The 54,600-nt window shown below is 62.3% G+C and carries 59 protein-coding genes and 1 tRNA gene (2 of these 60 only partly in view); 39 read left to right on the top strand and 21 right to left on the bottom strand.

Features of this window, described 5'->3' with window-relative positions; translation table 11 throughout:
* The 4 genes in view from C2134_RS17315 to C2134_RS17300 are tightly spaced (each overlapping or abutting the next) and all read right to left on the bottom strand, a layout consistent with a single transcriptional unit that may run on beyond the window.
* A protein-coding gene (locus tag C2134_RS17315) for an RDD family protein (RefSeq protein ID WP_103321343.1) crosses the window boundary here: on the bottom strand, positions 1-166 show its 5' end (the start). It extends 356 nt beyond the left edge of the window; 166 of the gene's 522 nt are visible here — the first part of the coding sequence; the start codon lies at positions 164-166; its stop codon lies off the left edge, out of view.
* Positions 163-561: a DUF3106 domain-containing protein gene (locus tag C2134_RS17310; RefSeq protein WP_103321342.1), complete on the bottom strand. Its 399-nt coding sequence runs from the start codon at positions 559-561 to the stop codon at positions 163-165. Before C2134_RS17310 ends, C2134_RS17315 begins: the two co-directional genes overlap by 4 nt.
* Positions 554-934 (bottom strand): DUF3619 family protein, encoded by a 381-nt coding sequence (locus tag C2134_RS17305; protein ID WP_158248801.1) that lies wholly within the window; start codon positions 932-934, stop codon positions 554-556. The genes C2134_RS17310 and C2134_RS17305 overlap by 8 nt, the downstream gene beginning before the upstream one ends.
* Positions 931-1,497 (bottom strand): RNA polymerase sigma factor, encoded by a 567-nt coding sequence (locus tag C2134_RS17300; protein WP_103321340.1) that lies wholly within the window; start codon positions 1,495-1,497, stop codon positions 931-933. Before C2134_RS17300 ends, C2134_RS17305 begins: the two co-directional genes overlap by 4 nt.
* A gap of 192 nt (positions 1,498-1,689) precedes the next feature.
* Here C2134_RS17300 and ilvB point away from each other — a divergent pair, with 192 nt between their 5' ends.
* The 3 genes from ilvB to ilvC are packed head-to-tail and all read left to right on the top strand — an operon-like array spanning position 1,690 to position 5,022.
* The gene (gene ilvB / locus C2134_RS17295) at positions 1,690-3,456 is read left to right on the top strand and encodes a biosynthetic-type acetolactate synthase large subunit (protein ID WP_103321339.1); all 1,767 of its coding nucleotides are present in this window, start codon (positions 1,690-1,692) and stop codon (positions 3,454-3,456) included.
* Between the two features lie 10 nt (positions 3,457-3,466).
* Positions 3,467-3,958, top strand: a complete 492-nt coding sequence (gene ilvN / locus C2134_RS17290) for an acetolactate synthase small subunit (protein ID WP_043621423.1) — start codon at positions 3,467-3,469, stop codon at positions 3,956-3,958.
* A gap of 47 nt (positions 3,959-4,005) precedes the next feature.
* On the top strand, positions 4,006-5,022 hold the full coding sequence (gene ilvC, locus C2134_RS17285) for a ketol-acid reductoisomerase (RefSeq protein WP_103321338.1): 1,017 nt from the start codon (positions 4,006-4,008) through the stop codon (positions 5,020-5,022).
* A 69-nt stretch (positions 5,023-5,091) separates the two neighbouring features.
* Here ilvC and C2134_RS17280 read toward each other — a convergent pair whose 3' ends face one another.
* Both C2134_RS17280 and asd read right to left on the bottom strand, forming a co-directional pair.
* Positions 5,092-5,769 (bottom strand): transaldolase family protein, encoded by a 678-nt coding sequence (locus C2134_RS17280; RefSeq protein WP_158248800.1) that lies wholly within the window; start codon positions 5,767-5,769, stop codon positions 5,092-5,094.
* A 93-nt stretch (positions 5,770-5,862) separates the two neighbouring features.
* A complete protein-coding gene (asd, locus tag C2134_RS17275; RefSeq protein WP_103321434.1) occupies positions 5,863-6,705 on the bottom strand; it encodes an archaetidylserine decarboxylase in 843 nt (280 codons plus the stop codon).
* Positions 6,706-6,945: 240 nt separating this feature from the next.
* Here asd and C2134_RS17270 point away from each other — a divergent pair, with 240 nt between their 5' ends.
* Together C2134_RS17270 and bioD are read left to right on the top strand one after the other, a co-directional pair.
* Positions 6,946-8,733 (top strand): 2-isopropylmalate synthase, encoded by a 1,788-nt coding sequence (locus C2134_RS17270; protein WP_103321336.1) that lies wholly within the window; start codon positions 6,946-6,948, stop codon positions 8,731-8,733.
* A gap of 499 nt (positions 8,734-9,232) precedes the next feature.
* Positions 9,233-9,865, top strand: coding sequence for a dethiobiotin synthase (gene bioD, locus C2134_RS17265; RefSeq protein WP_103321335.1), 633 nt, complete (start codon positions 9,233-9,235; stop codon positions 9,863-9,865).
* Here the strand turns inward: bioD and C2134_RS17260 are convergent.
* On the bottom strand, positions 9,847-11,166 hold the full coding sequence (locus C2134_RS17260; protein WP_103321334.1) for an HD-GYP domain-containing protein: 1,320 nt from the start codon (positions 11,164-11,166) through the stop codon (positions 9,847-9,849). The two genes, bioD and C2134_RS17260, sit on opposite strands and share 19 nt — an antisense overlap.
* Positions 11,167-11,385: 219 nt before the next feature.
* Here C2134_RS17260 and coxB point away from each other — a divergent pair, with 219 nt between their 5' ends.
* The 5 genes from coxB to C2134_RS17235 are packed head-to-tail and all read left to right on the top strand — an operon-like array spanning position 11,386 to position 15,763.
* The gene (coxB, locus tag C2134_RS17255) at positions 11,386-12,507 is read left to right on the top strand and encodes a cytochrome c oxidase subunit II (RefSeq protein ID WP_103321333.1); all 1,122 of its coding nucleotides are present in this window, start codon (positions 11,386-11,388) and stop codon (positions 12,505-12,507) included.
* A gap of 18 nt (positions 12,508-12,525) precedes the next feature.
* Positions 12,526-14,163, top strand: a complete 1,638-nt coding sequence (gene ctaD, locus C2134_RS17250; RefSeq protein WP_103321332.1) for a cytochrome c oxidase subunit I — start codon at positions 12,526-12,528, stop codon at positions 14,161-14,163.
* Between the two features lie 10 nt (positions 14,164-14,173).
* Positions 14,174-14,722, top strand: a complete 549-nt coding sequence (locus C2134_RS17245) for a cytochrome c oxidase assembly protein (protein ID WP_103321331.1) — start codon at positions 14,174-14,176, stop codon at positions 14,720-14,722.
* On the top strand, positions 14,719-14,895 hold the full coding sequence (locus C2134_RS17240) for a DUF2970 domain-containing protein (RefSeq protein ID WP_103321330.1): 177 nt from the start codon (positions 14,719-14,721) through the stop codon (positions 14,893-14,895). The genes C2134_RS17245 and C2134_RS17240 overlap by 4 nt, the downstream gene beginning before the upstream one ends.
* 10 nt (positions 14,896-14,905) lie before the next feature.
* The gene (locus C2134_RS17235; protein ID WP_103321329.1) at positions 14,906-15,763 is read left to right on the top strand and encodes a cytochrome c oxidase subunit 3; all 858 of its coding nucleotides are present in this window, start codon (positions 14,906-14,908) and stop codon (positions 15,761-15,763) included.
* A gap of 6 nt (positions 15,764-15,769) precedes the next feature.
* Here the strand turns inward: C2134_RS17235 and C2134_RS17230 are convergent, their stop codons facing one another.
* Positions 15,770-15,967, bottom strand: a complete 198-nt coding sequence (locus C2134_RS17230) for a DUF2909 domain-containing protein (RefSeq protein WP_103321328.1) — start codon at positions 15,965-15,967, stop codon at positions 15,770-15,772.
* Here C2134_RS17230 and C2134_RS17225 point away from each other — a divergent pair.
* The 21 genes from C2134_RS17225 to C2134_RS17125 all read left to right on the top strand — a co-directional run bounded on the left by C2134_RS17225 (position 15,966) and on the right by C2134_RS17125 (position 31,651).
* A complete protein-coding gene (locus C2134_RS17225) occupies positions 15,966-16,685 on the top strand; it encodes an SURF1 family protein (protein WP_158248799.1) in 720 nt (239 codons plus the stop codon). The two genes, C2134_RS17230 and C2134_RS17225, sit on opposite strands and share 2 nt — an antisense overlap.
* Positions 16,672-17,178: a redox-active disulfide-containing membrane protein gene (locus C2134_RS17220; protein WP_103321326.1), complete on the top strand. Its 507-nt coding sequence runs from the start codon at positions 16,672-16,674 to the stop codon at positions 17,176-17,178. The genes C2134_RS17225 and C2134_RS17220 overlap by 14 nt, the downstream gene beginning before the upstream one ends.
* Before the next feature lie 69 nt (positions 17,179-17,247).
* Positions 17,248-18,270, top strand: a complete 1,023-nt coding sequence (locus C2134_RS17215; protein WP_103321325.1) for a COX15/CtaA family protein — start codon at positions 17,248-17,250, stop codon at positions 18,268-18,270.
* Complete coding sequence (locus C2134_RS17210; protein WP_103321324.1) at positions 18,267-19,166, top strand: heme o synthase; 900 nt, start codon at positions 18,267-18,269, stop codon at positions 19,164-19,166. The genes C2134_RS17215 and C2134_RS17210 overlap by 4 nt, the downstream gene beginning before the upstream one ends.
* Positions 19,166-19,747 carry an SCO family protein gene (locus C2134_RS17205; RefSeq protein ID WP_103321323.1) on the top strand — a complete coding sequence of 194 codons (582 nt, stop codon included), beginning with the start codon at positions 19,166-19,168 and terminating at the stop codon, positions 19,745-19,747. Before C2134_RS17210 ends, C2134_RS17205 begins: the two co-directional genes overlap by 1 nt.
* A gap of 49 nt (positions 19,748-19,796) precedes the next feature.
* Entirely contained in the window at positions 19,797-20,561 is a 765-nt protein-coding gene (locus C2134_RS17200; protein ID WP_233196490.1) for a flagellar brake protein, read from the top strand.
* 39 nt (positions 20,562-20,600) lie between these two features.
* Positions 20,601-21,242, top strand: a complete 642-nt coding sequence (gene hisG / locus C2134_RS17195) for an ATP phosphoribosyltransferase (RefSeq protein ID WP_043621395.1) — start codon at positions 20,601-20,603, stop codon at positions 21,240-21,242.
* An 89-nt stretch (positions 21,243-21,331) separates the two neighbouring features.
* The gene (hisD, locus tag C2134_RS17190) at positions 21,332-22,642 is read left to right on the top strand and encodes a histidinol dehydrogenase (RefSeq protein WP_103321322.1); all 1,311 of its coding nucleotides are present in this window, start codon (positions 21,332-21,334) and stop codon (positions 22,640-22,642) included.
* 193 nt (positions 22,643-22,835) lie between these two features.
* Entirely contained in the window at positions 22,836-23,912 is a 1,077-nt protein-coding gene (gene hisC / locus C2134_RS17185) for a histidinol-phosphate transaminase (RefSeq protein ID WP_103321321.1), read from the top strand.
* 4 nt (positions 23,913-23,916) lie between these two features.
* On the top strand, positions 23,917-24,510 hold the full coding sequence (hisB, locus tag C2134_RS17180; RefSeq protein WP_043621386.1) for an imidazoleglycerol-phosphate dehydratase HisB: 594 nt from the start codon (positions 23,917-23,919) through the stop codon (positions 24,508-24,510).
* Entirely contained in the window at positions 24,507-25,145 is a 639-nt protein-coding gene (gene hisH / locus C2134_RS17175) for an imidazole glycerol phosphate synthase subunit HisH (RefSeq protein ID WP_103321320.1), read from the top strand. Before hisB ends, hisH begins: the two co-directional genes overlap by 4 nt.
* A gap of 21 nt (positions 25,146-25,166) precedes the next feature.
* Complete coding sequence (gene hisA / locus C2134_RS17170) at positions 25,167-25,907, top strand: 1-(5-phosphoribosyl)-5-[(5-phosphoribosylamino)methylideneamino]imidazole-4-carboxamide isomerase (RefSeq protein WP_103321319.1); 741 nt, start codon at positions 25,167-25,169, stop codon at positions 25,905-25,907.
* Between the two features lie 85 nt (positions 25,908-25,992).
* Positions 25,993-26,757 carry an imidazole glycerol phosphate synthase subunit HisF gene (hisF, locus tag C2134_RS17165; RefSeq protein WP_103321318.1) on the top strand — a complete coding sequence of 255 codons (765 nt, stop codon included), beginning with the start codon at positions 25,993-25,995 and terminating at the stop codon, positions 26,755-26,757.
* The gene (gene hisI / locus C2134_RS17160) at positions 26,754-27,137 is read left to right on the top strand and encodes a phosphoribosyl-AMP cyclohydrolase (RefSeq protein WP_103321317.1); all 384 of its coding nucleotides are present in this window, start codon (positions 26,754-26,756) and stop codon (positions 27,135-27,137) included. The genes hisF and hisI overlap by 4 nt, the downstream gene beginning before the upstream one ends.
* Before the next feature lie 121 nt (positions 27,138-27,258).
* Positions 27,259-27,582 carry a phosphoribosyl-ATP diphosphatase gene (locus C2134_RS17155; protein WP_043620457.1) on the top strand — a complete coding sequence of 108 codons (324 nt, stop codon included), beginning with the start codon at positions 27,259-27,261 and terminating at the stop codon, positions 27,580-27,582.
* A 16-nt stretch (positions 27,583-27,598) separates the two neighbouring features.
* Positions 27,599-27,922 carry a histidine triad nucleotide-binding protein gene (locus C2134_RS17150; protein WP_043620454.1) on the top strand — a complete coding sequence of 108 codons (324 nt, stop codon included), beginning with the start codon at positions 27,599-27,601 and terminating at the stop codon, positions 27,920-27,922.
* 65 nt (positions 27,923-27,987) lie between these two features.
* On the top strand, positions 27,988-28,194 hold the full coding sequence (gene tatA / locus C2134_RS17145) for a Sec-independent protein translocase subunit TatA (protein ID WP_043620451.1): 207 nt from the start codon (positions 27,988-27,990) through the stop codon (positions 28,192-28,194).
* 19 nt (positions 28,195-28,213) lie between these two features.
* A complete protein-coding gene (gene tatB, locus C2134_RS17140) occupies positions 28,214-28,741 on the top strand; it encodes a Sec-independent protein translocase protein TatB (protein ID WP_103321316.1) in 528 nt (175 codons plus the stop codon).
* The gene (gene tatC, locus C2134_RS17135; RefSeq protein ID WP_103321315.1) at positions 28,738-29,478 is read left to right on the top strand and encodes a twin-arginine translocase subunit TatC; all 741 of its coding nucleotides are present in this window, start codon (positions 28,738-28,740) and stop codon (positions 29,476-29,478) included. Before tatB ends, tatC begins: the two co-directional genes overlap by 4 nt.
* Positions 29,475-29,819 carry a DUF2069 domain-containing protein gene (locus C2134_RS17130; RefSeq protein WP_103321314.1) on the top strand — a complete coding sequence of 115 codons (345 nt, stop codon included), beginning with the start codon at positions 29,475-29,477 and terminating at the stop codon, positions 29,817-29,819. Before tatC ends, C2134_RS17130 begins: the two co-directional genes overlap by 4 nt.
* Before the next feature lie 200 nt (positions 29,820-30,019).
* Positions 30,020-31,651, top strand: a complete 1,632-nt coding sequence (locus tag C2134_RS17125; RefSeq protein ID WP_103321313.1) for a methyl-accepting chemotaxis protein — start codon at positions 30,020-30,022, stop codon at positions 31,649-31,651.
* Positions 31,652-31,762: 111 nt separating this feature from the next.
* On the opposite strand, the gene C2134_RS17120 is transcribed toward C2134_RS17125, so the two are convergent.
* The 5 genes from C2134_RS17120 to C2134_RS17100 all read right to left on the bottom strand — a co-directional run bounded on the left by C2134_RS17120 (position 31,763) and on the right by C2134_RS17100 (position 37,798).
* Entirely contained in the window at positions 31,763-32,551 is a 789-nt protein-coding gene (locus C2134_RS17120; protein ID WP_103321312.1) for a TatD family hydrolase, read from the bottom strand.
* Complete coding sequence (locus C2134_RS17115) at positions 32,551-33,198, bottom strand: hypothetical protein (protein WP_103321311.1); 648 nt, start codon at positions 33,196-33,198, stop codon at positions 32,551-32,553. Before C2134_RS17115 ends, C2134_RS17120 begins: the two co-directional genes overlap by 1 nt.
* 125 nt (positions 33,199-33,323) lie before the next feature.
* Entirely contained in the window at positions 33,324-35,084 is a 1,761-nt protein-coding gene (locus C2134_RS17110) for an ABC transporter ATP-binding protein (RefSeq protein WP_103321310.1), read from the bottom strand.
* Positions 35,074-36,816 carry an ABC transporter ATP-binding protein gene (locus tag C2134_RS17105; protein ID WP_103321309.1) on the bottom strand — a complete coding sequence of 581 codons (1,743 nt, stop codon included), beginning with the start codon at positions 36,814-36,816 and terminating at the stop codon, positions 35,074-35,076. Before C2134_RS17105 ends, C2134_RS17110 begins: the two co-directional genes overlap by 11 nt.
* Before the next feature lie 67 nt (positions 36,817-36,883).
* Positions 36,884-37,798, bottom strand: coding sequence for a bestrophin family protein (locus tag C2134_RS17100; RefSeq protein ID WP_103321308.1), 915 nt, complete (start codon positions 37,796-37,798; stop codon positions 36,884-36,886).
* 1,091 nt (positions 37,799-38,889) lie between these two features.
* On the opposite strand from C2134_RS17100, the gene C2134_RS17095 reads away from it, so the two are divergent.
* A complete protein-coding gene (locus C2134_RS17095) occupies positions 38,890-39,555 on the top strand; it encodes a magnesium transporter (RefSeq protein ID WP_158248798.1) in 666 nt (221 codons plus the stop codon).
* Between the two features lie 86 nt (positions 39,556-39,641).
* Here C2134_RS17095 and C2134_RS17090 read toward each other — a convergent pair whose 3' ends face one another.
* Positions 39,642-40,001 carry an NADH-quinone oxidoreductase subunit A gene (locus C2134_RS17090; protein ID WP_043620422.1) on the bottom strand — a complete coding sequence of 120 codons (360 nt, stop codon included), beginning with the start codon at positions 39,999-40,001 and terminating at the stop codon, positions 39,642-39,644.
* A gap of 754 nt (positions 40,002-40,755) precedes the next feature.
* Here C2134_RS17090 and C2134_RS17085 point away from each other — a divergent pair.
* Positions 40,756-42,249: an amidohydrolase family protein gene (locus tag C2134_RS17085; protein WP_199179967.1), complete on the top strand. Its 1,494-nt coding sequence runs from the start codon at positions 40,756-40,758 to the stop codon at positions 42,247-42,249.
* Positions 42,250-42,294: 45 nt separating this feature from the next.
* Here C2134_RS17085 and C2134_RS17080 read toward each other — a convergent pair whose 3' ends face one another.
* Positions 42,295-42,864, bottom strand: a complete 570-nt coding sequence (locus C2134_RS17080) for a hypothetical protein (protein ID WP_103321306.1) — start codon at positions 42,862-42,864, stop codon at positions 42,295-42,297.
* Positions 42,865-43,031: 167 nt separating this feature from the next.
* On the opposite strand from C2134_RS17080, the gene C2134_RS17075 reads away from it, so the two are divergent.
* Positions 43,032-43,259: a hypothetical protein gene (locus tag C2134_RS17075; RefSeq protein ID WP_103321305.1), complete on the top strand. Its 228-nt coding sequence runs from the start codon at positions 43,032-43,034 to the stop codon at positions 43,257-43,259.
* 198 nt (positions 43,260-43,457) lie between these two features.
* Here C2134_RS17075 and sigJ read toward each other — a convergent pair whose 3' ends face one another.
* Complete coding sequence (gene sigJ / locus C2134_RS17065) at positions 43,458-44,366, bottom strand: RNA polymerase sigma factor SigJ (protein WP_103321303.1); 909 nt, start codon at positions 44,364-44,366, stop codon at positions 43,458-43,460.
* Between the two features lie 89 nt (positions 44,367-44,455).
* Between sigJ and C2134_RS17060 the strand changes: the two genes are divergently transcribed.
* Complete coding sequence (locus C2134_RS17060; RefSeq protein ID WP_103321302.1) at positions 44,456-45,712, top strand: NAD(P)/FAD-dependent oxidoreductase; 1,257 nt, start codon at positions 44,456-44,458, stop codon at positions 45,710-45,712.
* 189 nt (positions 45,713-45,901) lie between these two features.
* On the opposite strand, the gene C2134_RS17055 is transcribed toward C2134_RS17060, so the two are convergent.
* The 4 genes from C2134_RS17055 to rsmI form a co-directional block, all read right to left on the bottom strand.
* Positions 45,902-46,318, bottom strand: coding sequence for a DUF1484 domain-containing protein (locus C2134_RS17055; RefSeq protein WP_103321301.1), 417 nt, complete (start codon positions 46,316-46,318; stop codon positions 45,902-45,904).
* 1,159 nt (positions 46,319-47,477) lie between these two features.
* Positions 47,478-48,767, bottom strand: coding sequence for a PIN domain-containing protein (locus C2134_RS21335; protein ID WP_146042193.1), 1,290 nt, complete (start codon positions 48,765-48,767; stop codon positions 47,478-47,480).
* A 1,187-nt stretch (positions 48,768-49,954) separates the two neighbouring features.
* Positions 49,955-50,039, bottom strand: a tRNA-Leu gene (locus tag C2134_RS17050).
* Between the two features lie 58 nt (positions 50,040-50,097).
* The gene (gene rsmI / locus C2134_RS17045) at positions 50,098-50,994 is read right to left on the bottom strand and encodes a 16S rRNA (cytidine(1402)-2'-O)-methyltransferase (protein WP_233196489.1); all 897 of its coding nucleotides are present in this window, start codon (positions 50,992-50,994) and stop codon (positions 50,098-50,100) included.
* On the opposite strand from rsmI, the gene C2134_RS17040 reads away from it, so the two are divergent.
* From C2134_RS17040 to C2134_RS17025, 4 genes are read left to right on the top strand one after another with little or no spacing between them, the layout of a single operon-like run.
* Positions 50,989-52,152, top strand: a complete 1,164-nt coding sequence (locus C2134_RS17040) for a penicillin-binding protein activator (RefSeq protein WP_103321299.1) — start codon at positions 50,989-50,991, stop codon at positions 52,150-52,152. The two genes, rsmI and C2134_RS17040, sit on opposite strands and share 6 nt — an antisense overlap.
* A complete protein-coding gene (locus C2134_RS17035; protein ID WP_103321298.1) occupies positions 52,149-52,490 on the top strand; it encodes a YraN family protein in 342 nt (113 codons plus the stop codon). The genes C2134_RS17040 and C2134_RS17035 overlap by 4 nt, the downstream gene beginning before the upstream one ends.
* 21 nt (positions 52,491-52,511) lie before the next feature.
* Positions 52,512-53,102, top strand: a complete 591-nt coding sequence (locus C2134_RS17030; RefSeq protein WP_043620403.1) for a phosphoheptose isomerase — start codon at positions 52,512-52,514, stop codon at positions 53,100-53,102.
* Entirely contained in the window at positions 53,103-53,690 is a 588-nt protein-coding gene (locus C2134_RS17025) for a BON domain-containing protein (protein ID WP_071109819.1), read from the top strand.
* 54 nt (positions 53,691-53,744) lie between these two features.
* On the opposite strand, the gene C2134_RS17020 is transcribed toward C2134_RS17025, so the two are convergent.
* Positions 53,745-54,600, bottom strand: partial view of a sensor domain-containing phosphodiesterase gene (locus tag C2134_RS17020; protein ID WP_103321297.1) — the 3' portion only. It continues 347 nt past the right edge of the window; the window shows 856 of its 1,203 coding nt (coding positions 348-1,203); its start codon lies beyond the right edge, outside the window — the gene reads right to left on this strand; the stop codon is at positions 53,745-53,747.

The following is a 54,600-nucleotide window of genomic DNA, read 5'->3' as shown; positions in this document are numbered from 1 at the left end:
AGGCCAGCTGGATCAGGCTGTGCAGCAGCCAGGAGTCTTGGCCCAGCATCAGTTGCAAGGGGGTCAGCACGGCGCTGGTGATCAGCAGCATGGCGACGATCAGCAGCGATTCGTAGAACAGGCTGGCCAGACAGCGAGACAGGCTGGGGGCGGCGGTTTCGGTCATTGGGCGATGGAGGCGTCGGGTTGGGCGCGCTGCTGGCGCAGGCGCTGCATCACTTGCTCGCGCTGGTCAGGCGGCAGCTGCTGCAGTTTTTTCCAGTTGGCGCGGATTTCGTGGCGTTGCTGCGGCGTCAGCTCGGACCAGGCTTTCAGCTTCCGCTGCGCCCGCTGCTGCTGCTGAGGCGCCAGATTGGCGAAGCCAGGCACGATGGCCAGCAGGCTTTGTTTTTTGTCCGGCGAATAGCGGTTCCACTCGCCGGCCAGCGGCGCCAGCACCTGCTGTTGTTGACTGTCCAGCTGGTCCCAGCTCGGATTGGCGGGCGGAGAGGCCTGGGCGAACACGGGGCAGAGCAGACCGGCCAGGCACAAGGCGCTGGCCAGGTGTGCGGCCTTATTCATGCAGCCCCCGGCTGAAATGCGGCTCCAGCAGCGAGTTCAGCGGCAAATCCTGCGACAGCACCGTCGCGTCCACTGATTCCGATTCGGCCAGCAGCCCCTCGGCCAGCATCAGGCTGGCGGCGGCGATCGCGGCAAAACCGATGGCGGCCCCGCCGCGGCGCAGCATCACCAGATGGCGCTGCGCCCATAGCGCCAGCCGCTCGTGCAGGCTGACCGGCTCGGCGGCGCGCATATCATACTGTTGCATGGCGCGCTGGCGCGCGGCTCTCAGGCGCGCCAACTGCTGCGGCGTTGGGTCGGAGGACGGATTGTCGAGTATGCGGGTGATGTGATTCGGCAAATGGTCGCCCGGGCTATCTTTGGCGTGTTTCATAGCAGTACTCCCTTTTGCGCAAGGATGGCGGCCAGGGTGTGGTTGGCGCGCGAGCAATGCGTCTTCACGCTGCCTTCCGAACATCCCATCACGAGAGCGGTTTCGGCGACATCCAGTCCCTCCCAGTAACGCAGCAGAAAGGCCTCGCGTTGACGCGCGGGCAAGAGCTTAAGCGACGCGTCTATCATCTGCGCCACTTCCTTGCGCAGATACCATTTCTCCGGGTTGGTATGCGCCTCGTCGGCGGCCACATCCAGGGTTTCCAGCGGGTCCGGACTGTCGTCCTCGGCATGGGTAGGGATCAGCGACGACAGCAGGGTGCTGACGAAGCTGCGCACCTTGCTGCGACGGTAGTGGTCGCGGATGGTGTTCTGCAGTATGCGCTGGAAGATCAGCGGCAGTTCCTCGGCCGGCGCGTGGGCGTAGCGGTCGGCAAGCTTCATCATCGAGTCTTGCACGATATCCAGCGCGTTCTCTTCCTGCCGCACCGCGTACAGCGCCTGCTTGAAGGCGCGTTTTTCCACCGACTGGAGGAAGTCGGCCATTTCCTTGCGGCTTGCCATCTGTGCGTTTCGGGTTGATGCCAACCTGCGATGGTAACAGAGCAGGAATCACTCGGCTAGTCCGTTTTTTTGCCTGAAATTACCGGCAGTTAGCGCCATTTTGCACCTGCACAAAAGCACTTGACCGTGCTTTGAGCAATACGCTAAGGTCTTTGAGCAAACGGGATGAAATTAATACGAAACAGAGGCGATATGCAGATATCGGGCGCCGAAATAGTAGTCCGCTGCCTGCAGGAAGAGGGGGTCGAATTTGTTTTCGGCTACCCGGGTGGCGCGGTACTGGAAATATACGATGCCATCTTCCGGCAAGACAAGTTCAAGCACGTGCTGGTGCGACACGAGCAGGCCGCGGTGCATGCCGCGGACGCGTACTCGCGTTCCAGCGACAAGATAGGCGTGGCGCTGGTGACCTCCGGTCCCGGCGCGACCAATGCCGTCACCGGCATTGCCACGGCCTATATGGACTCCATCCCCATGGTGGTGATCTCCGGCCAGGTGCCGTCGCCGGCCATCGGCCTGGACGCGTTCCAGGAAGTGGACATGGTGGGCATCACCCGGCCTTGCGTGAAGCACAACTTCCTGGTCAAGGATGTGAACGAGATCGCCGCCACCATCAAGAAGGCGTTCTACATCGCCAAGAGCGGCCGCCCCGGCCCGGTGGTGGTGGATATTCCAAAGGACATCACCCAGCAGCGCGCGGAGTTCCGTTACCCGGACAGCGTGCATATCCGCTCCTATGTGCCGGCTACCCGCGGCCATAGCGGACAGATCAAGAAAGCGGTGAACCTGCTGCTTGAGGCGAAGCGTCCTTATATTTACGTCGGCGGCGGCGCCGTGCAGGGCCGCGCCGAGGCCGAGGTGACCGAGCTGGCGCGCCTGCTGAACCTGCCGTGCACCAACACGTTGATGGGCCTGGGCGCCTATCCGGGTTCGGACCGGCAGTTCCTCGGCATGCTGGGCATGCACGGCACCTACGAAGCCAACATGGCGATGCAGAATTGCGATGTGCTGGTGGCCGTGGGCGCGCGTTTCGACGACCGCGTCATCAGCGTGCCGTCGCATTTCCTCGGCCAGCCGAAGAAGATCATCCACATCGACGTCGATCCGTCGTCCATCTCCAAGCGCGTGCGCGCCGACATCCCCATCGTCGGCGACGTCAAGCTGGTGTTGCGCGAGATGCTGGATGTGCTGAAGCAGTCCGGCCAAAAGCCGGACGGTTCGGCGCTGAATCAATGGTGGCGGCAGATCGAGGAATGGCGCGGCCATAACTGTCTGCTGTACACCCCGTCAGACGACCTGATCAAGCCGCAGTACGTGGTGGAGCAGCTGTACCAGATCACCGGCGGACAGGCCATCATCACCTCCGATGTCGGCCAGCACCAGATGTGGGCGGCGCAGTACTACAAGTTCGACCGCCCCAAGCAGTGGTTGAACTCCGGCGGCCTCGGCACCATGGGCTTCGGCCTGCCGGCGGCCATCGGCGCGCAGCTGGCCAATCCGCATGCGCAGGTGGCCTGCATCACCGGCGAAGGCTCGATCCAGATGAACATCCAGGAGCTGTCCACCGCCAAGCAGTACCACACGCCGGTCAAGGTGGTGGCGCTGAACAACCGCTACCTGGGCATGGTGCGCCAGTGGCAGGAGTTCTTCTACGGCACCCGTTATTCCGAGTCCTACATGGACGCGCTGCCGGACTTCGTCAAGATCGCCGAGGCCTACGGCCATGTCGGCTTCAAGGTGGAGAACCCGGCCGATGTGGAGCCGGTGCTGCGCGAGGCGTTCAGCGACAAGCTGAAGGAGCGCCTGGTGTTCCTGGATTTCCGCACCGACCAGTCGGAAAACGTGTTCCCGATGATCCAGAACGGCAAGGGACTGGATCAGATGGACCTGCCGCCGCACATGCGCGACATCCAGCAGGTGCCTTTCGAGAACAACCGTGACTACGGCAATATGTGCTAAGGCGGCCGGCATGCGACATATCCTATCCATACTTCTGGAAAACGAAGCGGGCGCCTTGTCCCGCGTGGTGGGGCTGTTTTCGGCCCGCGCCTACAACATCGATTCGCTGACGGTGTCCACCACTGAGGACCCGACACTGTCGCGGATGACCATCGTCACCCACGGTTCCGACGAAGTCATCGAGCAGATCACCAAGCAGCTCAACAAGCTGATCGAGGTGGTCAAGGTGATAGACCTCAACGAATCCGAACACATCGAACGCGAGATGATGCTGATCAAGGTCCGCGCCCAGGGCAAGGACCGCGAGGAGATGAAGCGCATGGCCGACATCTTCCGCGGACGCATCATCGACGTGACGGAAAAGACTTACACCATCGAGCTGACTGGTACGAGCGAGAAGCTTGGCGCCTTTATCGAGGCGGTGGACCGTACAGTGATCCTGGAAACGGTCCGTACCGGCGCATCCGGCATCGGTCGCGGTGAGCGGGTTCTGAAAATCTGAGCAGGGCTGCAAGTCCCTTAGCAAACAAATATCAAGGACATTAGAGAATGAAAGTTTATTACGACAAAGACGCCGACCTCTCCATCATCAAGGGCAAGAAAGTGGCCATCATCGGCTACGGCTCGCAAGGCCATGCCCACGCGCAAAACCTGAAAGAATCGGGCGTCGACGTGGTGGTGGGCCTGCGCAAGGACGGCGCGTCGTGGAAAAAGGCCGAAGCAGCCGGCCACAAGGTCAAGGAAGTGGCTGACGCGGTGAAGAAGGCCGACGTGGTGATGATCCTGCTGCCGGACGAATCCCAGCCGGACGTCTATCACAAGGACATCGCGCCCAACCTGAAGAAGGGCGCGGCGCTGGCCTTCGCCCACGGCTTCAACATCCATTACAACCAGATCGTGCCGCCGGCCGATGTGGACGTGATCATGGTGGCGCCGAAAGGCCCGGGCCACACCGTGCGCTCCGAATACCTGAAGGGCGGCGGCGTGCCGACCCTGATCGCCGTCTACCAGGACAAGTCCGGCAAGGCGCGCGACATCGCCCTGTCCTATGCCGCGGCCAATGGCGGCACCAAGGGCGGCGTGATCGAGACCAACTTCCGCGAAGAAACCGAGACCGACCTGTTCGGCGAACAGGCCGTGCTGTGCGGCGGCGCCGTCGAGCTGGTGAAGGCCGGTTTCGAGACCCTGGTGGAAGCCGGCTACGCGCCGGAAATGGCTTACTTCGAGTGCCTGCACGAGCTGAAGCTGATCGTCGACCTGATGTACGAAGGCGGCATCGCCAATATGAACTACTCCATCTCCAATAACGCGGAGTACGGCGAGTACGTGACCGGCCCGGAAGTGGTGACCTCCGCCACCAAGGAAGCGATGAAGAAGGCGCTGTACCGCATCCAGAGCGGCGAATACGCGAAGATGTTCATCCTGGAAGGCAAGACCAACTACCCGTCCATGACCGCCCGCCGCCGCCTGACCGCCGCGCATCCGATCGAGAAGGTCGGCGCCGAGCTGCGCGCGATGATGCCGTGGATCGCCAAGAACAAGCTGGTGGACCAGTCCAAGAACTAATCTGTCGCTTGAATCGTTGGGAAAGACAAAGCCGGGCGCGATGCCCGGCTTTTTTGCGTCTGACTGGGCTTATTCGGTCAAGAACAGGGCGGAACGGGCCGTGAACGGATTGGCTTGCCATGCGCTGTCAAAGCGCGCCAGCGCGGCATCGACGTCCGGAGTGGAGGCGAACAGCTGGCGGTAGGTATCCGCCGGCAGCGTAACCGCGCCTATGCCCGCGCGGGCGCATTGCATGAATTGCTCAAGCGATTTGACCGCGGCGCCCATGATGAGGGTGCGTTTACCTTGGCGCTGCAGAATCTGCTGCGACTCCTGCAGCAGAAGGGCGGCGTCTCTCCCCGCCTGCTCGATGCGATTGAGGTAGGGCGCGGCGTAGTGGACCCCGAGCAGGCCGGCCATCACGATCTGGCGCGATTCGAAAATGGCGGTGGCCAGCGTGGGGATGCCTTCGCGCTCCAGCGCAGCCATGGTCTGGAAGCCATCGCCGATGGCGGGAATCTTGATGACGATGCGGTCGCTCTTGGCGGCAAGCCTTCGCGCCTGGCGCAGTTGCGAGGCGGAGTCGTCGCAGGTGACCTGTACCGCCAGTTTGCCCGGTTGCAGATCCAGCAGCGCATCCAGCACGCTTTCAACCGGCTGCTTGGCGGCGGCAAGGATGGACGGATTGGTCGTGACGCCGGCAAGCAAGCCGAGTTGTCGGGCATGGCGAATCAGCGAAAAGTCGATAGTGTCCAGCCAGATCTGCATGTCTGTTCCTTGATGTTCATCCATATCGATAAAAATGCGCGGCAGGGTCGGACGGATGGGCGAAAAAAACGGCGCTTTCGCGCCGTATTCGAATTAATCCGCCATCGCCTCGCCCAGCCGCACCGGCTTGGCCGGCTGCCATGAGGCGTTAAATTGCAGCGGGCCGGCCGGGAACAGCACCACCACGGTGGAGCCGAGCAGGAAGCGGCCCATTTCCTCGCCCTTGGCCAGGCGAATGTCCTGATCGCGGTAATCCCACTTATGTACGGCAGGGCGGCGCGGCGGGTTGACCACGCCGTGCCACACGGTGGCCATGCTGCCGACGATGGTGGCGCCCACCAGCACCATCACGAACGGTTGGCCTTGTTCGTCTTCGAACAGGCACACCACGCGCTCGTTGCGCGCGAACAGGCGGTCCACGCCGCGGGCCGTGGCCGGATTGACCGAGTACAGATCGCCCGGCACGTAAGTCATTTCCAGCAGCTTGCCGGCGCAGGGCATGTGGATGCGGTGGTAGTCGCGCGGGCTGAGATAGATGGTGGCGAAGTGGCCGTCATGGAAGCGTGCGGCCAGGGCCGCGTCGCCGGCCAGCAGCGCGGTGGCGCTGTAGTCGCGGCCCTTGGCCTGGAAGATGCGGCCCTGGTCTATCGGGCCGAACTGGCTGACGGCGCCGTCCACCGGGCAGACCAGCCGCGCATCGGCCAGCGGCCGCGCGCCGGGTTTCAGCGCGCGGGTGAAGAAATCGTTGAAGGTGGCGTAGGCTGCCGGGTCGCTGTTGGCGGCCTCGTCCATATTGACGTTGTAGCGGGCGATGAAGCGACGGATGGCCGCCGTGGTGACGCCGCCGCCTTGCCAGGAGGCGAAGCAGCCGGCCAGCCGGGTCAGCGCCAGCTTGGGCATCATATGTTGCAACAGCACAAACAGGCGTTCGGACACGGGCGCCCCCAATCAGTCTTAAACCGGCCATTGTAACCGATTTCTTGTCGGACAGCGTGGACGAGCCGTGGGTCCCTTTGTCTGAATGGTTAGTTTGCTTGTGCAAAATTCTACAATTTGTCTAAAAAATTCATATTTGACAGGGCGTGTGACGTAATTAACACAGTTATTGGACTTGAAATTTGACGAGATGTCTCTCGCTCGGTAGGCTGGTTCAAAACATGCTGCAGGAGCACATTGATGCAAGTGGATATTGAACGGCTGGTTGCGGACTTCGGCGGACCGAGCCATCTGGCCGACGAACTGAACCGACTGTTCCCCGACGAGCCGGTGAGCCGGGCAGCGATATACAAATGGAGGGAACGCGGCAGCCTGCCACTCGCCCAGCTGAGCCGGCTGGCGCAGCTGGCCGCCGGGCAAGGCAGGCGCTTTGATTTCAACGACTATCTGGTCGGCGAGCCGGCACAGGGAGCAGGGAGAACTATCGATATGGGCGACCGCCTCTACATTTTCGACACCACCTTGCGCGATGGCGAGCAATCGCCGGGCGCCTCGATGACCAAGGAAGAAAAGATCCGCATCGCGCGCCAGCTGGAGCGGCTTGGCGTGGACATCATCGAGGCCGGCTTCGCCGCCGCCAGCCCCGGCGATTTCGACGCCATTCACGCCATCGCCGAAACCATCAAGGACTCCACCGTCTGTAGCCTGGCGCGCGCCAACGAACGCGACGTGCGCGCCGCCGGCGAAGCCATCAAGCCGGCCGCGCGCGGCCGCATCCACACCTTCATCGCCACCAGCCCCATCCATATGGAGAAGAAGCTGCGCATGAGTCCGGACGAGGTGGTGGATGCGGCGGTGAAGGCGGTGAAGATCGCCCGCGAATACACCGATGACGTGGAATTCTCGGCCGAGGACGCCCTGCGTTCCGACATCGACTTTCTGGCGCGCATCTTCGGCGCGGTGATCGAGGCTGGCGCCACCACGCTGAACGTGCCGGACACCGTCGGCTACGCCGTGCCGCGCCTGACCGAGGCCTTCTTCCGCGAGCTGATCGCCCGCACGCCGGGCGGCGACAAAGTGATCTGGTCCGCTCACTGCCACAACGATTTGGGCATGGCGGTGGCCAACAGCCTGGCGGCGGTGCTGGGCGGCGCGCGCCAGGTGGAGTGCACCATCAACGGCCTGGGCGAGCGCGCCGGCAACGCCAGCTTGGAAGAGATCGTGATGGCGGTGAAGACCCGCCGCGACGTGTTCGGCGTCGACAGCATGGTCGATGCCACCCAGATCGTGCCAGCGTCCAAGCTGGTGTCCACTGTCACCGGCTACCCTGTGCAGCCGAACAAGGCCATCGTCGGCGCCAACGCCTTCGCCCACGAGTCCGGCATCCATCAGGACGGCGTGCTCAAGCACCGCGAAACCTACGAGATCATGTCGGCCGAGTCGGTGGGCTGGAGCGCCAACCGCCTGACCCTGGGCAAACTGTCCGGCCGCAATGCCTTCAAGACCAAGCTGGCCGAGCTCGGCATCGTGCTGGACAGCGAGGAGGCCTTGAACGCCGCCTTCGCCCGCTTCAAGGAGCTGGCCGACAAGAAGCGCGAGATTTTCGATGAAGACCTGCACGCGCTGGTGTCGGACCAGATGGTGGCGATCGAGCAGGAGCATTACAAGTTCGTGTCGCTGCGCATCGCCACCGAAACCGGCGAAGCGCCGCAGGCCAATATCGTGTTTGTCGAGCATGGCCAGGAACGCCATGCCGAATCCAGCGGCTCCGGCCCGGTGGACGCCGCCTTCAAGGCCATCGAGAGCGTGGCCGGCAGCGGCGCCGAACTCGAATTGTACTCGGTCAACGCCATCACCAAGGGCACCGAATCGCAGGGCGAAGTGACCGTGCGCCTGGCGCGCGACGGCCGCATCGTCAACGGCCAGGGGGCCGACACCGACATCATCGTGGCCAGCGCCAAGGCGTATCTGTCGGCGCTGAACAAGTTGTCCACCGCGGAGAAGGTCAGCGCCCAGGCCATCGTTTAAACAGTTTGTTTTCCCGGCGCGGCCAGACGGCGCCAAAGGGAGGCGGCAAGGTTTTCCATCCCGGCCTTGTCGTTGCGCCCCGCGGACCGTTTCGCCCAGCCAAACAGGTTTTCACTTCATCCGCGCGTGAAATCCTGCGCAGGCCTACCCGGCCAAACCCATCGCGCCCCTGCCCACAAGGCCGACGGCACGACGCCGACCCACAAGGTCGGCGTTGGCACGTCGAGGGCGCGGTTGGCCTTGCCTGAATGGGGCAGGGTTTTTGAATAAGACTTTTTGCGCGGCTCAAAGATAGTCCAAAACACAATTCGTTTAATCAGGCGGCTTGTGTTTGGCAGCCCTATCCCCCCGATGCAGACCCTGCCGCTTGGCGTGCGGGCAAGGGTGGACACCCAAGCCCTGCGCGTGGAATTGCTGGAAGATTGGCGCGGGCTGGTGTAGAACATCGGTCCCGGCCGGCACGCGGCCGGCGATTCTATGGATGATTGGGGGAGCGAGCATGAGCCAGGGCTATTTCATCACCGGCACCGATACCGAGATCGGCAAGACCCATTCCGCGGTCGAGCTGATCCGCCTTTACCAAAGCCAGGGCAAGCGCGTGCTGGCGATGAAGCCGGTGGCGTCCGGCTGCGAGATCTTGTCGGACGGCAGCTGGCATAACGACGACGTGGCGCGTCTGACCGCCGCCACCGGTCAGACGGACCTGGCGCTGATGAACCCGTATCGTTTCCTGCCGCCGGTGTCGCCGCACATCGCCGCGCGCCAGGCCGGCGTGGAAATCGATCTCGCGCGCATCGGCGAGCATTACCGCTGCTTGCACGATCAGGCCGATATCGTGCTGGTGGAGGGGGCGGGCGGCTGGTTGGCGCCGTTGTCGGACAGCCTGTTCATGGCCGACCTGGCGCTGAGTCTGGCGCTGCCGGTCATTCTGGTGGTGGGCATGCGGCTGGGCTGCATCAACCATGCGTTGCTGACGGCGCGCGCGGTGCGCGACAGCGGCCTGGAATTGGCTGGCTGGGTGGCGAACTGCGTGCAGCCGCCGCAGGCAGCCTACGCCGAAAACCTGGACACGCTGAAGCGCCATATTCCGGCGCCGCTGCTGCTGGAAATCCCCTATCGCCCCGGCTGCTGATAGCCAGAGCCGTCCCCTGCAGGCGGCGCTGCCGGCGTTTCGTTCTCCATCAGGGCCTTGATCAGGGCGGTGAAACGCACGCGTTCGTGCTCGTGCAGCTTGTCGATGCGCAGCGTGATCTGTCGCGCCAGATTGCGCAGCCGCCAGCGCGTTTCGCCCATCACGCACCATAGCTCGCGCGACAGTTCTTCGTTTTTCTGCGTCGGGGGCGATTCGCTCATGGCGGTGTTGGAGAGCGCGCGCTGAATGGTGTTGAAGCGTTTCATGCTGCTGTCGAGCAGGCGGCGCGCGTGGGCGGACAGGCCGACGTCCAGTTCGGCCATCGCCCAGAAGCGCTGGGTCAGCCGGCCTATCTGCTGCAGCAAGGTCTGCAGCTGCCCGGGCAAATCAGACAGGTCCAAGACCGGCGGCGCCGCTTTGCCGCCTTGCCGGCCAACCCGGCACAAGGTGGACGCGATGTCGCTATTGAACTCTCCCGGCAGGATTTTCAGTGCGATGTCCAATCGCTGCGGCAGGTAGGGGACATGCCGCTGCAACTGGCAGAAGGTATCGGCGAGCATCAGGATCTGGCCGCCCTTTTCCAGCTTGCCGGCTAGCGCCCCCAGCGGATAGCCGCTGCCGTCCAGCCGCTCATGATGCTGCAGGATGGCGAGCGCCGCCGCCTTGGGCTGCTGCAGCTCGCCCAGCATCAGCAATAGCTGGCACCCCAGCAGCGGATGGTTGACGACGTGATGCCATTCCTCCGCTTGCAGGGTGCGTTCGGCGGATAGATAGGTTGGGTCGATATACAGTTTGCCGATATCGTGCAGCAGTCCGGCCAGGGCGACTTGCTGCTGTTCCTGCGCCGGCAGGTGGAGTTGCTTGGCCAGGCTGATCGACACCAGGCAGACGAGCAGGGCGTGGTCCAGCTCTCCGCGCTGGTGCAGGATGGCCAGCCAGACGGCGATGGCGCCTTTCAACGGCAACTGCTTGAGCATGGCGATGCAGACCGCGCAGCCGTCATTCTGCTCCAGCAGCGCATGCAGAAAACGCGAATCCTGCAGCAGCTCCCAGCTGCGTTGCTGCAGCAATGTCCGCGGATCGAACGCCTCCAGCTGCAGCAGCTTTTCCAGGGGCTGCTGCAGTCGTCGCTGCGGCAGCAGCGTCATCCAGCTGGCGTCGGTGGCGCTGCCGGCCGGCAGCAGCATTTTGCCATCGCTATCCAGCGCATCCTTGGCCAGAACCGGTCGATAGTCCTCTCCTAGGGCCAGCAAGTGGCTCAGCCAGTAGGAATTGACCGTGGTGAAGTCGTGGTCGCGCATGGGAGAAGGACATTAAACCGAAGCGTGATGTCTTTCAGTTAAGGCGATTTGACCGAGCATGCAAGCCTGCGGTTAGTACTTATCCGTATGTCTCGTTTCGCTACGCTGCAACATGACGCTTTCTTGTTTTTCCCGCGCGACTTCCTACGATGAAAGCATGCCGGCATAGCCGGCGCGCAGTGCATGCATTGTTTGGTCATTTGACCTTGGGGGAGCGACATGTCTTGTCCGCGCATTCCTGTTTCTTGCTGTCTGGCGCTGATGGCGCCGGCCGCGCTGGCGGCTGAGTACAATCTGCAGCCGCCGGTCACCCCGCTGGCGCGCACCGAGTACCACTTGCACACCTTGCTGTTGATCATCACCGGCGTGATCTTCCTGCTGGTTTTCCTGGTGATGCTGTATTCCATTATTCGCCACCGCAAGGCCGCCGGCCACGAAGCCAAACAGTTCCATGAAAACACCACGGTGGAGATCATCTGGACCATCGTCCCGTTGCTGATCCTGGTGCTGATGGCGCTGCCGGCCACGCGCGCCGTGTTGGCGCAAAAGAGCACGCGCAGCGAGGACATGACGATCAAGATCACCGGCTACCAGTGGAAGTGGCGTTATGACTACCTGGATGACAACTTCGGCTTTGTCAGCCACCTGTCCACGCCGCGCGACCAGATCGAAGGCCGCGCGCCGCCCAGCGGGAATTATCTGCTGGAGGTCGACGAGCCGCTGGTAGTGCCCACCAACCGCAAGATCCGCCTGCTGCTGACCGCCAACGACGTGATTCACTCCTGGTGGGTGCCGCAGCTGGGCGTCAAGCAGGACGCCATTCCCGGCTTTTTGCGCGACAGCTGGATGCTGATCGAGCAGCCCGGCACCTATCGCGGCCAGTGCTCGGAGCTGTGCGGCAAGGACCACGGCTTCATGCCTATCGTGGTGGAGGCCAAATCGCCGGAGGACTACGCCAAGTGGCGCGAGGCCAAGCTGAAGCAGCTGGCCGCCAGCGCGGACGATCCCAACAAGATATGGCAGCTGGCCGAGTTGAAGGCCCGCGGCGAGAAGGTCTACACCCAGAACTGCATCCCGTGCCATCAGGCCAACGGCAAGGGCATTCCAGGCGCCTTCCCGGCGCTGGACGGTTCGCCCATCGCCACCGGCGACAAGGCCGCCCATATCGAGATCGTGCTGTACGGCGGCAAGAAGAATCCGGCCATGGCGGCCTGGGGCAAGCAATTGTCCGATACCGACATCGCCGCGGTCATCACCTACGAGCGCAATAGCTGGGGCAACCATACCGGCCAAGTCGTGCAGCCCAAGGAAATCAAGGCTGCGCGGGGCAAGGCGGCATAGCAAGGAGGAGGCGGCGTCATGGCAATCGCGGAAACCACTCACGCCGGCGGCGCGCACCACGGCAAGCCGCACGGCATCATGCGCTGGCTGATGGCCACCAACCACAAGGACATCGGCACGATGTACCTGTGGTTCTCGTTCACCATGTTTCTGTCCGGCGGCGTGCTGGCGCTATGCATCCGCGCCGAGCTGTTCAGCCCCGGGCTGCGCTTCTTCCAGCCGGAGCTGTTCAATCAGCTGACCACGCTGCACGGCCTGATCATGGTGTTCGGCGCCATCATGCCGGCCTTCACCGGCATGGCCAACTGGATGCTGCCCTTGATGATAGGCGCGCCGGACATGGCTTTTGCCCGGATGAACAACTGGAGCTTCTGGCTGCTGCCGCCGGCGGCGCTGCTGTTGCTGCTTTCATTCGCGGTGCCGGGCGGCGCCGCGGCGGCTGGCTGGACCTTGTATGCGCCGCTGTCCACGCAGATGGGCATAGGCATGGACATGACCATCTTCGCCATCCATATCCTGGGCATCAGTTCCATCATGGGGTCGATCAACATCATCGTCACCATCCTGAATCTGCGGGCGCCCGGTATGACCATGATGAAGATGCCGATGTTCGCCTGGGCCAGCCTGATCACCGCCTACCTGATCATCGCCGTGATGCCGGTGTTGGCCGGTGTGGTGACCATGGTGCTGGCCGATCGTCATTTCGGCAGCCACTTCTTCAATGCCGCCGGCGGCGGCGACCCCATTCTGTACCAGCATGTGTTCTGGTTCTTCGGCCACCCCGAGGTCTACATCATGGCGCTGCCGGCCTTCGGCATCGTCAGCCAGGTGATTCCCACCTTCGCCAGGAAGCCGCTGTTCGGCTACACCTCGATGGTGTACGCCACCAGCTCCATCGGCGTGCTGTCTTTCATGGTGTGGGCGCACCATATGTTCGCCACCGGCATGCCGGCCACCGCCCAGCTGTTTTTCATGTACGCCACCATGCTGATCGCGGTGCCCACCGGCGTGAAAGTGTTCAACTGGATCGCCACCATGTGGCAGGGCGCCATGACCTTTGAAACGCCCATGCTGTTCTCCATCGGCTTCATTTTGTTGTTTACCATCGGCGGCTTGTCCGGCATCACGCTCAGCGTGGCGGCGGTGGACATCCAGCTGCATGCCAGCTACTACGTGGTGGCACATTTCCATTATGTGCTGGTGGCCGGCGCGCTGTTCAGCCTGTTCTCCGCCATCTACTACTGGTTCCCCAAAATGAGCGGCAAGATGTACCACGAGGGGCTGGGCAAGTTCCATTTCTGGTGGTCGATGATCTGGTTCAACGTCACCTTCTTCCCCATGCATTTCCTGGGCTTGGCCGGCATGCCGCGGCGGATTCCGGACTATGCTTTGCAGTTCACCCAATTCAACCAGATCGCCAGCATCGGCGCCTTCATGTTCGGCCTGGGCCAGTTGATCTTCCTGTTCAACATCCTGCACTCGCTGCGCTATGGCAAGCCGGCGCCGCAGCGGCCGTGGGAAGGCGCGAATACCTTGGAGTGGGAGCTGCCGACGCCGGCGCCGTACCATACTTTCGAGCAGGCGCCGCAGATTGAGAGCGGCGAAAACGGCGTGATCCGGTCTTACCGGGAGGGCGGGGCGCACCCGCGCCATTAGGGTGCTTGTCATGGATGCCACCCGGACCCTGCATCGCAACCGCCAGTTGCTAGGCAAGCTGGCGCTGATCGCCACCATGATGTTCGGCTTTGCCTGGGCGATGATTCCGCTGTACCGCATCGTTTGCGAGCAGACCGGCCTCAACGACGTGGTGAAGGCCGATGCGTTGGAGCGGGACGATCTGGTCGCGGGGGCGGCAACGGTGGCCATGACTTTCGATGCCACTGTGCAGGCCGGGCTGCCCTGGCAGGTCAGGCCGCTGACCACGCATCTGAAGGTCAAGCCTGGCACTTTTGTCCAGGTGCAGTACCAAATCACCAATGCCAGCCCGCACACGGTGGTGGGGCAGGCCTTGCCGCGCTACTTGCCGGCTGAGGCCGGGGCGTATGTGAAGAAGCTGGAGTGCTTCTGTTTCACTCAGCAACGCTTCGCGCCTGGCCAGACGCGAACCTTCCCGGTGGTGTTTGTGATCGACCGCAAGTTGCCGGCTTCGATCACCAGCATCACCTTGGCTTACACCATCTTTGATGTGCCGGGGCAGGACGGCCGGGCGTCATGAACTGGACACAGGGCGTAAAGGCGGTGTTGGGAGCATTCATCGGCGTGCGCCAGGGCGACGCCGCGCGGCAGGATCAGTCGCTGAAACCATGGCAGCTGATCGTCACCGCGTTGTTGTTGATGTTGGCGTTGATTGTCGCGCTGTTGTTGCTGGTGTCCTGGGTAACGCGCTAGGAGGAATGGTATGGCAAGCGTTGAGGAGCAGGATCGTTATTTTGTGCCGCAGCCGTCGCGTTGGCCCATGGTGGGGGCGGTGGCGCTGTTCTGCATCGGCCTGGGCGCGGCGTTTGCCGTCAACGGCATGCTGCTGGGCAAGCTGTCGCTGGCTTTGGGCTTTCTGATACTGGTGTTCATGTTGGTGGGATGGTTTGGTGATGTGATCCGCGAAAACCGGCTAGGCGTCTATCTGGGGCGAGAGGACATGTCGTTCCGCTGGGGCATGGGCTGGTTCATTTTTTCCGAAGTGATGTTCTTCGGGGCCTTCTTCGGTGCGCTGTTCTGGGTGCGCACGGTGTCGGTGCCGTTGCTCGGCTCGCTCGATTACAAGATGCTGTATCCGGATTTCGAGGCCGCATGGCCGCTGTCCACCGGGCCGGGCATCACCCAGGCCTATCAGGCGATGGAGCCCTGGGGCTTGCCGGCGCTGAATACGCTGATCCTGCTGAGTTCCGGCGCCACAGTCACCTGGGCGCACTGGGGGCTGCTGCAAGGCCAGCGCAGGCAATTGAAGCTGGGGCTGTTTCTCACGGTGCTGCTCGGATTCACGTTCCTTGGCTTGCAGCTGCACGAATATGGCCACGCCTTCAGCCATCTGCACCTGACGCTGGCGTCCGGCGCTTATGGCATGACATTTTTCATGCTGACTGGTTTTCACGGGCTGCATGTGCTGTTGGGATCGATCATCCTGTTCGTGGTGTGGCTGCGTTCGCTGAAGGGCGATTTTGACGCCAGCCACCACTTCGCCTTCGAAGCCGCCAGTTGGTATTGGCACTTCGTCGACGTGGTGTGGCTGCTGCTGTTCATCTTCGTTTACTGGCTGTGAGCCGGCTCAAACCTGGTGCGGGCGCCACCAGCCGAACACGGCGCCCAAGAGCAGCAGCAGAAACAGGCCGATGGACAAGCCGACCCGCAGGGTCAAAGAGCGGACCAGACGTTGCGAGCCGTGTTCGGCTTTCATCAGTCCGGTCAATCCCCAGAACAGGGCCAGGACAATACAGGCAAGCAACAACAGGATGACGAGTTTCATGACCGTATCCTCATCTCATTCCGATCAGGAGCAAAAGCAAGAGCCAAGATGGCAGCGGCTGCTATGGGGCATGCTGCTGCTCATCGTCTTGCTGCCCTACGCCTTGGCAGTATGGCAGTGGCAGCGGGGGCAAGACAAGGAGGCCTTGCTGCGATCGTTGACCAACGCGATGAGCACCGCGCCGGTGACGCTGGTGTATCGCGATGCCGAGCCGCCGCCGGAGTTCACCCGGGTGCGTTTGATCCAGGCCGAACCGGCCGGGCCGGTGATCGAATTGCGCAACAGCTATCTGGCCGGCCAGAGCGGCCGCCGCATTCTTCAGCCTTGGCGGCAAGGCCTTGACCGCTCGCTGGTGCTGCTGGATCTGGGCTGGCTGGTTGATGGCGTCAAGCTGCCGACGTTCTCTCCGCAGCAGATTCAGCCGCAGGGCTATCGGATGCCGACGCCTCACCATTTCGTGCTGTCCGGCGCGGTAAAGGGTTTTGCCGGCCCGGTCGACCAAGTCGATGAGTCGGCGCTGCGCAGCCATTATCCCGGGCACTGGTTCCAGGGCGTGGTGGTGTTGGAAACCTCGCCCGATCCCTTGCTGCATTGGCCGGTGGTGCCGGAGTTCCTGCCGGATAAGCACTATGCCTACGCGGTGCAATGGCTGCTGCTGGGCGTGTGCCTGAGCGGCTTGTGGTGGCTATTGTGGAGACGGCGCCATGAAATCCATTGACCGCGGCCGGGCGGCCTTGCTGGGCATGGGGCTGCTGTGTCTGGCGCCGGTCTTGGCGGCATGGTTGGCGTATCTCCTGCTGCCGCCCGGCGGCGGCGCCAGTTATGGGCAATTGCTGCCGACGCGGCCGTTTGTCGCCGCGGCCAGCCCGGAATGGCCGCGCGGCAAATGGGTGCTGGTTTCGGCGCTGAGCGCCGATTGCCGCGATCGTTGCCGTCAGCGCTGGCATGCGATGAGCCAGATTCAGAAGGCGCAGGGAGAGGCGGCGGAGCGGCTGACGCGCGTGGCGCTGGTGGTGTCGGCCCGCCCGGCGGCACTGGATGTGCCGTACCGCTTGCAGCACTCGCCGGCGCATGCGCTGCCCGCTGGCAGCCAGGGTTTCTATCTGGTCGATCCGCTGGGCAACCAGGTGATGTTTTACCGCGACGGCGCCGATCCGCGGCGGATCATCGATGAAGTGGCCAGTGTGTTGAAGGTGAATAACGGGTTGTAAGCGCCCGTTCAAAAATTTCCGTCAGTGGCCGACCGGCCGATGCGCTGAGCAATGAGGGGGACCCTTGCCATGCGAAGACTGATTTGGGCGGCTTTGCTGCTGGCCGCAATCGTGGTGCCGTTCGGCGCCTATGTCAGATTGTCCCATGCCGGCTTGGGCTGCCCGGACTGGCCCGGCTGCTATGGCCACATCTCTCCCGCGCATGCCGCCGACAGCATAGGCCAGGCTCAGGCCATGTCGCCGCAGGGGCCGGTCAGCCTGGGCAAGGCCTGGAAGGAGATGCTCCATCGTTACCTCGCCGGCAGCCTCGCCACTCTGATCGCGCTGATTGCTTGGCGGGCCTGGCGCGAGCGGCGCCAGCGCTTGCCGGCGAGTCTCTTATTGGCGGTGGTGGCCTTGCAGGCCATGCTGGGCATGTGGACCGTAACCTTGCTGCTGCGGCCCGCCATCGTCACCTCCCATCTGCTAGGCGGCATGGCGGTGCTGCAGATTCTGGCCTGGATGGCGCTTTCGCCCGCATTCGCGCCGATACGCGTTCCGCTTGCGCTGCGCCGGCTGGCCGGCTGGCTGGTGTCCGCCTTGCTGCTGCAGCTGCTGCTGGGCGGCTGGGTGTCCAGCAATTACGCAGCCCTGGCTTGTCAGGGTTTTCCGGCATGCAACGGCCAGGCGTGGCCGGCGCTGCGCTTTGATCAGGCTTTCCATGTCGTGCGCGAGCTGGGCCAGGCGCCGGATGGCAGTCTGTTGGAATTCTCCAGCCTGGTAACCATACACTGGCTGCATCGTTTGGGGGCGCTGCTGGTTTCGCTGCTGGTATTGGCCTTGCTGGCCCGAGGCTGGCGCGAGCCAGGCTTGAGACGGCATCTGGTTTGCTTGGGCGCGGCCTGGGGGCTGCAGGTGGGGCTGGGCATCGCCAATGTGATGTGGCAGCTGCCCTTGCCGATTGCGGTGGCGCATAACGCCGGCGCGGCGCTATTGCTGATGGCGGCGCTGCTGTTGCTGTCGCGTCTGCATGTGCCGGCGGCGCAGCGGCGCGGGATTCATCTGCCGTTACCGCTGTCAGGGCGGCTGAGCCGGCCGGGAGAGGGGCGATGAACGCGCTCGGCCTGCCGTTGTGGCGTCGCCAGGGCCAGGCGCTGTGGCAGTTGGCCAAGCCCAGAGTGGTGGCGCTGATTGTGTTCTGCGCGGTGATCGGCATGTTTCTGGCCAGCGCCGGCTTGCCGGATGCCCGAGTTGTCATCCCGGCCACGCTGGGCATAGCGTTGGTGGCCGGCGCGGCGGCCATGGTCAATTGCCTGGTAGAGCGCGGGCTGGATGCCAGAATGCGCCGCACCGCCTGGCGTCCTACCGTCACCGGGGAGGTCGGCGTGGCGCAAACCTTGCTGGTTGCGCTGCTGGCGGGCGCAGCCGGCTTGGCCTTGCTGATCGTCTGCTGCAATGCGTTGACTGCCTGGCTGACCCTGGGCACTTTTGTCGGTTACGCGGTGGTTTACACCTTGCTGCTCAAGCCGCTGACGCCGCAGAACATCGTGATCGGCGGCGCCAGCGGCGCCATGCCGCCGGTGCTGGGGTGGGCGGCCGTGACCGGAGAAGTCAGCGCCTTCGCGCTGGTGCTGTTCCTGATCATCTATGCCTGGACGCCGCCGCATTTTTGGGCGCTGGCGCTTTACCGCCGCGACGACTACGCGCGGGCCGGCTTGCCGATGTTGCCGGTCACGCATGGCCAGCGCTACACCACCTTGTCGATTGTGCTGTACAGCGTTTTGCTTGCCGCCATCACGCTCTTGCCGGCCGCGCTGGGGCAGGCTGGCTGGATTTATCTCGCTGCGGCGGGAGCGCTGAACGGCAGGTTGTTGTTTCTTGCCGTCCGTCTGCATCGCCAGTATGCTCACACCCTGGCGCGCCGCGTGTTCACCTGGTCGATCTGGTATCTGGCTGGGTTGTTCGCGGCCTTGTTATTTGATCACTACTGGCTGATTCCCTTTTCCTGATGCTGAAGATACTGCGACTCCTGCTAGCGCTTTTCACTCTCGCCGCGCTGTCCGCCTGCGCGCCGCCCGCCATCGACTTCAAAGGCACGGCGATCAACGACGAATCCATGGGCGGGGGCTTCACGCTGACCGACTTCCATGGCCAGCCGCGCAGCCTGGACGAATTCAAGGGCAAGGTGGTGGCATTGTTCTTCGGTTACACCCATTGTCCAGACGTGTGCCCGACCACGATGTTGGAATATGCTTCGGTGATGAAGCAGTTGGGCGAAGATGCCGACAAGGTGCAGGTGTTGTTCGTCAGCGTCGATCCGCAGCGCGATACGCCCAAAGTGTTGGCCGGTTACGTGCCATACTTCGATAAGCGCTTCATCGGTTTGACCGGCACGGCCGAGCAGATCGAGAAAGTGAAAAAGCAGTACAAGGTGGTGGCGCAGCAGGTGCCGACGCCGGGTGGCAGCTACAGCGTGGACCATAGCTCAGGCTCGTATTTGCTGGACCGGGAGGGGAGATTGCGGGTGTTCGAGGCCTATGGCACGCCTTCCGCGAGCCTCGCTTATGATATCAAGCAGTTGATGCGCTAAACTTGGCGTATCGGAGAAGTGCATTATCTAAAAATGGGGTCACGAAATCGTGAGCGACGATAAAACCTCGGTGAGTCCAGCCAGTACGCATCAGTCGTTGGACTTGGCCAAATTTACGATGACATCGCCGGCCGAGATCGCCCAGCATCTGACGAATATTGCCAAACATGGCCATATGGTGACGATTTTCTCCAACAAGGGGAAAAACTTCATTCTGACGAAGATTCTGGACGTCGATTTCAAAAATGGGGTGTTCACTGTCGACTGGGGCGCCGAGGAAGAGTCCAACAACCAGGTGCTTGGCAGCGAACGCAATGTTTTCGTGTGCTCGCCGGACGGTGTGAAGACGCAGTTTGTCACCGGTGCCTTGAGCAAGGTGATCGTGGATGGCCAGCCGGCCTTTGCCGCGGACCTGCCGGAGCAGGTGATCAAGCTGCAGCGCCGCGAGTTCTTCCGCATCCAGACGCCGCTGGGCACGCCGGTGTTCTGCCATGTCGAGGATTATGGCCAGCGCGCGATAGACTTGGCGCTGTTCGATATCAGCGTGGGCGGCATGAGTCTGTGGCTGCCGGATGTCAGCACGCTCGGGTTCGACATCGGCCAGCAGTACCATAAATGCACCTTGGATCTGAAACCGATAGGCGTTTTGCAGATCGGCATCGAGGTGCGCCATCGTCTGGCCTCGCGGCTGCGCAATGACACCGAGGCGATGCGGATCGGGTGTTCCTATCTGAATTTGACGCCGAAGATGGAAACCATGATCCAGCGCTATGTCGGCTTTCTTGAGCGCGAACGCCGCGCCATGTTCGGCTGAGCGGCCGGCACTTATTTAAATCCTTTGCAGTAGAACATCATGAAGCTGACCATCGCCCTGTCCAAGGGCCGTATTTTTGAAGAGACCGTGCCTTTGCTGGCCGCCGCAGGCATTGAGCCGGCGGAAAAACCCGAATCCTCGCGCAAGCTCATCATCGGCACCAACCACCCGGAGGTGCAGCTGGTGATCGTGCGCGCCTCAGACGTGCCCACCTATGTGCAATATGGCGCGGCCGATCTTGGCATCGCTGGCCGCGACGTGCTGATCGAGCACGGCGGCGCGGGCCTGTACCAGCCGCTGGATTTGAACATCGCCAAATGCCGGATGATGGTGGCGGTGAAGGAAGGCTACGATTACGACGCCGCCGTCCGCCAGGGCGCGCGCCTGAAGATCGCCACCAAGTATCCGCAGATCGCCCGCGAGCACTTCGCCAAGAAGGGCGTCCACGTCGACATCATCAAGCTGTACGGCTCGATGGAGCTGGCGCCGCTGGTCGGTCTGGCCGACGCCATCGTCGACCTGGTCTCCACCGGCGGCACGCTGCGCGCCAACAAGCTGGTGGCGGTCGAACACATCATCGACATCAGCTCGCGCCTAGTGGTGAATCAGGCCGCGTTGAAGCTCAAATACGACGCGATTCAGCCGGTGCTGGACGCCTTCGCCGGCGCCGTGCCGGCCTGATCCATCCGCATGCCGGCTGAATGACGGTCAACCGATCGTCTTCGGCCGGCGTTGCCCCTTGTTCAGGCTCCACGCATCAGAGAATCATTATGTTGAAACTGTCATCTTCCCAGCCCGACTTCGCCGAGCGCCTGAAAGCGCTGCTGGCTTTCGAAACCGCGCAGGACCCGGCAGTGGACGCCGCCGTGGCATCCATCTGCGCCGATGTCCATCATCGCGGCGACGCGGCGCTGGTGGAGTACACCAACCGTTTCGACCGCATGCAGGCGCAGAGCATGGCCGATTTGACGCTGTCTCGCGCGCAGCTGGAAGCCGCTTGGCAGCGGCTGCCTGCCGAGGTGCGCGACGCACTGTCCGCCGCCGCCGAGCGGGTGCGCCGCTACCACGAAAAGCAGCTGGCGCATTCCTGGAGCTATGAAGACGAAGACGGCACGCTCTTGGGCCAGCAGGTGACGCCGCTGGACCGCGTCGGCATCTACGTGCCCGGCGGCAAGGCGGCTTATCCGAGTTCGGTGCTGATGAACGCGCTGCCGGCCAAGGTGGCCGGCGTAGCCGAAATCATCATGGTGGTGCCGACGCCGGGCGGCGAGCGCAATGATCTGGTGCTGGCCGCGGCCTATATCGCCGGCGTCGACAAGGTCTTTACCTGTGGCGGCGCCCAGGCAGTGGCGGCCCTGGCCTATGGCACCGAAACCATCCCGCAGGTGGACAAGATCACCGGCCCAGGCAACGCTTATGTCGCGGCCGCCAAGCGCCGCGTGTTCGGCGTGGTCGGCATCGACATGGTGGCCGGCCCGTCCGAAATCCTGGTGATCTGCGACGGCGACACCGACCCGGACTGGGTGGCGATGGACCTGTTCAGCCAGGCCGAGCACGACGAGATCGCCCAGGCCATCCTGCTGTGCCCGTCGTCCGACTACATCGCCCGCGTGGAAGCCAGCATCGCCAAGCTGCTGCCGGCCATGCCGCGCCGCGCCATCATCGAGGCCAGCCTGGGCAACCGCGGCGCGCTGATTCAGGTGCGCGACCTGGCCGAGGCCTGCGAGATCGCCAACTACATCGCGCCGGAGCACTTGGAACTGTCGGTGGCCGAACCGGATGCCTTGTTGCCGCAACTGCGCCACGCCGGCGCCATCTTCATGGGCCGCTTCACTTCGGAAAGCCTGGGCGATTACTGCGCCGGCCCGAATCATGTGCTGCCGACCAGCCGCACTGCTCGCTTTGCCAGTCCGCTCGGCGTGTACGACTTCCAGAAGCGCAGCAGCCTGATCCGCGTATCGCAGGCCGGCGCGCAGAAGCTGGGGCGCATCGCCAGCCTGCTGGCCCATGGCGAGGGGCTGACCGCCCACGCCCGCGCCGCCGAGCTGCGGCTGGATGGAGGCGCAGAACCGCAGTCCTGAAGCGGTATGGCGTCTTGCCTCCGCCGCATGGCTGGATTTTGTCCTCCGCTCTTGAATTGAGAACCCGTGCCCGCGCCGCAACAGGCGCGGCCGAGCGGGCGCAAGGCAGTAGCCCGTGGCGCGCCGACGGGTTACGATGGCCTTTTGCCCGTTTACGGGCACATTACGGCGCTTTCGCGCCGCCAGGCAGACCATGACGACCAAACTGACCGCCAAGCAACTCGTCCGCGACGAGATCACCGCCATCGGCGCCTATCATGTGGCCGACGCCACCGGCTACATCAAGCTGGACGCGATGGAAAACCCGTGGCCGCTGCCGGTGGAACTGCAGCACGAACTGGCCGCCGAACTGGCCCAGGTTGCGCTGAATCGCTATCCGGACGCCAATGGCGGCGGCCTGAAGGACGAACTGCGCGCGGCGTTTGCCATTCCCGCCGGCGCCGACATCGTGCTGGGCAACGGCTCGGACGAGCTGATCACGCTGATCACGCAGGCTTTGGCGCGTCCCGGCGCCAAGCTGCTGGCGCTGGAGCCGTCCTTCGTCATGTACAAGATGAACGCGCTGTTCTCCGGCCTGCAGTACGTCGGCGTGCCGCTGAACGACGATTTCACGCTGAATCTGTCCGCCATGCTGGAAGCCATCGAGCGCGAGCAGCCGGCGGTGGTGTTCGTGTCCTATCCCAATAATCCCACCGGTCCGCGCTACGCCCGCGACGAGGTGTTGGCGATCTGCCGCGCCGCGCCGGGCCTGGTGGTGGTGGACGAGGCTTACCAGAGCTTCGCTTCCGACAGCTTCATGGACCTGGCCGGCGAGCTGGACAACCTGCTGGTGATGCGCACGCTGTCCAAGCTGGGCTTGGCCGGCATCCGCCTCGGCTACGCCGCGGCCTGTCCGGCGTGGATTGCCGAACTGAACAAAGTGCGGCCGCCGTACAACGTCAATGTGCTGACCCTCGCCGCCGCGCGTTTCGCGTTGCGGCATCTGGAGGTGTTCAACCGCCAGGCGGCCGAGCTGCGCGCCGAACGCGCGAAACTGTCCGCAGCGCTGGCCGCGCTGCCGGCGCTGACGACGTTCCCGTCCGAGGCCAACTTCGTCACCGTCCGCGCGCCGGACGCCGTTGCGCTGTACCAGCATCTGAAAGCGAGCGGCATCCTGATCAAGCAGCTGCACGGCAGCCATCCGCTGCTGGACAACTGCCTGCGCCTGACCGTGGGCAGCCCAGACCAGAACGCGGCCCTGCTGTCCGCCATTCAACGTTTTTTTGCCTGAAGCCATGAGAACCGCAACTGTCACCCGCAATACGCTGGAAACCCAGATCACCGTCACGCTGAATCTGGACGGCACCGGCGTCGGCCGCTTTGAAACCGGCGTGCCCTTCCTCGACCACATGATGGATCAGATCGCCCGCCATGGCTTGATCGACCTCGACGTCCAGGCCGTGGGCGACCTGCACATCGACGCCCACCATACCGTGGAAGACATCGGCATCACCCTGGGCCAAGCCTTTGCCAAGGCCATCGGCGACAAGAAGGGCATCCGCCGCTACGGCCATGCCTATGTGCCGCTGGACGAAGCGCTGTCCCGCGTGGTGATCGACTTGTCCGGCCGCCCCGGCTTGGTCTACAACGTCGAATACACCCGCGCCAGCATCGGCCAGTTCGATGTGGACCTGTTCTCGGAGTTTTTCCACGGCTTCGTCAATCACAGCATGAGCACGCTGCATATCGACAATCTGCGTGGCCACAACAGCCACCACCAGGCCGAGACCATCTTCAAGGCCTTCGGCCGCGCGCTGCGCATGGCCTGTGAGCGCGATGAGCGCATGGCCGGCATCACGCCGTCCACCAAGGGGACGCTCTCCGCATGAAAGTCGCAGTGATTGATTACGGCATGGGCAATCTGCACTCGGTGCTGAAGTCCCTGCAGGCCGTCAACGACATCGGCGCCGATATTTTCCTGACCCGCGATCCGGATGCCGTGGTCCAGGCCGACAAGGTGGTCTTCCCCGGCCAGGGCGCGATGCCGGACTGCATGCGCGAGCTGAACCGCCACGGTCTGGCGGACGCCGTCCGTGAAACTACGCAGAGCAAGCCGTTTTTTGGAATCTGCGTAGGCGCGCAGCTATTGTTTGAACATAGCGCAGAGGGCGATACCGCCGGCCTGGGCCTGTTTCCGGGCAAGGTGCTGCGGTTTGCCGACGATCTCACCGCCGGCGGCGAGCGGCTGAAAGTGCCGCACATGGGTTGGAACCAGGTCTACCAGACTCAGTCCCACCCGATGTTCGCCGGCATTGTCGATGGCGAGCGTTTTTACTTTGTGCACAGTTATCACTTTGCGCCGGCCGACGCGGCGCTGACGCTGGCGGAGAGCGAATATCCGCAGCGGTTTGCCTGTATCGTCGGGCGTGGCAACATATTCGCCACGCAGTTTCACACCGAAAAGAGCCACCGCGCCGGACTTCAGATGATGAAGAATTTCCTGGCTTGGGACGGCAATGTTTAACTTACCCACACACCTAGCACCATGCTGCTGATACCCGCGATAGACCTGAAAGACGGTCAGTGCGTGCGCCTGAGACAGGGCGCAATGGACGACGCCACCATTTTCTCCGACGATCCGGTCAAGGTTGCCGCCCATTGGCGCGACCAGGGCGCGCGCCGACTGCATCTGGTGGACTTGAACGGCGCTTTCGCCGGCAAGCCGAAAAACCTGTCGGTGATCCGCGACATCCTCGGCGAGGTCGGCGAGGACATGCCGGTGCAGCTGGGTGGCGGCATCCGCGACCTGGACACCATCGAGGCCTACCTCGACATGGGCTTGTCCTACGTGATCATCGGCACCGCCGCGGTGAAGACGCCGGGCTTCCTGCACGACGCCTGCGACGCCTTCCCCGGCCAGGTCATTGTTGGCCTGGACGCCAAGGACGGCATGGTGGCGATCGACGGCTGGGCCAAGATCACCAACCACAATGTGGTTGATCTGGCCAAGCGCTTCGAGGACTACGGCGTCAACTCGGTGATCTACACCGACATCGGCCGAGACGGCATGATGACGGGCGTCAACATCGAGGCCACCGTCAAGCTGGCGCAGGCGCTGACCATCCCGGTGATCGCCTCCGGCGGCCTGACCAACCTCGACGACATCCGCGCGCTGTGCGAGGTGGAGGCCGAGGGCATCGAAGGCGCCATCACCGGCCGCGCCATCTACGAAGGCAGCATAGACTTCGCCGCCGCGCAGACGCTGGCGGACGAACTGGCCGGCTAAACCCGGCTGATCGCGCCAAACGGCGGGCTGGCCCCGCCGCTTGGCGTGCCTGAAGTTTTCTGGCTGAAGTTTTCTGGATAGTTACATGCTTGCCAAACGCATCATCCCCTGCCTGGACGTGACCGCCGGCCGCGTGGTCAAGGGCGTCAATTTCCTGGGCCTGCGCGACGCTGGCGACCCGGTGGAAATCGCCCGCCGCTACAACGAGCAGGGCGCCGACGAACTGACCTTCCTCGACATCACGGCCAGCTCCGACCAGCGCGACATCATTCTGCACGTCATCGAGGCGGTGGCGGAGCAGGTATTCATTCCCTTGACCGTCGGCGGCGGCGTGCGCAGCATCGCCGACATCCGCCGCCTGCTGAACGCCGGCGCCGACAAGGTCAGCATCAATACCGCCGCGGTCACCAACCCCGAGTTCGTGCGCGAGGCGTCCGACCACTTCGGCAACCAGTGCATCGTGGTGGCGCTGGACGCCAAGGCGGTGACGCCGGAAAACGACCGCTGGGAAATCTTCACCCACGGCGGCCGCAACCGCACTGGGCTGGACGCCGTCGAATGGGCGCGCAAGATGCAGGCGCTGGGCGCCGGCGAAATCCTGCTGACCAGCATGGACCGCGACGGCACCAAGGCCGGCTTCAATCTGCCGCTGACGCGCGCCGTGTCCGACGCGGTGGGCATTCCGGTGATCGCCTCCGGCGGCGTCGGCAACCTGCAGCATTTGGTCGATGGCGTCAAAGAAGGCCACGCCGACGCGGTGCTGGCCGCCAGCATCTTCCATTTCGGCGAATACACGGTGAGCGAGGCCAAGCAGGCCATGCGCGCCGCCGGCATTGAGGTGAGGCTATGAGCTGGCTGGACGAAGTCAAATGGGACGACAAGGGCCTGGTCACCGCCATCGCCCAGGACGCCGCCAGCGGCCGGGTGCTGATGGTGGCGTGGATGAACCGCGAAAGCCTGCAGCTGACCGCCGACACCGGCATTGCCCACTACTGGAGCCGTTCGCGGCAAAAACTGTGGAAAAAGGGCGAGGAGTCCGGCCATTTGCAGACGGTGAAGGAGCTGCGCCTGGACTGCGACGGCGACGTGATTGTGATGCAGATCGAACAAATGGGCGGCATCGCCTGTCACACCGGAAGACAGAGCTGTTTTTACCGCCGTTTCGAGAACGGCGCCTGGCTGACGGTGGATGCCGTGCTGAAAGACCCGCACAGCATTTACCACGGCTGAGTTGCCGCCGGTCAACGCTGCCCGCGATGGACGGGTTACAATGACCGGCCGGGCCGCGCTGTCATCTCCGCGCCATGCCCGTGCCGCATAATCGCCGGATTTCGGCGCAAAGGATATCGATATGACCCCGGATGTGTTGAAAAATATCGCCGACACGCTGGAAGCCCGACGCGAGGCCGCCCCGCAGTCTTCCTATGTTGCTTCGCTGTTTCACAAGGGTGAGGACGCCATCCTGAAAAAGGTGGCGGAGGAGGCGGCGGAGACGCTGCTGGCTTCCAAGGACAAGGATAAGCTGCATCTGGTGCGCGAAGTGGCCGACCTGTGGTTCCATACCATGGTGCTGTTGACATATCATGGCTTGCGTCCCGAAGACGTGGTGATGGAGCTGCATCGCCGCGAAGGCATCTCCGGGCTGGACGAAAAAGCCTCGCGCAAAACCACTTGATGATGGATTGAATTCGATGAGCGATTGTCTTTTCTGCAAGATCGTGGCGGGCCAGATTCCCGCCAACAAGGTTTACGAAGATGACGATGTGCTGGCCTTCCACGACATCCGTCCGATCGCGCCGGTGCATTTCATGATCATTCCCAAGCTGCACGTCGACTCCTTGGCCCACTGCGGCCCGGAGCATGAGGCGGTGCTGGGCAAGATCCTGACGCTGGCCCCCAAGCTGGCCAGGGAGCAGGGCCTGGAGTCCGGCTTCAAGACCGGCATCAATACCGGCCGCGGCGGCGGCCAGGAAGTGTTCCATCTTCACGTTCACGTGTTCGGCCACAAGGGCTGACGCGTTTTTCGGCTTCGCGCCGGGATGCGATCCGGCGTCTGTTTCATGAATAAGGAAGAGTCACAATGGGTTCTCTGAGCATCTGGCACTGGCTGATCGTGCTGCTGATCGTGGTACTGGTGTTCGGCACCAAGAAGCTGCCCAACATCGGCAAGGACCTCGGCAACGCGGTCAAGGGCTTCAAGGAAGGCATGAACGAGGGCGCCAAGGATGCCCAGCCGCCGGCCAAGGACGCCGGCCGCATCATCGACGGCGAAGCCGACAAGAAATAAACCCGGATGGTGACGCGGCGTGCTTGACATCAGCTTTGGCGAATTCGTCCTGATCGGCGTGGTGGCCCTGGTGGTGCTGGGGCCGGAGAGGCTGCCGGCCGTGGCGCGCACCGTGGGCGCCCTGGTGGCGCGCGCGCAGCGCTTCGTGGCCACGATGAAGGCGGATATCCAGCACCAGGCCAATCTGCAGGGACTGGACAGCATACGCCAGGACCTGCAGGACGCTGCGCACAGCTTCCGCGGCCAGCTGGAATCCGAGGTGCAGCAGGTGCGCGACGCGCTGGACCACCATTCCGCCGAGGCCCGCAATCTGGCCGAGCAGGCGGCGGAGCCGTTCCACGAGGCCGAGCGCACCATACACGGCGGCATCGTCCCGGAAGACGCCGCGCCGGCAACGGAAGCGGCATCGACGGCCGAAAGCGCCGCGCCGGAGCCGGCTGACGCGCCGCCGCCGCGCGACGAGAATCAGCTGGACCTGTTCGACGACATGCCGCCGCGCAGTAGCGCGGCGCCCAAAACCGAAACTCCTCCGCAAGCCCACCAATGAACGAACAACCGCTGCTCGCGCATCTGATCGAGCTGCGCACCCGGCTGGTGCGCGCCCTGCTGGGCATCGCCCTGGTTTTTCTGGGCCTGTTCCACTGGTCATCGGATATTTACCATCTGTTGGCGAAGCCGCTCTTGGACGCCTTGCCGCACGGCGGCAGCATGATCGCCACCGAGGTGACTTCCACCTTCTTCGTGCCGATGAAGCTGACCATGCTGGCGGCGTTTTTGATCTCGCTGCCGCATACCCTGTACCAGGTCTGGGCCTTCGTCGCGCCGGGGCTGTACGCCCACGAGAAGAAGCTGGTTCTGCCGCTGGTGCTGGCCAGCTTGGTACTGTTTCTGGTGGGCATGTCCTTCGCCTATTTCCTGGTGTTCCCGGTGGTGTTCCATTTCATGTCGGCGGTGACGCCGGCCGGCGTCAGCATGATGACGGACATCGATAAATACTTGTCCTTCGTGCTGGGTATGTTCATGGCTTTCGGCACCACCTTCGAGGTGCCGGTGATCGTGGTAGTGCTGACGCGGATGGGCGTGGTGTCGGTGGCCAAGCTGCGCGAGGCGCGGCCTTATGTCATCGTCGGCGCCTTTGTGATCGCCGCCATCGTCACGCCGCCGGACGTGCTGTCGCAGACCATGCTGGCGGTGCCGCTGTGGCTGTTGTACGAGGCCGGCGTGCTGGTGGCCGCGCTGATGGAGCGCAAGGCGCGGCGCGCCCAGGCCGAGCCCGCGCCATGAGCCGCGAGCATTTCCGCCAAGGCGCGTCCGCCGCGCTGATCGTCCTGATCTTGCTGACCCTGGCTTGGGAGCTGTGGCTGGCGCCGCTGCGTCCGGGCGGCTCCTTCCTGGCGTTCAAGGCGCTGCTATTGCTGCTGCCCTTGCGTGGCATCCTGGCCGGGCGGCTGTATACCTACCAATGGTCCAGCATGTTCATCCTGGGTTTCTTCACCGAAGGCGTGATGAGGGGTTGGGCCGACCACGGCCTGGCGCAGAGATTGGCATGGTGTGAAGTTCTGATTAGTACACTATTCTTTATCTGCGTATTGGGATTTGCCAGGAGCTTCAAGCAGCGCGCTTGAGGTAAATGGACAAGGCGAAAAGTCCGGCAGCCCATGCTGCCGGTTTTTTTTTGGGCTTTTGGATACTACTAACGCGTGAATGTTCCCGCTGGTGATATGGCGTGTGGCCGCCTGTGGCGGCCCTCATCTAGAATCGCAGCATATAACGAGACCGGGTACAGCCCGGCCGGCATTCACTCTATTGGGTATGGGGAATTACCATGCGGAATTTGTCTATCGCGGCCAGGATTACGCTTGGCTTTGCGCTGCTGTTGGCGGCGCTCATTCTCACCGGGTTGTTGGCGCAACTGGGTCTGGGCAAGATTTCGGCGCGGGCGGAAGACGTCACTTCGCACGAGCTGGCCTTTTATACCGACATTGTCAGACTGCAGCGCGACATGGGCAATCTGCGGCGTTTCGAAAAAGACTACTTCATCAATATCGCCAACGACGGCAAGCGCGCCGAGTACCTGGAAAAATGGAAAAAAGCGCAGGCCGACGCGCAACAGGCGATCAGCCAGGCCGGCACCCATCCGCTGAACGATGAGGCCTCTCAGCAATTGTCCAAACTGTCCGGCCTGCTTGGCGGTTATGTCGACGGTTTCGGCAAGGTGTCGTCGCAGGTGGAGGGCAAACAGCTCGCCGCCACGGCCGATGCCAACCACGAGCTGGAAAAGTACAAGGACAATATCCACCAGATGGAAGGCGTGGTGGATGTGCTGGGCAAGAACGCCGCGGATGCGGTGGGCTTGCTGGACGACGAGATCAATGCCACGGCCGCCAGCGTGCGCAGCCAGATGCTGGCCGAGATCATCGCGGCGCTGGTGATAGGCGTGCTGATCGCCTGGTACATCATCTCCTCCATCCGCCAACCCTTGCTGCAGATGCGCGATGCCAATCAGGAGCTGGCGGACAAGCGCAATCTACGGCTGCAATTGCCGGATTTCGGCAACAACGAGCTGGGCAGCGCCGCCGCCTCATTGGCCAAGCTGGTGGACAGCGTGCGCGCGGTGGTGGTGGAGTCGCAGGGCCATTCGGCGCAGTTGGCCAAGGCGGCCAATCAGCTGAATGTCGTCAGCGAGCATGTGTCGTCTGCGTCGGCGCATCAGTCTGAGGCCGCATCCAGCGGCGCGGCCGCCATCGAGCAGATGTCGGTCAGCATCAATCTGGTGGCGGACAGCACCCAGGATGTGGAGCGGCAGGCGCGGCAGACGATGGAGCAGGCCACAACAGGCAGCGAGCTGGCGCAGAAGGCAGCCGGCGAGATCCGCCAGATTGCCAGCACCATCACCGAGACCGCTACCGTGATGGACGGGTTGAACCAGCGCTCCGCCGACATTGGCGACATCGTGCGGGTGATCCACGACATCGCCGATCAGACCAATCTATTGGCGCTGAACGCGGCCATCGAGGCGGCGCGCGCCGGCGAAATGGGCCGCGGCTTCGCCGTGGTGGCGGACGAAGTGCGCAAGCTCGCCGAACGCACCAGCCAGGCCACCACCGAGATTTCCGGCCATATCGACGGCGTGTTGGCCGATACCCAGCGCGCCTATCAGAGCATGCAGCAGGCCAATGACAAGATTGAAACCGGCGTAGTCAGCGCTTCCAGCGTGGCGGATGCGCTGCAGCAGATCCGCGAGCTGGCCGAGCATTCGGTGCACCGCATCGCCGACATCGCCAATGCGATCAAGGAGCAGAGCCTGGCCAGCCAGGAGGTGGCGCGCAATGTCGAGCAGATCGCGCAGATGAATGGCCAGACCACGGAAGCGGCCGGCGAGGCCAGCGCGCTGGCCAGCGAGCTGCAGGCTTTGTCGCATGAGCTGGACGCCTGCCTGCAGCGCTTCCGTACTTGAGCCGGCTGCGGGTCACGCGCATCCCAAGCCCCGGCCATGCGCCGGGGTTTTTGCATGATGGTCCTGGATTTTGAATCCGCGACAGTGCGGCACGGCTGATGGGAGCCAGGTTCAAGTCCATCCCAGCGCCGCCAGCGTGTTGGCGTAGAGCGCGTCTCGCAGCGGGGAGACCTCCATGCCGCGCAACTCGGCCAGCACGGCGACAAAGCGCGCCAGCTGCGCCGGCTCGTTGGGGACGTCCTGGGCGTATTCCGGCCGGATGTCCGGCGCGTCGGTTTCCAGCACCAGGTTGGACAGCGGCAAGGTGGCGGCGAGTTGGCGGATGCGGCGCGAGCCGCTGTAGGTCATCGCGCCGCCGAAACCCAGCTTGAAGCCCTGGCGGATGAAGGCCTGGGCTTGTTGTTCGCTGCCGTTGAAGGCGTGCGCGATGCCGCCTTCCACCTTTTGCTCGCGCAAATGCTTCAGCACTCGGTCCACCGAGCGGCGCACATGCAGCACCGCCGGGAGGCCGTGCTTGCGCGCCAGCTTCAGTTGCTCCACCAGCAGCGCCTCCTGCCGCATCGGGTCCAGCTCGGGAAGATAGAAATCGAGGCCGATTTCACCGACGGCCACCGGCGCATGCGCCGCCAGCGCGGCGTCGAGCAGAGCCAAGTGATCGTCCAGATGCTGGCTCAGATAAATCGGGTGCAGGCCGAAGGCGATCCAGCAGCCGTAGCGTTGGCGCATCGCCAGCACGTCGTCGAAATTGCCGGCCGTCACTGCTGGCACCAGCAACTGGCCGACGCCGGCTGCCTGCGCCCGCGCCACCACGCCGTCGATATCCGGCCGCAGCTCCGGCGCGTCTAGGTGGCAATGGCTGTCTATCAGGCAGGCGGCGGCCGGCAGCGGGTCGAAACGCATCACAGTTTCCAGGTGAAGCCCAGCAGGGTTTGCCAGCCTGCGGTGTGGCTGCCGGTATTCTCGGCCGCCCAGCGGCTGCCGGCGCCCAGGTCCAGCGTCCAGTGCTTGGCGAGCGGATGCGACATCACCAGCAGCAGATTGCTCTGCTCCAGCTGCCAGCCGGGGCCGTCATCGCTGTGATTCAAGCCCAGGCGGCGTTTCTGGTTGGCCAGGCTGGCCCAGCCCAGCACCGAGAATTTCTGTCCCATCCAGTCGCCCAGCGGCGCGTCCAGCGTGGCCGCCAGCAGTTGCCCCGGATGGCTGCTGCCGATGCGGCTGGCGTAGCCGAAGGACAGGCTGCCGTCGCGCGGCAGGTCGAAGCCGTAGCGCGCCAGCGCCAGGCTCTGCGACACACCGCCGCCCAGGCTCCACGCCGGCTCGCTGGCCACGCCCAGCGACACCCAGCCGCCCGGCGCCGGCAGCGCCCAGCCGCCTTCGCCGTCCTGGATGTACAGGGCGCCGAAGCGGGTGCGGTACTGCATGTCCACGCTGGGCTGCAGCCGCGACGAGTTGCCGTAGTCGGTCTTGCGGGTCATCAGCTCCGTGCTGATGGACAAGTCGAGGTCCTTGCCGTCGTCGGCGCGACAGGGCAGGGCAGACAACAACATGCCCGCTGTGAGAAGGCAAATAATAGGTTTCATCGCGGCGGAGGTCTCTGGGTCTTTATGTTTCATTTTGAGCATACGCGTTCAACCGCATGATGGCGGCTATCTCGGCGCGGAGGCGTCGATGTTCATGCGGTTTCCTCCGTCTGCAGCTGCTGCAACAGATATAGCCGCTGGTAGATGCCGCCCAGCCGCATCAGCTGTTCGTGGTCGCCGGTTTCGGCGATGCGGCCGTGGTTCAGCACGATGATGGTGTCGGCGTCGCGTATCGTGGACAGGCGGTGGGCGATGGAGATCAGCGTGATCTTGCCGGCCAGCCGCGTCAGCGCCTGCTGCACCAGCTGTTCGGTTTCGCTGTCGATGTGCGAGGTGGCTTCGTCCAAGAGCAGGATGCGCGGCTTGCCTGCCAAGGCGCGGGCGATGGCGATCAGCTGCTTCTGGCCGCTGGACAGCCGCGCGCCGCTTTCGCCCATATCGCTGTCGTAGCCATTTTCCAGCGACAGGATCAACTCGTGCACGTCGGCGGCGCGGGCGGCGTCCTCGATGGCCTGTTGCGACAGGCCGCGCCCCATGTCGATGTTTTCCCGCGCGCTGGCCGCCAGCAGGAACGGGTCCTGCGGCACCAGGCCGATGCCGGCGCGGAAGGCGGCGTCGCTGATGGATTCCAGCGGCTGGCCGTCGATCAGGATGTCGCCGTGCTGCGGCCGGTAGAAGCGCAGCAGCAGCGACAGCAGGGTGGACTTGCCGCTGCCGGTATGGCCGACGATGCCGACGAAGCCGCCGGCTGGTATCTCCAGGCTCAGCTCGTGCAGCACCGGGTGTTCCGGCTGGTAGCCGAAAGTCAGCTGGCGGAAGCTGACCGCGCCGGCGGCGATGCGGCCGTCTGCGCCGGGCTGCTGCGCGGCGGGCTCCCGCAGCAGGTGGCTGACGCGGCTGGCCGCCACTACGGCCTGCTGCAGCTGGCCAAACTGCAGCGTGATCTGGATCAGCGGCTCCACCACGCGGCCGATATAGCCGACGAAGGCGTACAGCACGCCGATTTCCACGCCGCCCAGCTCGCGCGCGCCGTAACTGTAGATCACGGCGATCAAGAGCAGCACGTTGAGCAGGTCCAGCGCCGGACGCAGCAGCCAGGCGTTGGCATTCAGCTCGCGCAGCCGCGCCTGGTAATAGCGCTGGTTGGTGTCGTCAAAGCGGCCGATGAAGCGGCCCTCGGCATTGCTGGCTTGCAGCACGGAGATGCCGGCGATCGACTCCGCCATCTGCGCGTTGATGTCGCTGCGCAGGGCGCGCGCGCGCGCCACCGACGGCGCGCTGAGCCGCTGGTACAGCCAGATGATGGCGAATGTGGCCGGGAACAGCAGCAGCGTCACCAGCATCAGCCGCCAGTCCAGCCAGGCCATGGCCGCCAGCGCGCCCAGCACCACGATGCTGCTGTTGAGGATGACGAACAGCGCCTGCACATACAGCGCTTTGACCGACTCGGTGTCGTTGGTGACGCGGCTGACCAGCTGGCCGGTGATGGCTTGGTCGAAAAAGGCCATGGGCAGGCGTATGACATGGCCGTACACGCGCTCGCGCAGCCGAACCACCGCGCGCATGGCCACGCCGGCCAGCCGCACCAGCTGCTGGTAGCGCAGCACGGCGGCCGCCACGCCCAGCAGCAGGCTGCCGGCCAGCAGGCCGGCGATGGCGCCCCATTCCAGCCGGTGCGGCAGCAGATAGCTGTCGATGAAGATCTTGCCCAGCAAGGGGGCGGCCGCTTCCAGCAGGGCGGCGATCAGCAGCCAGCCGCCGCCGCGCCACAGATGGTTCAAGTCGGGGCGGGCGGCGTCGGTCAACAGGGCGACGGCCTCGCGGGTTTGGGTGCGGGTGGCGTCAGATTTCATCGAGGCTGGCCTCCAGTTGTTGATAGCGCCACTGGCTGGCGTACCAGCCATCGCCTTGCAGCAGTTGCTCGTGGCTGCCTTGTTCGGCGATGTGGCCGTGGTGCAGCGCGATGATGTGGTCGGCGTCGGCTACGGCGGACAGGCGGTGGCTGACGATGATGACGCTGCGGCCGCGCCGCGCCTCGCGCAGGTGTTGCAGGATTTGCGTCTCGGTCTGGGTGTCCACCGCGGACAAGGCGTCGTCCAGCAGCAACAGCGGCGCGTCGGCCAGCAGGGCGCGGGCGATGGCGACGCGCTGGCGCTGGCCGCCGGACAGGGCCACGCCTTTTTCGCCCACGGGCGTGTTGTAGCCTTGGGGCAGGCGCAGGATGTCCTCGTGCACCGCCGCCAGCCGCGCCACGCGTTCTATCTCTGCCTGGCTGGCTTCCGGCCGCGCCAGCGCGATGTTTTCCGCCACGCTGGCGGAGAATAGGAAGGCCTCCTGCGGCACCCAGCTGATGGCGCTGCGCAGCGTCGCCAGGCGGTAGTCGGCGATGTCCACGCCGTTCCAGCGGATATTGCCTTGCTGTAGCGGGTATTGCCGCAGCAGCAGCTTCAGCAGCGTGGACTTGCCGCTGCCGGTGGGGCCGACCACGCCCAGCGTGCGGCCTGGCGGCAGGTCTATGGACACTTGGCGCAGCGCGGCGGCGGCGTCCGGCGCGTAGTGGAAAGTCAGCTTGTCGAAATGCAGGGCGCCGGGCGTCAGATCGGCGCGGGTGCCGCTGTCCGCCACATCGAGCTCGGCGTCCAGCGTCGGTTGCAGCCGCTGCCAGGCGGCGGAGCCGCGCTGCAGCAGCGACAGCACCCAGCCGGCGGCGAACATCGGCCAGATCAGCTGCACCAGATACATATTGAAGCTGGTGAGCGCGCCTATGGTCAGCTGGCCATGCCATACCAGATAGCCGCCCACCGTCAGCGCGATGGCGGTGGCGGAAACCAGGGATACGCCCACCACCGGCTCGAACGCCGCCTCTCCGCGCTGCGCCTCGAAGCTGCTGTGAGCGGCAGCCTCGGCCAGTTGCGCCAGCTCGGCGTCGTTGCGCGCTTCCAGCCCCAGCGCGCGCAGCGTGCGCACGCCGCTGAGCGTTTCCTGCACGTGATTGTTGAGCTTGCCGAAGCGCTTCAGCGCCTCGTCCCAGTGATGGTGGATGTATTTGGCGATGCGGGAGAAGGCCCAGGCCATGAAGGGAAACGGCAGCAGCGCGGCCAGCGCCAGCCGCCAGTCCACGCCCAGCGTCATCATGCCCAGCACCAGCACCAGGGACAGCGCGCCGTCGAAGCCGGCCAGCATGGCCTCGCCGGCGGCCATTTCCACCGAGTCGATGTCATTGGTGGCCAGCGCCATCAAATCGCCGGTGCGCTGGCTTTGGAAAAAGCCCGGCCCCTGGCGCGACAGCTGCTTGTAGAGCCGGGTGCGCAGCTCCACGCCCAGCTGGTAGGACACGGAAAACAGCTGCAGCCGCCAGCCCACGCGCAGGAAATAGATGGCCAGGCCCATGCCCAGCAGCCAGGCCAGCTGCCCCAGCAGCTCGTCGCCGGACAGCTTGCGCGCCACCAGCGCATCCACGATGTGGCCCACCTGGCGCGGGATCATGACTGTCAGCACCGCCACCGTCGCCAACATCAGCGCCGCCAGGATGTAGGAGCGCCAGTGGCGCGTGACAAAGCTGAATAACAGACGGGACAGGGTCATGGACGGACCAGGCTAAGTGGGGGAGTGGTCCATTCTATGGTAAGGCCATTGTCATTGCTACCTTCTATCAATGAAGGTAGATGCCCTGGCGCGGCGGCGGCGGCTGCAGCGGCAAACCCTGCATCTCGCGCAGCGACGCTTCTATGGTGTGGCACAAGGTCGCCAGCGGCAGGTCGTTGCCTTCGGTGCCGAACGGCTCTTCCAGTTCTTCGGCAATCTGTTCCAGCGCGAAATAGGTGTAGGCGATGAAAACCGCGATCGGCGGCGTCAGCCAGCCTATGCTGGTCACCAGCCCGGCCGGCAGCAGCAGGCAATAAATGGTGATGGTGCGGTTCAGCAGCACGCGGTAGGTGAAGGGCATGGGGGTGGAGGCGATGCGCTCGCAGCCGCCCAGGATTTCCGACAGCGTGTTCAGATTGCGGTCCAGCGCGTGCCATTGCAGTTCGCTGAGCTGGCCGGCGCGCTGCAGCCGCTGCGCTTCGCGGCCCAGCCAGACCAAAATCAGGGCCGGGCGGAAACTTCCGGCCAGCACTTTTTCCAGGGCCTCCGCCGGCAACAACCGGCGCAGCTGCGCCTCCGCGTCCTGGCCGCGCAATTGCGCTTTCAGGGCGTAGGCAAAGGCGCACACGCCGTCGATGAAACGGCTGCTGTCGTCGTTGTCTCCCAGCGCGGCCAGCATTTGCCGGGTCAGCGAGCGGCTGGCGATCAGCAGCGCGCCCCATAGTTTGCGGGCTTCCCAGAAGCGGTCGTAGCTGACGGAGTTGCGAAAGCCCAGGAAGATGGCCAGCGATACGCCCAGCAGCGTGAAAGTGGGGATGCTCAGCGAAGAGTCGCGCAGGCTTTGCAGCCACCAGTGACGCAAGCCGGCGGCGACCAGTCCCACCGCCAACACCATCAGCAGCCGCGGCCAGATGCGCGGCAGCACCGAGCCATGCCAGACGAACAGCAGGCGGAACCAGGAGGGAATATGGCGAACGATCATGGAGGAAAAATGCTTGTCATAAAGACTGAATGTTACACAAATGTATGCCGCCTTATTGTATCCATTTGGCCTGTCGGCTTATCACCAAGCGTCGGCGGTGAGGCTGCAGCTTGGCGCATTCATTTAATGTCAAATAAATTTAGTGTGTATTTTTAAGCATTTTTTAGAATTGATTTTCCTGTTTTGGCGAGTGAAGTGTAAAATAGCGGTTACAAAGTTTGATTTGATTGGTTCGGACGGATATAGTCTGCCGCGTTATCCACAAAGCAAAGGTTCATCGTGAACAACGACGGGTGTAGTCGATCCTTCATCGACACGTCGCTTTGCGGGATTCGCGCAGTCTGATTCTTCTACTGTCGCATCCTGCAAGCCAGGGTGTGGCGTCATTGGCCCTCGGGCCTCCGCTCTCTCCTCTTTTGCCTTCGGGCAGCGCCGGCCGGCCTTGGGCCCGCCGCATCGCATCCGCCAGTTCCTATTGAACCGGAGCTACCGGCAAGCGCCGCCATTGCGGCTGCCTGTCAGCTTCTTCCCTTGATCCGCTACACGGAGATTTCGATGTCTGAAGAACCAGAACCTCGACCGTGCCGGCCGGAGCCCTTGTCCCGCTGACCTAGGTCTTGGCGGGCGGTGGCAGTCCCGTCGGCATGACCCGGAAATGGGCGCGGCCTAGTCTCGTCTGTCTCTCCCCTTTTTGAATTTTCCGTTGCTATACGGAGGAAACCTTGCGTCTATCGTTGGCAGGCGCGTGTTTTTTCCAGAGGCAGGGGGATGTGCGTCCGGATGAAACGCATCGGCGCGCATGTGAGGGGAAGTTGCAAGATTTCTGCCGCACTAAAAAGTCCGGGCACGTTCATTCTGTAAGCGTTTCTGCTGTCGCTGTATTGGATAGGTATCTGATTTAAAAAACTTGTCTGAGAGTAGTGGCGCATTTTTTGATGAAACGCCAAAAAATATCCATTTTACATTAAAATTGTTAAAACTGAAGATTTGCTTTTGCGCGAATTCCCGGCAGCTGGGATGGATCATTCTGATCGGGGCGCATCTGCAATTTGGAAAGGCAACGCCAAATGAACCAAGCAAGCAAAATCTACATGACTGACGCGCAAGGCATGCGCTGGGTAAACGCTGATTACGTGAAGGAAGTGGCGGACGATATCTCCGACTTCGGCGGCAACCACGCGATCGATGGCAATGATCTGGACATGAAGCGCGACAGCATCTGGCGCATTTTCCGGGTGCGCGCCATGTGGCTGCTCATCCTGACTGCCTTTGGCATCTTGACCAGCAGCATCATTGCCGGTCAGACCGAGCTGCTGGACCAAGCCATCATTCTGGCGGCCTTCCTGCCGGCCATCGTGGACATGGGCGGCAACTCCGCCAGCCAGGTCGCCACGCTGGTCATCCGCTCCATCGCGCTGCAAGACTTGAAGGTCCGCGCCAAGGATGTGTTCCTGGTGTTGAAAAAGGAAATCGTGATTGCCTGCATGCTGGCTTCCGTTGTCGCGGTTGCCGAGGTGGTGATGGCCCATTTCACCAAATCTCCGGGCGGCGACATTCTGCTGGTGGTGGGCGTATCCATGTTCGCCTGCACCCTGACCGGTTCGATTATTGGCGCTGTCCTGCCGTTTGCCGCTAAACGGTTCGGCGCCGACCCGGCCACCCTGTCCTCGCCTATGCTCACCAGCATTTGCGACTTCGTCGGCGTGCTGATCTACCTGGGCTTCGCCATGGTGATTCTGGGCGGTAATCTGGTGTAAGCGCTTATCGTGGGCTGGTTTGCATCCGCCGCGTAAAGAAAAAGGCCGTCCCAGCGTGGACGGCCTTTTTGCGTGCCGCTATGCGCTCAATCCCACTCCAGCGCGCCTTTTTTCCATTCGTAGAAAAAGCCTATGGTCAGGAAAGCCAGGAATACCGCCATCGCGCCCAGGCCAAACAGGCCCAGCTCGTCTTTCAACGTCACCGCCCACGGAATCATGAAGGCCACTTCCAGATCGAACAGGATGAACAGGATGGCCACCAGGTAGTAGCGCACATCGAAGCGTCTGCGCGCGTCGCCAAAGGCCTCAAAGCCGCACTCGTAGGGCGACAGTTTTTCCGGGTCTGGCCGGTTGGGGCCCAGCAAGCGGCCCGCCAGCATAGGCAGAACCCCCATCAGCAGGCCCACCACGATGAACAGCAAGATGGGGAAGTAGTTTTCCAGCATGGCTATCGATTCCTGTTGCGATGACTAAACAGGAATAGACCGCGGCAGGCCGCCAAGTGCCTGCGCCAAGGGTAAACGTTTGGTAAAAGCCGGATGGCATGGGCCGGCGGTTATAAAGGCGCAGTTTGTGGGTGAGCAAACTGCCTTGCTGGGAACCATGCCTCGACCATTCGCCGGGCGGCGCGGGAGCATTACTGACCCAGGCGCGGCAGCCGGCCTGAAACCGCCATAACAAAGGCCATCCGCTTGGGGATGGCCTGAGTTGATGTTGTCGCGCAGTGCGCTGGCAATCTGGCGTCGCAGCCGCTTGCCGTCTCGCAGTTTGACCGTAGCCGGAGTCCTCGCCGGAAGAGCGGTCTGGTGGGATGCTGCGGATGGCGGTGGGGCGCGGCGCAACCAATCAAGATGAGGGATCGGAAGGTTCGCCTGGATTTGCCGCTAACTGTCTCTCCGTGGTGAGATGATCGGGCCTGCTGGCCTTTATATCGGTCTTTTATGGCTGGCCTAAATAGCTGTTTTCATTATTTTTTGTTACGCCTGGTGCGGTTCTTGTACGGCGTCTCGCCCGCTGGCGCCGGCTTTGCCTATGGCCCGCTGCCATCCGGTCGCAATGGCTTCATCCCATTGGCCGCCGCCGCTTAGCGTCTCCATTCCTCCGCATGGGCGTTGCCCGCCAAGCAGGCTTTTTGTCCTTCCGCTTTCCCTTTACAGCTGCTACGTTTATGTCATTGTCAAGCAATGACTGGAGGGGAATGTGAAATCGATACTGGCCATGGCCTGTCTGCAGCTCTCCCTGGCGCTGCTGCCGCAAGGCGCGAGTGCGGAAGCGCCGATTCGCGCCGCCCAGCAGCAGGCAAACTATCAAGCCACCCGCGATTATTACCAGCAATTGGTCAGCAACGGCGGCCGGCTGGCGGAGCTGGGCCTGCTGATGAACATGATGCCCAAAGGCGGCGACCTGCATCACCACTATACCGGCGCGCTGTATGTGGAAACCTATCTGGACTGGGTGGACAAGCAACAGTACTGCATCTACCGCGCCACGCTGAAGATAGAGACCAAGCCGCAGCAGGCTGCGGCCCAGCCCGGCAACGAATGCCTGAGCGCCGAGCAGCTCAAGGAGGACAACGGCCTGTACCGCAAGCTGCTGACGGTGTGGTCGGACAAGGACTTCTACAACCACAGCCATGACCAGCCGCCGCCGGACAAGCAGTTCTTCGATACCTTCGGCTACTTTGGCGCGGCAGCCGGCTATTCCCCGCGCGAAGGGCTGCAGCTGCTGAAAGCGCGCGCCAAGGCCGAAAACCTGCAATACCTGGAAACCATGCTGCGCGGCGCGCCGGCCGGCGACAACAGCAAACTGGCCGCCGCGCTGGACAACCTGCCGGCAGGCATGAGCGCGGACCAGATCGACCAGGCGCTGGGCCAGGCCATGGACAAGCTGGCGGCGGACGCGGCGACGCAGGACATGATCCAGCAGTATCGCCAGCAACTGGCCGGCTACGCCCAGGGCATGGACGATGCCGACTTCACCCTGCGCTTCCAGACTTATGTCTCGCGCAATAATTCGCCATCGGCCACCTTTGCCGCCCTGTACGCAGGCTTTGCCGCCGCCCATGGCAACCCGCTGGTGGTGGGCCTGAACATTGTCGGCCCGGAAAACGGCATCGTGGCGATGCGCGACTACGCGCTGCACATGCGCATGATCCATTTCCTCAAACAGCGCATCCCCGACGTGAAGCTGGCCTTGCACGCCGGCGAACTGGTGCTGGGCATGGTGCCGCCGGAAGGCCTGCGCGACCATATTCGGCTGGCGGTGGAACTGGCCGGGGCCAACCGCATCGGCCACGGCATAGACATCAGCCATGAAGAAGAAGCCGACCGCCTGCTGGCCGAGATGCGCCGCCGCGATGTGGCGGTGGAGATCAATCTCACCAGCAACGAGTTCATCCTGGGCGTGCAGGGCGCGGCGCATCCGGTGCTGCTGTATCGCCGCTACGGCGTGCCGTTTGTGATCTCCACCGACGACGAAGGCGTGTCGCGCAGCGACATCGGCAATGAATACCTGCTATACGCCAGCCGCTACAAGCCGTCGTATGAGGAACTGAAGCGCACGGTATACCGCAGCATCCGCTATTCCTTCCTTAGCCCGGCAGATAAAACCCGGCAGCTGCGTCAGCTGGATGGCCGCTTCGCCAGCTTTGAGGCGCGGGTGGCGGCGCTGCGGCGGCTGGATCAAACCCGCTGACGGGAAACGCCGTCCTTGCTGGAGAAGCGGCGGCGGTTTTGCATATTAGCGGCGGATGCGCGTCTGTTGCGGTGTTTTGGCCGCGCATTCGCCGATGAAGTGCCAGCGCAGATAATCCGCGCTGTCCGCCAGATTGGACACCCGCCACGGGCGGTAGCCGGTGGCGCAAACGCCCACCGTGGCGTTGCCCAGGCGCGGCGCGGGCAGCCCCACCAGCATGGCGGCCCGTTGCCGGGCATCCGGGATGGTGGCTTCGCCGCGCCAGTGGCGGCAGCTTGCGCAGTCGTTATGCTTGGCGGCCAGCCGTTCGGCTTGCGGGCGCGGCAGGTGTGCGTCGAATTCCAGAATCGCCGCCCGCTCTTCAAATGCCTCCACGTCGTCGGCGTAGGCGTGCTCTGGGTGATGGACATAAAGATGGGCATCCAGCGCCGCAATCAACTCCGCCGCCGGCACGCCGTCCTCGTGAAGCTGGCGGCCCAGCGTTTCCAGCCAGCCGGCGCGGTCGTCGTCGCGCCAGCGCTCCAGCCGGCAGATGCGCTCGGCTCGGGCTTGCAGCGGCGCCGGCAGGATGGCGGGTGCAATCGCGCTGTCGATGGCTATGGAGAAAGCGTGCATGCCCTGCCTTTCTGTCGGAGTGGAGGCGGAAAGTCGGCGCAGGGCCGGTTTACGCCATAGGGTGCGACAGAAAATATGACGGGGCGAGCAGACAGGGTTCAGCGCTGACAAGCTGGAAAGGCAAAGCATTTGCCGCGCCGGTCAGCGACCTGCATGCCGCTTATTCAATGGCGCTGGGTCGTGGCGCGGCGCAGGAGCTGATGGGCGCTGCGTCGGATGAGCAGCCGGAGCGTTATGCCGCGGCCTCGCCTATGCAAGGCTTACCGCGAGGTATTCGGCAACTGATCGTCCACGCCATCGACGACAGCGCCATGCACATCGAGCGGTCGCGGACTGACGCGGTGGCGGCGCGGTTTGGCGGGCTTGAGGAGCGCCTGGCGCTACAGCGGTTTTAGCCGTTTGATTTCCATCACGCCGCTGATTTCGCTGTAATAGAAAAAATCGGAAGCGTTATTTTTCAGCCAGGGAATGCTGACGCGAATACGTTTGGGCACTTGGCAAAATAAGTCGTCATCCTTTCCCGCGCAGCTCGCCGCTGCGCTGCCCTTTGCCGGCCATCCCATGTTCTGCCAGAAGATCGCCCGTTCTTTCGCTCATTGTTGGGCTTGGCTTAGTTCAGCCAACTTGCAGGGCTGGTCTACAAGGTGAGTCAATTTGTTTGGATTGCGCATGACATACAGGGCCGATATTTTTTCGGCATGATTGGATGCTATGGCAACGCTCATATAAAGCCGGTCCTGTTGCCAAAATAGTATTCCCGGCATGCCATTGATGACTTGTATCTGCAGTTTTATTTGGGATTTTTTTGCGTTTCGCCAGATTCCCTGGATCAACCTTGAAACCGGACGGGCACCAGTCAAAGGCGCCAGCAGTGCCGATGCTTGGCCACCGCCATCTGCCATGTAGGTCACATCCTCCGCCAACAACTTGGCAAGCTCATCGGTATTTCCGCTTTCCAGTGCAGCAATGAATGCCTTGGATAGTGTTTCCGCGTTGTTTGGCTGTGACAGTAGACTGCTTGGTTCCTGCTGTAGGCGTCTTTTGGACCGACTGACCAACTGACGGCAAGCGAGCGGGCTGCGCTGTACGATTTGTGAGATTTCCGCATAGTCAACATCGAATACCTCGCGAAGAAGAAAAGCAGCACGCTCTAATGGCCCCAAGCGCTGCAAAGCAAGCAGCCAGCCATAAGAAACCAGTTGCGCTTGTTCAGCACGCCCTTCCGGCCCTACACAATCGTCATGTTTCGAGAGTGGCTCGGGCAGGCAAATGCCTATGTATTGTTCGCGCCGAGCTTGCGCTGAGCGTAGTTTGTCCAGACAAAGATGTGTAGTGATGCGCGTTAGATAGGCCGCAGGCTGATCAAGCTCATCCAGCTTGCAGGCACTCCACCGCAGCCAGGCATCCTGAACCACGTCCTGCGCATCCGCTCTCGAACCCAACATCCTGTAAGCCAGAGCCAGCAAGCGTGAGCGATGTTCCATAAATACAGGCAAGTGCATGCAATGAGGCTCCGCGATGGCTTGAGTTGTCACAATGATACGGCCTGTCTCGTCATAAGGGTTTACTTGGTCACACTTGGAGATACCCTATGGCGAGAAGCCAACCCCGTATCCTTATTCTTGGCGGCGGTTATGCCGGCTTGCATCTGGCGCGCCTCTGCGCAACACACTTCAGCCGGATAGCGAGCATCACTCTTATCGATGCCTCGGATCATTGGTGCGAGCGCATCCGCTTCCACCAGCTGGCTGCGGGTCAAGAGCTGCCTCGATACGCTTATGCGCAGATACTCTCTTCGCTCAATGTGGAATTTGTTCAAGCCCAGGTAGAGAGTATCCAGCCCAAGGAGCGCAGCGTTACAGCTCGCAGCAGTAATGGAAACCTTCAGGCAATCGATTACGATTATCTAGTGCTGGCGCTTGGAAGCCGTATTGTTGCGCCACCGGGGCTGCAGAGCATGCTCACCCTGAACGACGCGGCGCAGGCAGAGATTATTCATGACCGCCTAAAAGCTATCAGCAAACCGAAAGTCCTATTGGTCGGCGCCGGGCTATCAGGATTGGAATGCGCGTTCGAGCTGGCGGAGACCTATCCAGAGGCCCGCATTACCCTTGCCGATTCAGGCAGGCTAAGACCAATGAATCAGCCCGGTGGGTTCAGTCGGGAAGCCATTCAGTACTTGCAGGCTGCGGCTGAAAGGTTGGGTATTGACTGGCGATCTGATTCCCGGGCAATTGCCAGCGGCAATGAGGTCGTCACCTTTGCCGACGGAACGACCGAAGCCTTTGACTTGTGCGTGTTGACTGCGGGATTCCGCCCATCGCCATTGATTTCGGCTGCTGGTTTAGAGGTGGATGAGCGCGGTTGCGCGCTTGTAGAGACTGACCTCAGTTGCAAAGGCTATCCAGAAGTCTTGGCTATCGGTGACTGCGCCGCCATCAGCACGGCCAGTTCCGGCCCGTTGCGGATGAGCTGCGCCGCCGCTCTGCCCGCCGCAATGGGCGCTGTCAATACGCTTGTTGCCCGCTTAAACGGGGAATTGGCGCCTGAGTTCGCATTCCATTATGTGTTCCGAAACGTCAGCATTGGCCGACATGATGGTTTGATCCAGTTTGTCAGCAGCCACGATATCCCTATGTCTGAAATATGGACCGGGCGCAAAGCGGCAGAGTGGAAAGATTTTATTTGCAAGTGCACAGTCGCGGAATTGGGTTTAGGAGAAGAACCCTTGATGCCTCATGAGCCGCCGCAAAACATTTTTCCAGGGCTGCTTGCCATGCAGAAACTCTATGAGACGCCTCGTCGCAGCGGAGAGATGCGAACAGAGCACGGCTTTACCACGGGCTGAGAAGTTGGCTTGACCCAGCTTCCGCATCTTTTTGACTGCTAGATGGCTTGGATCCCAAGAGCGGTAACCTGCGTTTGCCGCTCTTGGCTCAAGTCGGAGTCCTGGATTCAGTAGGCATTGCAATGAACGACAAACAACCGCACGGCCTGCGCCGTGCGGTTGTTCCCTGCGCGTGATGTTTTGTGTTGCTTACAGCACGCGGGTGAGCAAGGTCAGCGATTCGCCCATGCGTTTATCCAGCGGCTCCAGCAATTCCTTGATGCGGCTGGATGGCAGGCGCACGTCGTCGCCCAGGCAAGCGAGCAAATCGATCACCGACTGCAAACCCAATTGGCCATGGGCGAGGTGGCAGATGGACTCCACCACCGCCTGCTCGATGTCGTGGCACAAATGCGCCACGCGCGCGGCCGGCTCTCTGACCTTGGCTTGGTCCTTGCTTGCCAATTGCTCTTGCAAGGCGGCAAAGGCTTCATGCAGCCGGGTCATGGCCAGCAGGCTGGGCGGATGCGTGGGGACTTGATTGTGCAGCAGCCAACGGCTGCGGGCGGGGTGACGGTTTTTCAGGGAAACGGCAAGGTGAGACGAACTGCGGGTGATGCTAGGCATGGCAAAACCCTCCGGTGAAGTGTGCATTTTCCTGCCACTCCCGACGCCAGGCGGGGTGGCAGGCGCATGGCGGGATTGGCGTACCGGCTTCACCTCCGGCGCATCTTTCGATGCTCCCACCACCGCCCGCCATAAATTGCGCGTAGCAATGGTGTCTAGGACTGGTGCGAGTGAACGCAGCAGTCCCCGGTGAAGTATCGGGACGCCAATCCCGATGCCGCTATTGAACGGCACAGGTGAGATTATCCGGAGGGAAGGCTTGCGAGGCAAGGGAATAGGGTGGAAAACCGGCTGTATTTTGAAGCAGTAAGTAGAATCCGCTGCGCGGATGATGGTTTTCAATGCCGGGGCTGCTCGGCGGCAGGCTTGAAGGGACGCGGGTGCGTCGCAAATGTGCCAGTTGTTTACGGGCATTGTACTGAGTCGGCGTATCCGATTGTTGAACCGAACCGACTTGCCCCTATCCCATCAGCGCAAGCCGACTCCGAAGCCCTTTCCAAGGTTTTAAGCCGCCTCCTGTTTGAGCGGGGCGACGTTAGCGCCCCGCGAGTTTGGCGGCGCCTTGGAAATGGCTTTGGAGGCGGGGTTTCGCAGCGCTGTTGGGTCGCCTTTTCTTTCGTCTATTTCTTTTGGCGAAGCAAAAGAAATGGACCCGTCAAGCCGGGCAGAACCGGCACTTAAATAGTTGTCCGCGGAGCGGACGCAAAACTAATCGACATTACGCGGTAAGCGTTGGGCTTCGCGTGGCTCAGCCCAATCCAGCCTACAGCCCTTGATGGGATTGGGCACGTCGTAAACGTGCTTGCGTTTTGCGAGTCAGAGTCTCTATCGAAAAGTTTGATTAAATCATTGTTATTATTTAATTTTTAAGGATGTGGGAAATGTTTCTATACGCAAAAATATACACATTATGAAATGGCAGCTTTCGACCCAATGCAGCCATTTAGCCGTCAGAGGCTTAGCGGAAGGTACAGTGTGAAGCTGCCTGTACGGTTACTCTGTGATATTAGTTGCGCCAAAACGGAAGCTGGCTTTCTTCTTCCGCTTTGTCCCTCAATCCGGGTTTAACGTCCAAGGTATGCTACACCCGACTGACGCATCAGCATTAATTTGTTGGCATACACTTGATAGGTTCGCTAGCCTGGACATCATCGATGATTTATTTAAGATTTTGACCATACATGCTCACCCTTACTCCTCCATCATGGAGTCGGTGCACAGGGAATGATAATCCACATGCATTACATTCACAATCAACAGTCGACCCAGCGTCAGCGTGAAGTTTGGTGTTGTTAACGTTGGCGCATACTGGGCAAGTTACGGATTCCATTTTTAAGGAGGAAGCCTTTTCAGCCTTTTCAAAAGGTTTGTGAATTGTCACTCCCTCCCTTGTTCGATGAAGATGGAATCGTTGTCCGCAGTTTGGGCATATCGGGTGGGCGGAGTGTCCTGGCTGGTCGCCCAACCTGGATGTAACTTTGTGCTCACAAAAAGGGCAGTTTACTTCTGCTGTATTGGATTCTTGAATTCGGCTTTCTTCTTGTTTAATCTCATTAACTGAATCCTGTTTGGCGCGTAACAATTCAAGAAGCTTGCTAAGTTGGATTATGTAAAATGCTTTCCCTTCTGAGGCTCTTCGATATTCATCCAATAGCTCAAAACGAGGCAAAAACCCATTTCCACCTGCGCGATGTTGCCAGTCGGCTTTCTCATCACCACTTACAAAAATGATGTCCTTCTTGTTTTCCATTCCCAGCTTGATTATGGTCTTCCATATTAGAAAATCGCCGACCCCCAAGTCATCTTTTCCTGAATCTTTGTAGCCAGGAGGGATGGAAAGATGTTGACGACGCAAAAGCTCTTCGAGAACATCATTATTTTCTCCATCAGTTTCGATAATTAGTTCTCTTGTAAAGACGTCCTTGTATAAACTATTGACTGGGTCACTCCACTCCCATGAGTTTATTTTGGAGATAAGTTCGGAATTTTCTTTTGCTATTTCTTTCTTGATGCTTTTTACTTTCTCGATTAGTTCATTTAGTTTTTTATATTCATCAATATCTTCCATTATGGGGAATGAGAATTTATCGATGGTTGCAATTCTGCTGACCTTATCAAGAAGGGCTTGCTGCAGTTCCGCAATTTTATTAGGGCGATTCTTTATAAATTCTCTTGCAACTTGAGCGGGAAGAAATATACGTTTTTCAGTTTTTAGCCTCTTATAAATTGCTATGATATCCATCAGACTGGCGGAGCCTGTACCATATGGAATCAGTAGCACATTTGTGTCGATAACGATATCGCCCGTCTTGATTGCCTCTTCAACGGAGTTGACTTGTGCACTAAACGCATCTGCGGCAGACGGAAGAACGTTTGAGGCTAGAAATACGCGCTCGATATCGCACGCTTCTACTATTTGGCTGTATTTCTTTGCATCGGAGGTCGTCATCGCGGCATGTCTTTTCATGTATTGGCTAACGTGCAATATACGCCGATGTCTTTGGCATGTCTCCACCTCGGTGGATATTAACTTCAGATGGAGGATGAACATCAAGGAGCGGTGTTCATGAGCAAACGACCGTTGAAGTTTGGAAGCTGACAATGGCACGCGACTTTACAATATCAGCTAAGGACGAGTTGCTGCTCTTGGTCCCCATAAGGCAGGTATCCGCCCCAAGCAGCCATCCGAATGGCTGCTCCGACTATTTCCGGTAGGGCGGCTCCTGACCGTCAGCAGTCGATTGTAACCGCAGCTTCCCCACTGCCCAGCCAGGCACACACACCTAAAATCCCCCCGAAACCGTGGATTGCCACCTAAGTCATTGTCCTGCAATGGCTTTTCGTCCACGGTTTGTCCACCACCTCTCCCCCTGATTCCGTGGGTGTTCCAGAAACCTAAATAAAATCAATGCCATGAAGGGAGGGGCGAATCCACCGTTTCCACCACATGGGCCGGCGAAACCGTGGATGCTTTTGGCATTATGAAATCCATTCCGTGGATTGTCCATCGCTTCCCTTTTCACTGCTTTCCTTCTCTATCTCTTTGTTTTTTATAAAAGAAGAAGAGAAGAAGAGGGGCGAAGCCGTAAAACGGCGATGTGGAAGAATCGGGACAAACCGTGGAAGTGGGAGGCGAAACCGTGGATTTCAGAGGGCAAACCGTGGATGGGTTGTTCTCAACAATCAATGACTTAGGTGGTGAAGAGGGGGCAATCCACGGAATTTTTTCACATCCTCCCACACCCAATGGCGTGGAAACCGGCGGATTCCGGCCGTTCTCGCTGGTTCTTGCGTGTCAATGTCATATTTCATATAGGGAAGGGTTTGCTGTTGCGCAGTTTGACCGGGGCAAAGCGTGACAGCCCACGCAAGGCGGGCTGTCGAGGGGGGACGGGCGGGAGGTTTGGGCTTAGGGCTGAACGTCCGGCGCGGCGTAGAGGCCCAGCTTTTCCAGCTGCGCCAGGCTGATGGCGGTGAGATGGCCCTGGCGGCGGCCATGGATGGTCTTCTAGACGCCATCGGCCAGCACTACCGGACTTTGCAGCAGCTGGCTCTTGAAGATGCGGCGCGCACAATAGACAACAAAAAACCGCAGGGCCTGCGCCGTGCGGTTGTTTTGCGTTGCATGATGTCTTGTGGTGCCCGGGGTCGGACTCGAACCGACACGCCTTGCGGCGGGGGATTTTGAATCCCCTGCGTCTACCGATTTCGCCACCCGGGCGACATCTGCGAGAGAACGAATCTTAACCTTCGCCGTCACGCTTGTAAATAGTTGCGGCTTAGTCTTTTTTCAGTTTCAGCGCGTAGTCGTACAGTTGCTTGCGGTTGGCGCCGCTGATCTGGGCCGCCAGCGTGGCGGCCTGCTTGGTGGGCAGGTCGGCGGCCAGGATTTGCAGCACGCGCATGGCTTCGGCCGGCGGGGCGTCGTTATCGGCTTCTACGGCCGGGGCGGCGTCGATGATCAGGGCGATTTCGCCGCGCTGCTGGTTGCTGTCGGCCTTCACCCACTCCAGCAGTTCCGCCGCCGGCAGCGCCTGGAAGGTTTCAAAGGTTTTGGTCAGTTCGCGCGCGATCATCACGCGGCGTTCGCCGCCCAGTTCCGCCACGATGTCCCCCAGCGCGTCCACGATGCGGTGCGGCGCTTCGTAGCAGACGGTGAGATGGGGGGCGGACAGCCATTGCTGCAGCGTTTTGCGGCGTTCGCCGCTTTTGGGCGGCAAAAAGCCGTGGAACAGGAAGGTGGGGGCGGTGAAGCCGCTGGCGGACAGCGCGGCGATGACGGCGCTGGCGCCGGGCAGCGGGCGCACCGGGTGGCCGGCGGCGCGCACGGCCTCTACCAGCCGCGCGCCGGGGTCGGACACGGCCGGGGTGCCGGCGTCGGATACCTGGACCACAATCTGCCCTTCGGACAGCCAGCGCACCACTTGTTCCGCCATGCCGCGCTCGTTGTGTTCGCGCAGGCTGACCAGCCGTTTGGCGCGGATGCCATAGGCGGACAGCAGCTGGCCGGTGACGCGGGTGTCTTCGGCGCAGACCACGTCGGCGGCTTCAAACGCCGCCAGCGCGCGCGCGCTGATGTCGGCCAGATTTCCAATGGGCGTGGCCACCACATATAATGTCCCGCTACAGAAACTATCCCTGGCGGCATCGATCAGGTGGGCGAACGAGTTATGCAAAGACTGACTCCGCTGTTATTGGTGAGCTTGGCGCTGACGTGGTTGACGCCCGCGCTGGCGCAAACCCCAGACTATATCATCCAAAGCAACGGCGCGCCGATGCGCGCGCTGCAGCAAGCGCCCGGCCAAACGCCGCGGCTGGCCCCCGCGCCGGCGCAGACGGCGCCTGCCGCGGCCGCCTTGCCCAGCCCCGCGCCAGCGGCCAGCGCGCCGGCCTTCCGGCCGGCGAACGGGCGGCCCAAGATCAAGATAGGGCTGATCCTGCCCAATGAATCGGCCGCGCTGGGCGAGGCGGCCGCCGTGGTGCGCAGCGGCGTGGAGGCTGCGGCCCAGGTGGACCAAAACGCCGAGCTGGTCAGCGTGGACGCGACTACGGACAATGTGGTGCAGCGCTATCGCGCGGCGGTGGCGGACGGGGTCAATGTGGTGATCGGCCCGCTGTCGCGCGGCGCCATCGCCCAGCTGGCGCCGTCGGTGACGGTGCCGACCCTCGCGCTGAATTCCATCGACCGCGACGCCGCGGCCAATGCCAAGCTATTTTCCTTGTCGTTGATTGTGGAGGGCGAGGCGCGCCAGCTGGCGCAACTGATGCGCGATGACGGCCGCGCCAACCCCTTGCTGGTGGTGGGCGGCGACGCCTTGTCGCAGCGCCTGGCCAAGGCTTTTGCCGATGAATGGCGCCGGCTGAACGGCAAGGACGCGCTGCGGCAGGCGTATGATCCCAACAATCTGCCGGCGTTGCTGCAGGCCAGCGGTCAGGCCGATTCCCTGGCCTTGGCGCTGGACGCCGCTCAAGCCGGCAAGCTGAAGGCGGCGCTGACGCCGGACCTGCCGGTATACGGCACCTCGCAGCTGAATGCCGGCGGCAATCAGCCGGAGCTGGCCGGCGTGCGCTTCATCGACATGCCGTGGTTCCTGATGCCGGATCATCCGGCGGTGAAGCGCTATCCGCGCCCGACAACGCCGCTGACCGCGCAGACGGAGCGGCTGTATGCGCTGGGCATCGATGCCTACCGTCTGGCGGTGCTGATGGCGGGCAGCCGTCCCGGCGCGTCGGTGAAGCTGGACGGCGTCACCGGCGATTTGAAGCTGGGCCGCGACCGGGTGTTCGAGCGGCAGCTGCCGGCCGGCGTGATGGGCGGCAACGCGCTGCAATGAACCAAGCCGGACGCGATGCCGAAGACCGCGCGCTGGCGCTGCTGCAACAGCGCGGCCTGAAACTGGTGGCGCGCAACTGGCATTGCCGCGGCGGCGAGATCGATCTGATCATGCGCGATGGCGACGCCCTGGTGTTTGTAGAGGTGCGCCATCGCGGCGGCGGACGCTTCGGCAGCGCCGCCGACAGCATCACTCAGGCCAAGCAGCGGAAACTGCTGCTGGCCGCCGAAGTCTATCTAGCCAGCCACAACACTCATGCGCCTTGCCGCTTCGACGCGGTGGTCAGCGTGGGCGGCGAGCCGCCGCAGTGGCTGAAGAACGTATTTACGCAGTATTAGTTGAGAAAAGGGGATTCCCCAATGGATCTGATTGACCGGGTCAACGGCCATTTTCTGGAAAGCATCGCCGCCAAGCAGGAGGCGATGGAGCTGCTGTCGCCGGGTGTGGCCGCGGCGGCCGAGCTGATGGTGGCCTGCCTGATGAACGAGGGCAAGATTCTGGCTTGCGGCAATGGCGGTTCCGCCGCCGACGCCCAGCACTTCGCCGCGGAGATGGTGGGCCGCTTCGAGAAGGAGCGGCCGGGCCTGGCGGCGATTTCGCTGGCCACCGATACTTCGGCCTTGACCGCCATCGGCAACGATTACGATTTCGACATGGTGTTTTCCAAGCAGGTGCGCGCCCTGGGCCACACCAACGACCTGCTGCTGGCCATTTCGACATCCGGCAACTCCGCCAATGTGATCGAGGCCATCTACGCCGCGCACGAGCGCGGCATGAGCGTGATCGCGTTGACCGGCAAGGATGGCGGCAAGGTGACGGAAATCCTGTCGCCGGAAGATATACACCTGAACGTGCCGTCGCTGCGCACCTGCCGGATCCAGGAAGTGCATATCCTGCTGATCCACGCGCTATGCGACGCCATTGACTGCATGCTGCTTGGGGGAGAGTAAATGAAACAAACCGTATTCGCATTGCTGCTGGCGGCTGGCCTGGCCAGCGGCCTGAGCGGCTGCGTCGGCCTGGTGGCGGGCGCGGCTGCCGGCGGCGTGCTGGTGGCCGCAGACCGCCGCACCAGCGGCGCTTATGTGGACGACCAGGGCATCGAGCTGAAGTCCGGCGAGCAGATCGCCAGCCGTCTGCCGTCCGCCCACGTCAACCGCAACAGCTTCAACCGCGCAGTGCTGTTGACCGGCGAGGTGCCCACCGAAGAAGCGCGCCAGCAGGCGGAGCTGATCGTGCGTGGCATTCCCAATGTGCGCCGCGTCTACAACTACCTGACGGTGGGGCCGGTTTCCGGCTTCTCCGAGCGCAGCAACGATACCTGGATCACCAGCAAGGTGCGGACCCGCTTGCTGGATGGCAAGGGCTACAATCCTAACGACGTGAAGGTGGTGACCGAGCGCGGCGTGGTCTACATGCTGGGCCTGGTGACGCAGGCCGAAGGCCAGATAGCGGCCAAGGTGGTCAGCGAAACCGCCGGCGTGCAGAAGGTGGTGACCTTGTTTGAATACATTCAGGATGTGACGCCGGCCAAGTAAGGCGGGCAATCGAAAAACAAGCGGCCAGCAGGCCGCTTGTTTTTTGGGTCGGGATCAGGCGATGTCGGTCTGCGGCACCAGCAGGTCGGCGCACAGCACATGCATGCACTCGTCGATTTCTATCGCCATCGACATCGTCACGCAGGAGCGCGGATCGGTCATCGACAGATACGGCTCGCTCATATACAGCACGCCGGGCTGGTCCACCGCGTGCTGGAAGTAGCTGCGGCGCGACCACACCGCGCCGGTGGTGTCGGACAGCGGCGCGTAGCGCGGATCGGCGGCGCTGCCGGCCTGGCGGTTGTTGAGGTTGCGGCCGATCTGCCGTCCCTCGCTGTTCAGCAGGAAGCAGCGGATCACGTCCGGCAGGCTCAGCATGGGTTTGGCCGCCAGGTCGAACGGCGTGCCTTGCATCAGCGAGATGGCGCTCTGCACGAAGCATTGCCGCGCCAGCTCGATCTGGCGGCGGGTGAGTTTGCGCTTGAGCAGCGCATGCGCCATCAGCTCGTCCCAGCGTTCGTCCAGCTTGGGGGTGATGATGTCGTCGCCATCGGGCTGCTCCGCCGGATGGGCCACAAAATAACCCTGGATCAGGTCGCAGCCGGAGTCCATGGCCACCAGCACATCGCGCTCGGTTTCGATGCCTTCCAGCACCACCAATGCACCGATTTCGTGCATCAAACGCACCAGGCGCGCCAGCAGGCTGCGGCTGCGCGGCTGATGGATGGCGTTGCGCATCAGCTGGCGGTCGAATTTCACCATCGCCGGCTCCAGCTGGCACACCCGCTCCAGATTGGAGTGGCCCACGCCAAAGTCGTCGATGGCGATCATGAAGCCGTTGTTCTTCAGCAGATGCACGCCTTCCAGCAGCGCCTCGTCCACCTCCAGCACATGCTCCAGCACTTCCAGC

Source organism: Chromobacterium sinusclupearum (assembly GCF_002902845.1).
Classification (GTDB): Bacteria; Pseudomonadota; Gammaproteobacteria; order Burkholderiales; family Chromobacteriaceae; genus Chromobacterium; species Chromobacterium sinusclupearum.
This window is presented reverse-complemented; position numbering and strand designations above follow the sequence as displayed.

Bases quoted from the DNA above. Each gene is read 5' to 3' on its own strand.
- C2134_RS17310 (WP_103321342.1), bottom strand. From the start codon at position 561: ATGAATAAGGCCGCACACCTGGCCAGCGCCTTGTGCCTGGCCGGTCTG.
- C2134_RS17305 (WP_158248801.1), bottom strand. From the start codon at position 934: ATGAAACACGCCAAAGATAGCCCGGGCGACCATTTGCCGAATCACATC.
- C2134_RS17300 (WP_103321340.1), bottom strand. From the start codon at position 1,497: ATGGCAAGCCGCAAGGAAATGGCCGACTTCCTCCAGTCGGTGGAAAAA.
- ilvB (WP_103321339.1), top strand. From the start codon at position 1,690: ATGCAGATATCGGGCGCCGAAATAGTAGTCCGCTGCCTGCAGGAAGAG.
- ilvN (WP_043621423.1), top strand. From the start codon at position 3,467: ATGCGACATATCCTATCCATACTTCTGGAAAACGAAGCGGGCGCCTTG.
- ilvC (WP_103321338.1), top strand. From the start codon at position 4,006: ATGAAAGTTTATTACGACAAAGACGCCGACCTCTCCATCATCAAGGGC.
- C2134_RS17280 (WP_158248800.1), bottom strand. From the start codon at position 5,769: ATGCAGATCTGGCTGGACACTATCGACTTTTCGCTGATTCGCCATGCC.
- C2134_RS17270 (WP_103321336.1), top strand. From the start codon at position 6,946: ATGCAAGTGGATATTGAACGGCTGGTTGCGGACTTCGGCGGACCGAGC.
- bioD (WP_103321335.1), top strand. From the start codon at position 9,233: ATGAGCCAGGGCTATTTCATCACCGGCACCGATACCGAGATCGGCAAG.
- C2134_RS17260 (WP_103321334.1), bottom strand. From the start codon at position 11,166: ATGCGCGACCACGACTTCACCACGGTCAATTCCTACTGGCTGAGCCAC.
- coxB (WP_103321333.1), top strand. From the start codon at position 11,386: ATGTCTTGTCCGCGCATTCCTGTTTCTTGCTGTCTGGCGCTGATGGCG.
- ctaD (WP_103321332.1), top strand. From the start codon at position 12,526: ATGGCAATCGCGGAAACCACTCACGCCGGCGGCGCGCACCACGGCAAG.
- C2134_RS17245 (WP_103321331.1), top strand. From the start codon at position 14,174: ATGGATGCCACCCGGACCCTGCATCGCAACCGCCAGTTGCTAGGCAAG.
- C2134_RS17240 (WP_103321330.1), top strand. From the start codon at position 14,719: ATGAACTGGACACAGGGCGTAAAGGCGGTGTTGGGAGCATTCATCGGC.
- C2134_RS17235 (WP_103321329.1), top strand. From the start codon at position 14,906: ATGGCAAGCGTTGAGGAGCAGGATCGTTATTTTGTGCCGCAGCCGTCG.
- C2134_RS17225 (WP_158248799.1), top strand. From the start codon at position 15,966: ATGACCGTATCCTCATCTCATTCCGATCAGGAGCAAAAGCAAGAGCCA.
- C2134_RS17230 (WP_103321328.1), bottom strand. From the start codon at position 15,967: ATGAAACTCGTCATCCTGTTGTTGCTTGCCTGTATTGTCCTGGCCCTG.
- C2134_RS17220 (WP_103321326.1), top strand. From the start codon at position 16,672: ATGAAATCCATTGACCGCGGCCGGGCGGCCTTGCTGGGCATGGGGCTG.
- C2134_RS17215 (WP_103321325.1), top strand. From the start codon at position 17,248: ATGCGAAGACTGATTTGGGCGGCTTTGCTGCTGGCCGCAATCGTGGTG.
- C2134_RS17210 (WP_103321324.1), top strand. From the start codon at position 18,267: ATGAACGCGCTCGGCCTGCCGTTGTGGCGTCGCCAGGGCCAGGCGCTG.
- C2134_RS17205 (WP_103321323.1), top strand. From the start codon at position 19,166: ATGCTGAAGATACTGCGACTCCTGCTAGCGCTTTTCACTCTCGCCGCG.
- hisG (WP_043621395.1), top strand. From the start codon at position 20,601: ATGAAGCTGACCATCGCCCTGTCCAAGGGCCGTATTTTTGAAGAGACC.
- hisD (WP_103321322.1), top strand. From the start codon at position 21,332: ATGTTGAAACTGTCATCTTCCCAGCCCGACTTCGCCGAGCGCCTGAAA.
- hisC (WP_103321321.1), top strand. From the start codon at position 22,836: ATGACGACCAAACTGACCGCCAAGCAACTCGTCCGCGACGAGATCACC.
- hisB (WP_043621386.1), top strand. From the start codon at position 23,917: ATGAGAACCGCAACTGTCACCCGCAATACGCTGGAAACCCAGATCACC.
- hisH (WP_103321320.1), top strand. From the start codon at position 24,507: ATGAAAGTCGCAGTGATTGATTACGGCATGGGCAATCTGCACTCGGTG.
- hisA (WP_103321319.1), top strand. From the start codon at position 25,167: ATGCTGCTGATACCCGCGATAGACCTGAAAGACGGTCAGTGCGTGCGC.
- hisF (WP_103321318.1), top strand. From the start codon at position 25,993: ATGCTTGCCAAACGCATCATCCCCTGCCTGGACGTGACCGCCGGCCGC.
- hisI (WP_103321317.1), top strand. From the start codon at position 26,754: ATGAGCTGGCTGGACGAAGTCAAATGGGACGACAAGGGCCTGGTCACC.
- C2134_RS17155 (WP_043620457.1), top strand. From the start codon at position 27,259: ATGACCCCGGATGTGTTGAAAAATATCGCCGACACGCTGGAAGCCCGA.
- C2134_RS17150 (WP_043620454.1), top strand. From the start codon at position 27,599: ATGAGCGATTGTCTTTTCTGCAAGATCGTGGCGGGCCAGATTCCCGCC.
- tatA (WP_043620451.1), top strand. From the start codon at position 27,988: ATGGGTTCTCTGAGCATCTGGCACTGGCTGATCGTGCTGCTGATCGTG.
- tatC (WP_103321315.1), top strand. From the start codon at position 28,738: ATGAACGAACAACCGCTGCTCGCGCATCTGATCGAGCTGCGCACCCGG.
- C2134_RS17130 (WP_103321314.1), top strand. From the start codon at position 29,475: ATGAGCCGCGAGCATTTCCGCCAAGGCGCGTCCGCCGCGCTGATCGTC.
- C2134_RS17125 (WP_103321313.1), top strand. From the start codon at position 30,020: ATGCGGAATTTGTCTATCGCGGCCAGGATTACGCTTGGCTTTGCGCTG.
- C2134_RS17120 (WP_103321312.1), bottom strand. From the start codon at position 32,551: ATGCGTTTCGACCCGCTGCCGGCCGCCGCCTGCCTGATAGACAGCCAT.
- C2134_RS17115 (WP_103321311.1), bottom strand. From the start codon at position 33,198: ATGTTGTTGTCTGCCCTGCCCTGTCGCGCCGACGACGGCAAGGACCTC.
- C2134_RS17110 (WP_103321310.1), bottom strand. From the start codon at position 35,084: ATGAAATCTGACGCCACCCGCACCCAAACCCGCGAGGCCGTCGCCCTG.
- C2134_RS17105 (WP_103321309.1), bottom strand. From the start codon at position 36,816: ATGACCCTGTCCCGTCTGTTATTCAGCTTTGTCACGCGCCACTGGCGC.
- C2134_RS17100 (WP_103321308.1), bottom strand. From the start codon at position 37,798: ATGATCGTTCGCCATATTCCCTCCTGGTTCCGCCTGCTGTTCGTCTGG.
- C2134_RS17095 (WP_158248798.1), top strand. From the start codon at position 38,890: ATGACTGACGCGCAAGGCATGCGCTGGGTAAACGCTGATTACGTGAAG.
- C2134_RS17090 (WP_043620422.1), bottom strand. From the start codon at position 40,001: ATGCTGGAAAACTACTTCCCCATCTTGCTGTTCATCGTGGTGGGCCTG.
- C2134_RS17080 (WP_103321306.1), bottom strand. From the start codon at position 42,864: ATGCACGCTTTCTCCATAGCCATCGACAGCGCGATTGCACCCGCCATC.
- C2134_RS17075 (WP_103321305.1), top strand. From the start codon at position 43,032: ATGGCGCTGGGTCGTGGCGCGGCGCAGGAGCTGATGGGCGCTGCGTCG.
- sigJ (WP_103321303.1), bottom strand. From the start codon at position 44,366: ATGCACTTGCCTGTATTTATGGAACATCGCTCACGCTTGCTGGCTCTG.
- C2134_RS17060 (WP_103321302.1), top strand. From the start codon at position 44,456: ATGGCGAGAAGCCAACCCCGTATCCTTATTCTTGGCGGCGGTTATGCC.
- C2134_RS17055 (WP_103321301.1), bottom strand. From the start codon at position 46,318: ATGCCTAGCATCACCCGCAGTTCGTCTCACCTTGCCGTTTCCCTGAAA.
- C2134_RS21335 (WP_146042193.1), bottom strand. From the start codon at position 48,767: ATGACGACCTCCGATGCAAAGAAATACAGCCAAATAGTAGAAGCGTGC.
- C2134_RS17040 (WP_103321299.1), top strand. From the start codon at position 50,989: ATGCAAAGACTGACTCCGCTGTTATTGGTGAGCTTGGCGCTGACGTGG.
- C2134_RS17035 (WP_103321298.1), top strand. From the start codon at position 52,149: ATGAACCAAGCCGGACGCGATGCCGAAGACCGCGCGCTGGCGCTGCTG.
- C2134_RS17030 (WP_043620403.1), top strand. From the start codon at position 52,512: ATGGATCTGATTGACCGGGTCAACGGCCATTTTCTGGAAAGCATCGCC.
- C2134_RS17025 (WP_071109819.1), top strand. From the start codon at position 53,103: ATGAAACAAACCGTATTCGCATTGCTGCTGGCGGCTGGCCTGGCCAGC.